This is a genomic window from Roseivirga sp. (assembly GCF_965216855.1).
In the GTDB taxonomy this organism is placed as follows: domain Bacteria; phylum Bacteroidota; class Bacteroidia; order Cytophagales; family Cyclobacteriaceae; genus Roseivirga.
Genome location: NZ_OZ244204.1, coordinates 1,832,282 through 1,889,952, shown reverse-complemented (window position 1 = coordinate 1,889,952; position 57,671 = coordinate 1,832,282). Strand labels below are relative to the sequence as shown.

The 57,671-nt window shown below is 42.2% G+C and carries 52 protein-coding genes (2 of these 52 running past the window's edge); 35 read left to right on the top strand and 17 right to left on the bottom strand.

Annotated features, from left to right (window positions below; genetic code table 11):
• Positions 1 to 2,779 carry the 5' portion of a carbamoyl-phosphate synthase large subunit gene (carB, locus tag ACOOEY_RS08510; protein ID WP_420388243.1) on the bottom strand. 35 nt of this gene lie to the left of the window's left edge, so the window shows 2,779 of its 2,814 coding nt (coding positions 1-2,779); its start codon is at positions 2,777 to 2,779; the stop codon falls past the left edge of the window.
• 192 nt (positions 2,780 to 2,971) lie between these two features.
• Here carB and ACOOEY_RS08505 point away from each other — a divergent pair, with 192 nt between their 5' ends.
• From ACOOEY_RS08505 to ACOOEY_RS08470, 8 genes are all read left to right on the top strand, one after another.
• Positions 2,972 to 3,388, top strand: coding sequence for a hypothetical protein (locus ACOOEY_RS08505; protein ID WP_420388242.1), 417 nt, complete (start codon positions 2,972 to 2,974; stop codon positions 3,386 to 3,388).
• A gap of 228 nt (positions 3,389 to 3,616) precedes the next feature.
• Positions 3,617 to 4,090: a hypothetical protein gene (locus tag ACOOEY_RS08500; protein WP_420388241.1), complete on the top strand. Its 474-nt coding sequence runs from the start codon at positions 3,617 to 3,619 to the stop codon at positions 4,088 to 4,090.
• Between the two features lie 177 nt (positions 4,091 to 4,267).
• Entirely contained in the window at positions 4,268 to 4,849 is a 582-nt protein-coding gene (locus tag ACOOEY_RS08495) for a hypothetical protein (RefSeq protein WP_420388240.1), read from the top strand.
• Positions 4,850 to 5,063: 214 nt separating this feature from the next.
• Positions 5,064 to 5,552 (top strand): hypothetical protein, encoded by a 489-nt coding sequence (locus tag ACOOEY_RS08490; protein ID WP_420388239.1) that lies wholly within the window; start codon positions 5,064 to 5,066, stop codon positions 5,550 to 5,552.
• Positions 5,553 to 5,760: 208 nt separating this feature from the next.
• Entirely contained in the window at positions 5,761 to 10,278 is a 4,518-nt protein-coding gene (locus ACOOEY_RS08485; RefSeq protein ID WP_420388238.1) for a PAS domain S-box protein, read from the top strand.
• A 4-nt stretch (positions 10,279 to 10,282) separates the two neighbouring features.
• A complete protein-coding gene (locus ACOOEY_RS08480; protein WP_420388237.1) occupies positions 10,283 to 10,942 on the top strand; it encodes a response regulator in 660 nt (219 codons plus the stop codon).
• Between the two features lie 95 nt (positions 10,943 to 11,037).
• Entirely contained in the window at positions 11,038 to 11,397 is a 360-nt protein-coding gene (locus ACOOEY_RS08475) for a hypothetical protein (RefSeq protein ID WP_420388236.1), read from the top strand.
• A 127-nt stretch (positions 11,398 to 11,524) separates the two neighbouring features.
• Positions 11,525 to 11,971 (top strand): hypothetical protein, encoded by a 447-nt coding sequence (locus tag ACOOEY_RS08470; RefSeq protein ID WP_420388235.1) that lies wholly within the window; start codon positions 11,525 to 11,527, stop codon positions 11,969 to 11,971.
• Positions 11,972 to 11,987: 16 nt separating this feature from the next.
• Here ACOOEY_RS08470 and lpdA read toward each other — a convergent pair whose 3' ends face one another.
• From lpdA to ACOOEY_RS08455, 3 genes are read right to left on the bottom strand one after another with little or no spacing between them, the layout of a single operon-like run.
• Complete coding sequence (gene lpdA, locus ACOOEY_RS08465) at positions 11,988 to 13,388, bottom strand: dihydrolipoyl dehydrogenase (RefSeq protein WP_420388234.1); 1,401 nt, start codon at positions 13,386 to 13,388, stop codon at positions 11,988 to 11,990.
• A 30-nt stretch (positions 13,389 to 13,418) separates the two neighbouring features.
• Entirely contained in the window at positions 13,419 to 14,963 is a 1,545-nt protein-coding gene (gene odhB / locus ACOOEY_RS08460) for a 2-oxoglutarate dehydrogenase complex dihydrolipoyllysine-residue succinyltransferase (RefSeq protein WP_420388233.1), read from the bottom strand.
• A gap of 13 nt (positions 14,964 to 14,976) precedes the next feature.
• A complete protein-coding gene (locus tag ACOOEY_RS08455) occupies positions 14,977 to 17,721 on the bottom strand; it encodes a 2-oxoglutarate dehydrogenase E1 component (protein WP_420388232.1) in 2,745 nt (914 codons plus the stop codon).
• Between the two features lie 254 nt (positions 17,722 to 17,975).
• Between ACOOEY_RS08455 and ACOOEY_RS08450 the strand changes: the two genes are divergently transcribed.
• The 8 genes from ACOOEY_RS08450 to ACOOEY_RS08415 all read left to right on the top strand — a co-directional run bounded on the left by ACOOEY_RS08450 (position 17,976) and on the right by ACOOEY_RS08415 (position 26,256).
• Entirely contained in the window at positions 17,976 to 18,572 is a 597-nt protein-coding gene (locus ACOOEY_RS08450) for a 30S ribosomal protein S16 (protein WP_420388231.1), read from the top strand.
• Between the two features lie 12 nt (positions 18,573 to 18,584).
• Positions 18,585 to 19,127 carry a ribosome maturation factor RimM gene (gene rimM, locus ACOOEY_RS08445; RefSeq protein ID WP_420388230.1) on the top strand — a complete coding sequence of 181 codons (543 nt, stop codon included), beginning with the start codon at positions 18,585 to 18,587 and terminating at the stop codon, positions 19,125 to 19,127.
• Complete coding sequence (trmD, locus tag ACOOEY_RS08440) at positions 19,117 to 19,794, top strand: tRNA (guanosine(37)-N1)-methyltransferase TrmD (protein WP_420388647.1); 678 nt, start codon at positions 19,117 to 19,119, stop codon at positions 19,792 to 19,794. Before rimM ends, trmD begins: the two co-directional genes overlap by 11 nt.
• An 85-nt stretch (positions 19,795 to 19,879) precedes the next feature.
• On the top strand, positions 19,880 to 20,239 hold the full coding sequence (gene rplS / locus ACOOEY_RS08435) for a 50S ribosomal protein L19 (RefSeq protein WP_420388229.1): 360 nt from the start codon (positions 19,880 to 19,882) through the stop codon (positions 20,237 to 20,239).
• Between the two features lie 116 nt (positions 20,240 to 20,355).
• Complete coding sequence (gene dapF / locus ACOOEY_RS08430; protein ID WP_420388228.1) at positions 20,356 to 21,129, top strand: diaminopimelate epimerase; 774 nt, start codon at positions 20,356 to 20,358, stop codon at positions 21,127 to 21,129.
• A 64-nt stretch (positions 21,130 to 21,193) separates the two neighbouring features.
• Positions 21,194 to 24,547 (top strand): preprotein translocase subunit SecA, encoded by a 3,354-nt coding sequence (gene secA, locus ACOOEY_RS08425; RefSeq protein WP_420388227.1) that lies wholly within the window; start codon positions 21,194 to 21,196, stop codon positions 24,545 to 24,547.
• Positions 24,540 to 25,067 carry a hypothetical protein gene (locus ACOOEY_RS08420; RefSeq protein ID WP_420388226.1) on the top strand — a complete coding sequence of 176 codons (528 nt, stop codon included), beginning with the start codon at positions 24,540 to 24,542 and terminating at the stop codon, positions 25,065 to 25,067. Before secA ends, ACOOEY_RS08420 begins: the two co-directional genes overlap by 8 nt.
• Positions 25,060 to 26,256, top strand: a complete 1,197-nt coding sequence (locus tag ACOOEY_RS08415; protein WP_420388225.1) for a M20 metallopeptidase family protein — start codon at positions 25,060 to 25,062, stop codon at positions 26,254 to 26,256. Before ACOOEY_RS08420 ends, ACOOEY_RS08415 begins: the two co-directional genes overlap by 8 nt.
• Here the strand turns inward: ACOOEY_RS08415 and ACOOEY_RS08410 are convergent.
• A complete protein-coding gene (locus ACOOEY_RS08410) occupies positions 26,239 to 27,240 on the bottom strand; it encodes a hypothetical protein (protein ID WP_420388224.1) in 1,002 nt (333 codons plus the stop codon). The genes ACOOEY_RS08415 and ACOOEY_RS08410 overlap by 18 nt on opposite strands.
• A gap of 285 nt (positions 27,241 to 27,525) precedes the next feature.
• On the opposite strand from ACOOEY_RS08410, the gene ACOOEY_RS08405 reads away from it, so the two are divergent.
• From ACOOEY_RS08405 to ACOOEY_RS08390, 4 genes are read left to right on the top strand one after another with little or no spacing between them, the layout of a single operon-like run.
• On the top strand, positions 27,526 to 29,097 hold the full coding sequence (locus tag ACOOEY_RS08405) for a Na/Pi symporter (protein WP_420388223.1): 1,572 nt from the start codon (positions 27,526 to 27,528) through the stop codon (positions 29,095 to 29,097).
• 40 nt (positions 29,098 to 29,137) lie between these two features.
• Positions 29,138 to 29,494, top strand: coding sequence for a phage holin family protein (locus ACOOEY_RS08400; RefSeq protein WP_420388222.1), 357 nt, complete (start codon positions 29,138 to 29,140; stop codon positions 29,492 to 29,494).
• A complete protein-coding gene (locus tag ACOOEY_RS08395) occupies positions 29,487 to 29,876 on the top strand; it encodes a hypothetical protein (RefSeq protein WP_420388221.1) in 390 nt (129 codons plus the stop codon). Before ACOOEY_RS08400 ends, ACOOEY_RS08395 begins: the two co-directional genes overlap by 8 nt.
• Complete coding sequence (locus ACOOEY_RS08390) at positions 29,854 to 30,618, top strand: geranylgeranylglyceryl/heptaprenylglyceryl phosphate synthase (protein ID WP_420388220.1); 765 nt, start codon at positions 29,854 to 29,856, stop codon at positions 30,616 to 30,618. The genes ACOOEY_RS08395 and ACOOEY_RS08390 overlap by 23 nt, the downstream gene beginning before the upstream one ends.
• Here ACOOEY_RS08390 and ACOOEY_RS08385 read toward each other — a convergent pair.
• From ACOOEY_RS08385 to panC, 7 genes are all read right to left on the bottom strand, one after another.
• Positions 30,604 to 31,527 carry a helix-turn-helix domain-containing protein gene (locus ACOOEY_RS08385; protein ID WP_420388219.1) on the bottom strand — a complete coding sequence of 308 codons (924 nt, stop codon included), beginning with the start codon at positions 31,525 to 31,527 and terminating at the stop codon, positions 30,604 to 30,606. The two genes, ACOOEY_RS08390 and ACOOEY_RS08385, sit on opposite strands and share 15 nt — an antisense overlap.
• Positions 31,528 to 31,662: 135 nt before the next feature.
• On the bottom strand, positions 31,663 to 32,802 hold the full coding sequence (locus ACOOEY_RS08380; protein ID WP_420388218.1) for an acyl-CoA dehydrogenase: 1,140 nt from the start codon (positions 32,800 to 32,802) through the stop codon (positions 31,663 to 31,665).
• Positions 32,803 to 32,863: 61 nt separating this feature from the next.
• Complete coding sequence (locus ACOOEY_RS08375) at positions 32,864 to 33,550, bottom strand: zinc metallopeptidase (RefSeq protein WP_420388217.1); 687 nt, start codon at positions 33,548 to 33,550, stop codon at positions 32,864 to 32,866.
• Between the two features lies 1 nt (position 33,551).
• On the bottom strand, positions 33,552 to 34,031 hold the full coding sequence (gene rfaE2, locus ACOOEY_RS08370) for a D-glycero-beta-D-manno-heptose 1-phosphate adenylyltransferase (RefSeq protein ID WP_420388216.1): 480 nt from the start codon (positions 34,029 to 34,031) through the stop codon (positions 33,552 to 33,554).
• The gene (locus ACOOEY_RS08365) at positions 34,015 to 35,019 is read right to left on the bottom strand and encodes a lysylphosphatidylglycerol synthase transmembrane domain-containing protein (protein WP_420388215.1); all 1,005 of its coding nucleotides are present in this window, start codon (positions 35,017 to 35,019) and stop codon (positions 34,015 to 34,017) included. The genes rfaE2 and ACOOEY_RS08365 overlap by 17 nt, the downstream gene beginning before the upstream one ends.
• Before the next feature lie 6 nt (positions 35,020 to 35,025).
• On the bottom strand, positions 35,026 to 35,373 hold the full coding sequence (panD, locus tag ACOOEY_RS08360) for an aspartate 1-decarboxylase (RefSeq protein ID WP_420388214.1): 348 nt from the start codon (positions 35,371 to 35,373) through the stop codon (positions 35,026 to 35,028).
• A gap of 28 nt (positions 35,374 to 35,401) precedes the next feature.
• On the bottom strand, positions 35,402 to 36,247 hold the full coding sequence (gene panC, locus ACOOEY_RS08355) for a pantoate--beta-alanine ligase (RefSeq protein WP_420388213.1): 846 nt from the start codon (positions 36,245 to 36,247) through the stop codon (positions 35,402 to 35,404).
• A gap of 136 nt (positions 36,248 to 36,383) precedes the next feature.
• Between panC and ACOOEY_RS08350 the strand changes: the two genes are divergently transcribed.
• The 3 genes from ACOOEY_RS08350 to glmS are packed head-to-tail and all read left to right on the top strand — an operon-like array spanning position 36,384 to position 40,357.
• Positions 36,384 to 37,196, top strand: coding sequence for a glycogen/starch synthase (locus ACOOEY_RS08350; protein WP_420388212.1), 813 nt, complete (start codon positions 36,384 to 36,386; stop codon positions 37,194 to 37,196).
• A 22-nt stretch (positions 37,197 to 37,218) separates the two neighbouring features.
• Positions 37,219 to 38,481 (top strand): DUF4270 family protein, encoded by a 1,263-nt coding sequence (locus ACOOEY_RS08345; protein ID WP_420388211.1) that lies wholly within the window; start codon positions 37,219 to 37,221, stop codon positions 38,479 to 38,481.
• A gap of 40 nt (positions 38,482 to 38,521) precedes the next feature.
• Positions 38,522 to 40,357 carry a glutamine--fructose-6-phosphate transaminase (isomerizing) gene (gene glmS, locus ACOOEY_RS08340; RefSeq protein ID WP_420388210.1) on the top strand — a complete coding sequence of 612 codons (1,836 nt, stop codon included), beginning with the start codon at positions 38,522 to 38,524 and terminating at the stop codon, positions 40,355 to 40,357.
• On the opposite strand, the gene ACOOEY_RS08335 is transcribed toward glmS, so the two are convergent.
• On the bottom strand, positions 40,358 to 41,014 hold the full coding sequence (locus tag ACOOEY_RS08335) for a 3-hydroxyacyl-CoA dehydrogenase family protein (RefSeq protein WP_420388209.1): 657 nt from the start codon (positions 41,012 to 41,014) through the stop codon (positions 40,358 to 40,360). It lies immediately after the preceding gene.
• A gap of 49 nt (positions 41,015 to 41,063) precedes the next feature.
• Here ACOOEY_RS08335 and ACOOEY_RS08330 point away from each other — a divergent pair, with 49 nt between their 5' ends.
• From ACOOEY_RS08330 to ACOOEY_RS08320, 3 genes are read left to right on the top strand one after another with little or no spacing between them, the layout of a single operon-like run.
• Positions 41,064 to 41,447 carry a RidA family protein gene (locus ACOOEY_RS08330; protein ID WP_420388208.1) on the top strand — a complete coding sequence of 128 codons (384 nt, stop codon included), beginning with the start codon at positions 41,064 to 41,066 and terminating at the stop codon, positions 41,445 to 41,447.
• A gap of 60 nt (positions 41,448 to 41,507) precedes the next feature.
• Complete coding sequence (gene gltX, locus ACOOEY_RS08325) at positions 41,508 to 43,013, top strand: glutamate--tRNA ligase (RefSeq protein WP_420388207.1); 1,506 nt, start codon at positions 41,508 to 41,510, stop codon at positions 43,011 to 43,013.
• 11 nt (positions 43,014 to 43,024) lie between these two features.
• Positions 43,025 to 43,231: a hypothetical protein gene (locus ACOOEY_RS08320; protein WP_420388206.1), complete on the top strand. Its 207-nt coding sequence runs from the start codon at positions 43,025 to 43,027 to the stop codon at positions 43,229 to 43,231.
• A gap of 2 nt (positions 43,232 to 43,233) precedes the next feature.
• Here ACOOEY_RS08320 and ACOOEY_RS08315 read toward each other — a convergent pair whose 3' ends face one another.
• The 4 genes from ACOOEY_RS08315 to ACOOEY_RS08300 are packed head-to-tail and all read right to left on the bottom strand — an operon-like array spanning position 43,234 to position 49,558.
• The gene (locus tag ACOOEY_RS08315; RefSeq protein WP_420388205.1) at positions 43,234 to 46,500 is read right to left on the bottom strand and encodes a VCBS repeat-containing protein; all 3,267 of its coding nucleotides are present in this window, start codon (positions 46,498 to 46,500) and stop codon (positions 43,234 to 43,236) included.
• The gene (locus ACOOEY_RS08310; RefSeq protein WP_420388204.1) at positions 46,493 to 48,739 is read right to left on the bottom strand and encodes an FG-GAP repeat domain-containing protein; all 2,247 of its coding nucleotides are present in this window, start codon (positions 48,737 to 48,739) and stop codon (positions 46,493 to 46,495) included. The genes ACOOEY_RS08315 and ACOOEY_RS08310 overlap by 8 nt, the downstream gene beginning before the upstream one ends.
• A gap of 43 nt (positions 48,740 to 48,782) precedes the next feature.
• Entirely contained in the window at positions 48,783 to 48,977 is a 195-nt protein-coding gene (locus ACOOEY_RS08305) for a hypothetical protein (RefSeq protein ID WP_420388203.1), read from the bottom strand.
• Positions 48,978 to 48,982: 5 nt separating this feature from the next.
• On the bottom strand, positions 48,983 to 49,558 hold the full coding sequence (locus ACOOEY_RS08300; protein ID WP_420388202.1) for a methyltransferase family protein: 576 nt from the start codon (positions 49,556 to 49,558) through the stop codon (positions 48,983 to 48,985).
• A 146-nt stretch (positions 49,559 to 49,704) separates the two neighbouring features.
• On the opposite strand from ACOOEY_RS08300, the gene ACOOEY_RS08295 reads away from it, so the two are divergent.
• The 9 genes from ACOOEY_RS08295 to deoC form a co-directional block, all read left to right on the top strand.
• Complete coding sequence (locus ACOOEY_RS08295; protein ID WP_420388201.1) at positions 49,705 to 50,649, top strand: helix-turn-helix transcriptional regulator; 945 nt, start codon at positions 49,705 to 49,707, stop codon at positions 50,647 to 50,649.
• Between the two features lie 74 nt (positions 50,650 to 50,723).
• The gene (locus ACOOEY_RS08290; protein ID WP_420388200.1) at positions 50,724 to 51,035 is read left to right on the top strand and encodes an antibiotic biosynthesis monooxygenase family protein; all 312 of its coding nucleotides are present in this window, start codon (positions 50,724 to 50,726) and stop codon (positions 51,033 to 51,035) included.
• A gap of 8 nt (positions 51,036 to 51,043) precedes the next feature.
• Positions 51,044 to 51,643 carry a GyrI-like domain-containing protein gene (locus tag ACOOEY_RS08285; RefSeq protein WP_420388199.1) on the top strand — a complete coding sequence of 200 codons (600 nt, stop codon included), beginning with the start codon at positions 51,044 to 51,046 and terminating at the stop codon, positions 51,641 to 51,643.
• Positions 51,640 to 52,170 (top strand): dihydrofolate reductase family protein, encoded by a 531-nt coding sequence (locus tag ACOOEY_RS08280; protein WP_420388198.1) that lies wholly within the window; start codon positions 51,640 to 51,642, stop codon positions 52,168 to 52,170. Before ACOOEY_RS08285 ends, ACOOEY_RS08280 begins: the two co-directional genes overlap by 4 nt.
• Positions 52,171 to 52,307: 137 nt before the next feature.
• Positions 52,308 to 53,651 (top strand): amylo-alpha-1,6-glucosidase, encoded by a 1,344-nt coding sequence (locus ACOOEY_RS08275; protein WP_420388197.1) that lies wholly within the window; start codon positions 52,308 to 52,310, stop codon positions 53,649 to 53,651.
• Positions 53,651 to 55,210, top strand: coding sequence for a sodium:solute symporter (locus ACOOEY_RS08270; protein ID WP_420388196.1), 1,560 nt, complete (start codon positions 53,651 to 53,653; stop codon positions 55,208 to 55,210). Before ACOOEY_RS08275 ends, ACOOEY_RS08270 begins: the two co-directional genes overlap by 1 nt.
• Positions 55,210 to 56,319 carry a glycerate kinase gene (locus ACOOEY_RS08265; RefSeq protein ID WP_420388195.1) on the top strand — a complete coding sequence of 370 codons (1,110 nt, stop codon included), beginning with the start codon at positions 55,210 to 55,212 and terminating at the stop codon, positions 56,317 to 56,319. Before ACOOEY_RS08270 ends, ACOOEY_RS08265 begins: the two co-directional genes overlap by 1 nt.
• A gap of 34 nt (positions 56,320 to 56,353) precedes the next feature.
• Positions 56,354 to 57,568, top strand: coding sequence for an NAD(P)-dependent oxidoreductase (locus tag ACOOEY_RS08260; protein ID WP_420388194.1), 1,215 nt, complete (start codon positions 56,354 to 56,356; stop codon positions 57,566 to 57,568).
• Positions 57,558 to 57,671: the 5' portion of a deoxyribose-phosphate aldolase gene (gene deoC, locus ACOOEY_RS08255; RefSeq protein ID WP_420388193.1), read on the top strand. The gene runs 546 nt beyond the window's last position; the window shows 114 of its 660 coding nt (coding positions 1-114); its start codon is at positions 57,558 to 57,560; its stop codon lies off the right edge, out of view. The genes ACOOEY_RS08260 and deoC overlap by 11 nt, the downstream gene beginning before the upstream one ends.

The window sequence follows — 57,671 nt, the reverse complement described above, 5'->3', positions numbered from 1 at the left end:
TGTCCAGGAAGTAATCATCCATTAGATCATCGATGAAATAGATGGCTTCTCCCGTAGATTTCATTTCAGGGCCCAACTCCTTATTTACATTCGGGAATTTGTGGAAAGAGAAAACCGGTTCTTTAATGGCATATCCTTTCTTGACCGGTTTAAAGTTGAAGTCTTTCAACTTTTTCTCGCCCAGCATCACTTTGGTAGCAAAGTTTACATAAGGCTCCTGATAGGCTTTGCCTATGAATGGAACGGTTCTCGATGCTCTTGGGTTCGCCTCAATGATATAAACTTTATCGTCTTTAATGGCGAACTGTATATTAATCAGACCAACGGTTTTTAAAGCCAGTGCAATTTTCTTGGTATGGGCTTCAATCTGTTGAATCACGAAGTCACCCAGGCTATATGGAGGTAAAACAGCATAAGAATCTCCGGAGTGAATACCGGCCGGTTCAATGTGTTCCATAATACCTATGATGTATACATCTTCTCCATCACAGATGGCATCAGCTTCAGCTTCAATGGCGCCATCGAGGAAGTGATCGAGTAATACTCTGTTGCCAGGGATGTCTCTCAGGATGTTCACTACGTGTTCTTCCAGCTCTTCCTCATTGATCACAATCTTCATGCTCTGGCCTCCCAGTACATAAGATGGTCTCACCAATAATGGGAAGCCTAATTCTTTAGATAGTTCAAGAGCCTCATCGGCATCTTCTATCACTCCGAATTTTGGATAAGGAATGTTGTTTTCCGCCAATAGAGTTGAGAATCTACCTCTGTCTTCAGCAAGGTCTAAGGCTTCAAAGCTGGTTCCAATGATTTTCACACCATACTTATCAAGTTTCTCGGCCAACTTCAGAGCAGTTTGTCCACCTAACTGAACGATTACACCCTCAGGTTTTTCATGAAGGATGATATCGTAAATGTGCTCCCAGAATACAGGTTCGAAGTATAGTTTATCTGCCGTATCAAAGTCAGTGGAAACTGTCTCAGGATTACAGTTAATCATAATGGTTTCATAGCCACACTCTTTCGCAGCATACAAACCATGCACACAGCAATAGTCGAACTCGATACCCTGACCAATTCTGTTCGGACCTGAGCCTAAAACAATGATCTTCTTATTGTTCGTTGACTCCGATTCATTCTCCTGATCGAAGGTTGAGTAATAATATGGCGTCTGTGCCTCAAATTCAGCGGCACAGGTGTCTACCAGTTTGTAAACTCTTTTGATACCCAGGTCATGCCTTTTATTGAATACTTCACTTTCCCAACACTTGAGAAGGTGAGCAATTTGTCGGTCGGCATAACCCTTTTCCTTAGCTGTTCTAAGCAGTCTCTCAGGAAGGGTATCCAGTGAATATTGTTCAATTTCAGATTCAAGCTCGATTAGCTCTTCAATTTGCTGTAAGAACCATTTATCGATTTTGGTCTTCTTCTGAATGGTCTTGAATGGGATACCCAGTTTGAAGGCATCATATATATGGAACAATCTGTTCCAGCTTGGATTTTCCAGGCTATGCAACAGTGCTGCCTGATCGGTTAGTTCTTTACCATCGGCACCTAAACCGTTTCGCTTGATCTCCAGTGACTGACAAGCCTTCTGAAGAGCTTCCTGGAAGTTTCTTCCAATACCCATGGCTTCACCTACCGACTTCATCTGAAGGCCAAGCTTTCTGTCAGAGCCTTTGAATTTATCGAAGTTCCAACGAGGTATTTTCACGATCACATAGTCCAGTGCAGGCTCAAAGAAAGCTGAAGTGGTTTGAGTGATTTGGTTTTTCAGTTCATCCAGGTTGTAACCAATGGCCAACTTGGCGGCAATTTTCGCAATTGGATAACCTGTAGCTTTTGATGCGAGAGCTGAAGATCTTGATACCCTTGGGTTGATCTCAATACCGATGATATTGTCAGTCTCAGGATCTACGGAGAACTGCACATTACATCCACCAGCAAACTGACCAATGGCATTCATCATTTTAATGGCCATGTCTCTCATCTTCTGATAGACAGTGTCAGGCAGTGTCATGGCAGGAGCTACGGTAATGGAGTCACCGGTATGAACCCCCATCGGGTCGAAGTTCTCAATAGAACAGATAATAATTACGTTACCGATGTTATCTCTCAGTAGTTCCAGCTCATATTCTTTCCATCCAAGAATACTTTGCTCAACGAGAACCTCATGAATTGGAGATGCATCCAGGCCTCTTTTCAAAGCTTCGTTGAATTCTTCCTGGTTGTCTACGAAACCACCTCCGTAGCCACCAAGTGTGAATGAAGGTCTGATGACCAACGGAAAGCCTATTTCCTGAGCAATTTCTTTTCCTTTGAGGAATGAAGTAGCAGTTTCACCTTTACAAACGCCTACTCCGATTTCAATCATTTTATGCCTGAATTTCTCCCTGTCTTCGGTGGTTTCAATGGCATTGATATCTACACCAATAATCCTGACATTGTATTTGTCCCAAATTCCTGCCTTATCACAGTCTATGGCCAGGTTGAGTGCTGTCTGACCACCCATGGTAGGTAGTACAGCATCTATTTGGTGTTTTTCGAGAATTTCTATGATTGACTTTTTTGTTAATGGCTTCAGATAAATGTTATCTGCCATTACAGGGTCTGTCATAATTGTGGCAGGATTCGAGTTAATCAGGGTAACTTCAATCCCTTCTTCTCTTAATGATCTTGCTGCTTGTGAGCCGGAATAATCAAATTCACAGGCTTGTCCGATGATGATAGGTCCACTTCCGATAATTAGGATGGACTTGATGCTATTGTCTTTAGGCATGTTTCAGGTAAAGAACGACTTGTTGACTTAGGTACAAATTGGCACAAAGTTAGGCCATAATGCTTACAATCAAAACCACAGAAACATTATTAAGTTTAAACCCTTTTCAGATGAAATCAGGGCAGCTTTGCGAGGGACTCTAATAGAAAAAGTGCTATTTTCAACTCACCAATTGTCAAATAAATAATTGCCATGAAGACTTTAAAAACAATCAAAGTGGTTAGCGCCTTTTTACTGCTGGCTATTTTTGCCGTGAGCTGCGCTGCCAGCGGAACACCAACCAATTCTACCGCCAAGAAAGAGAGCAAAAAAGCCTATGATCCAACGGGAGTATGGGAATATGTGGTCGATACACCTGATGGTGGAAGCAGTGGAACCATGAGAATTAATGGTAATCCGGGAGCCTACACGGCCAGTCTTGAAACGGATCAGTTTGGAACTTTGGAAATGACAGGCGTCATGATTCAGGAAACTAATATGACCGGCTCTCTGGAAGTGATGGGAATGACTGCAGAAGTTGAATGTCAGTTTGAAGGAGATAACCTGAGTGGTGCCGTTTATATGGGGCAGGAGGTATATCCTATGTCTGGCAACAGAGTGAGCAAATAGCCTTATCAAAATCAAATAAGCCAATACAGAGCGCCTTCCTTTAGGAAGGCGTTTTTTTTGATCAAAAAATGGCCTTTTGAAGGTTCTAAGGGTTATGTAAGGAAATCACCTATAACACCTAAGTAAGTTACCGAAATCGCTTTTTCAGGTATTTATCCAATATAAAGGAGGGTTTTGTGGAAGACCTTTGATGTGTAATCAATTTGAAAACAACAAAACAGCAAGACCATGAAAAAGTTATTCATCATCGCCCTTTTTTTAGTAGCGGCACAAGCCGCATACAGCCAGTACTATTATAGAAGTAGCTATGACAATGCCCGTAATAAATCGGTGACATTTCAGGTAGCACCAACAGTACTCAGTTATGACGGAGTCAAATACGGTTTCGGATTTGGAATGAATGTCAAACAAGTACTTTCCATTAACTACTACCACACTCGCGATTACGGCACTAATGTAGAAACTCCTTATATGGACAATCGATTTGCCGGTTTACACATTAGTGTAGCTCAGCCTTTGGCAGAGACTTTGGAGTTGGCAGGAGGCCTGAGAAAAGGTTTCTTAAATGGTGATATTGAGAAAACAGTGCTCAGTGCGGAACTAAGATATAAGTTTAGTGATAGCTGGCGGTTGGCCTTCGAGTATGGAGGAAACAGTCAAAGAAATATGACTAGTGTAAGGTTACTATTTAACCTTTACTAGAACAAGACGGACTCACCAACTGGTGGTGGTGAGTTGGTTTTGTTGTGAGGCGGGCTGTGGTGGCCTGCCTTTTTTTGTTTATAGGTTTTTTACCTAGAAAAGTAAAACCAGAGATTTACGGATAGAAATGGAGGCAGGCATGGTCAACTTTGTGTAGAGCAAAAAAACAACAAGACCATGAAAAAACTGCTCACCATATTATCATTAACCCTTTTACTAACCAACTGTGCTGAGCTTTATGAGATAGATGAAGCTGTCTATCTCATTAAAGCTGGTGAACACGACAGCCAGATCGAAAACAGTCTTAATCCAAAGGGGCTACGTACTCTTAAGTCTGAGACAATGAGCCTTACAGTGAGGTTCGATGAAACGGCTATGTACAACTTAGGCAACAGAAATCAGGGAGATATCAATAAGCTATTCGGGTTTGCAGACTGTAATAGTCTTCACCATGAGAACAGTGCCCGTTTTGGATGGAACTTCAACATAGAAACCAACGAGGTAGATATCTATACTTATGTCTATCAGAGTTCCGATCGATTGTTTAAAAAAATCGGATCTATGGAGATTGGAGAGTCTGCCGATTTAAGCATAAGTCTGGATGGAGACGAGTATGTTTTCTGGTTCAAAGACGAACAACAGACCGTGAAAAGGGGAACCCAGTGTAATCTAGGTGTTTACTATTTGCTGTACCCTTATTTTGGTGGAGATGAGACAGCGCCTCATGATATTAGAATTTATATTAAAGAGCACTTATAAACGAGTGCGTTTATATAGCGTGTGTGTGTAAGACGGGGGCTCCTTTATGGAGCCCTTCTCTTTTTAATCGATCAACCGATTGCGATTAGGTGATTTACTTAGTCGCTTAAGAGAAATGCTGATAATCTGTATTCTGGTGATACTCCAATAAAATTGCTTCAGGTAGTGTGGATATTTGATATACATAATTACGGGGCAACAAAACCAAAACACCATGAAACGTTTATTCATCATCACATTTCTGATGCTAGCTGGATTATTCAGTCAGTCACTGGAAGCTCAAAGATTTAAGGGATACTATCAGGACAGAGCCACTCGGCAAACATATGTTCAGCCAATAAGTTTTGAGCTTGGGGCACAGACCACCCGATCCATCAGAGGTTGGTATAGTGGCTGGAGTATGGCAGTTACTTTTAAGAATAAATTCGGTCTTACCTATTACAATACTTCATCAGCAGGAACTTCAGAGACGGGTAAGAGAACAGATCAGGGGATAGACATTAGTTATTCATTCAATTCCAGGTCTAAATTGAGTTTCGGTCCTGAAATTCGTCTCTCGGTTATTGATAAAAGATTTGTCTCTGCTATACCTTCAATGCAAAGCCGACTGGCTCTTTCCGAAATCATAATCGTAAAAGGGGGGGTAGGATGGAGTGACAGATACCCTCTCTTTAACATGGGTTTGTCAGTTAGACTTAACTAATTCCCTTTCAATTCTTTGGTATTATCCCTATATTGGTTTGTAAGCATTCTAAGTTCATAACCTAAAAACGGTGACACGTCTGGGGCTACTATTTTTTTTCATGCACACTTGCATGCGAGTTGCCTATTGTCAGGAAGTAAGCCACGAAATGTGGCAAAATCGGCCTCTCAATCAAAATATTATTGAAAATTGGCCACTTACTGAAATCATGGGAAGGGCCACCGTGTGGGATATTGCGCAGGACCAACGTGGGTTTTTGTGGATGGCCACCAGTGAAGGTATTGTTAGGTTTGATGGGCGTGAGGCGGTTGTCTTTGACCTCGGAAATACTCCCTCTTTTGACAGCAATGAGTTTACCCAAATAGAAGTTGAAACCGATGGTACTATTTGGGCTGCGGGAAGATCTGGGCTGTTTTTCCTCAACAATGAATCCTTCGTTCAATGGACTAGTGAACACGTAGTTTTTTCAAGCATTAAGAAAATAATCACCGATCCCGATGGTGGTATCCTCCTTCTGGCAGATAAAAAGGTCTATTTCGTTATTAATGAGCAGGTAATTGCAGCACCTTATCAACTGACTAATGTGCTTCAGATAAAGCTCGGGTTTGATGGACGTATTTGGGTGGTTCTTCAGGACAATTCAGTCAAATACATTCATGACGACCAGTTGCACGACTTTGACAACCTCCGAAATAGAATTGATAGTCCGATACTTACGGTAGTAGACGATGCAGAGGGGAATGTCTATTTATCTCTAAGGAATGGCCAGGTAGTCTCATACCGTGATGATAAATTCAGTGTGTTGTTCTCTTCAGAAACAGATCAAAGGGTTGGCCTGGTTCGCGATCTTTTTCCCGATAGCCACGGTTTTGTATGGATGTCTTCGGTTACAGGTGCCTATCGCCTTAGCGATAAAGGAGTAGAAAGGCTTTCGGTTCAGGATGGTTTATCTGAGGACGGTATCAGAACGGTTTTTGAAGATGTTAACGGTGATATATGGATTGGAGCATTCAGGGGCTTATACCTGATTCATCGCTCTCCGGTTGGAAGAATCAGGTATAGCCAGGATGATAGATATCTTCCTATTGAGACCAAAAGCATTATTCAGGATTCCAGAGGTTATGTGTGGGTGGGAACGGACCGTCATGGGCTTTTCAGACTGGAGAATAGTCAACTTAGTATGCCAAAAGGAGCGGCAACGCTTCCTGCCAATATCTACACCATCTTCGAAGACAGGGATGGAGATCTTCTCTTAGGAGGGGAAAGTGGTCTTTTCAAAGTTGAGGTTAATGGTAATGAGGTAAGACTAAAAGAAAAGATATCTACCGAGGATACAAGGTTTGTTTTCGCTACCAAAGAGGGAGTTGTTTGGGTGAACACTCGTAAGAGGGGAAGTACTGCCAAAACCTACTTATACAGTAATGGCCGGTTAGAGCAAAATGAGTTTTTTGATGGAAAGGTAATACGCTGGATTTTTGAATTTGAAGATGGGGATCTGGCTATCGGTACCAATATGGGGCTGTTCAGACAAGTGAATGGACAGATTACTGAAATTGGAGTCGATTTAGGCTTGTCGAATGAGACTTTTTCTAACTTTTGGCCTGGAGAAAACAACCTTTGGACTGTTTCAGAGGGTAAACACCTGGTAAGTTTTAAAAGAAACTCAGATACCGTTTCTGTACATAATGTCAGAAATGGGTTTACCATTAAAGGGCCCACCTCTATCATTATTGACAATGATAATGGGGTTTGGTTTACCAATTTCGGAGGTTTACACAGGGTATCATCGGAGGAATTGCAGCGAAATGTAATCTTTCAGGATTCTTTAAAAAACATAGAAGATTATAGAGCCAATGTAACGGTTTGGCCTCCTGGGTTTCCGGCCAACTGGAAAACTACTGAAGGGAAGATATACTATACCAGTCCTGACGGTATAGTATATGTGGAACCGGATTTCAGAGCTACCAGAGCCATGAACTATCACCTTGAATCAGTGGACATTGATGGTGAAAAATATAAACTTGACTCAGACCTGAACCTCAAAGCAGCTAATAAGAAACTGGTTTTTTATTTCTCTACCATTGATTTCATTAATCATGGTAATATACTCTTTGAATACAAAATGGAAGGCTTTGACTCTGAGTGGTATAGGGTCGGACAAAGCAGAGAAATTACCTACACCAATTTACCTGCAGGAGATTATAATTTCAGACTCCGGGAAGTTAGTTCAGATGGCACTTACGAAGATTGGAATCAGTCCATTTATATTTCAAAAGCTCAGCATTGGTACAAGACTAATTTTGCATTGGTGTCTTATGTCATTGTCATTCTGATAGCCGCCTCTACTTTTAATAAGTTGAAGAACAGGAACATCAGAATGCAGAATAGTCGCCTGCAAACATTGGTAAAGAGTAGAACTGCACGTCTTCAGGAAGTACTGAGTCATTTGGAACAAAAAGTAGAGGAACGCACTTCTGATCTCAAATCGGCCAATGACCAGCTCAATCTGGCTATGGAGGCGGGAAAGCACGCTGCGTTTATCTGGCACTATGATCAAGATCACATTCCCAGAGGAGATTACAGTGACCGTTATTATTCGCTGTTGGGATACGAGGTACAGGAATTTCAACCCACTTTCAACACCTGGAAAGAAAGGGTACATCCTGACGATAGAGAGGCAACTTTCGCTAAGGTTAATGAGGTACTTGAAAGCCTGAAGACTGAGCAGCCTATTGAATCTTTTGAGATGACCTATAGGGTCAGAAAGAAGTCGGGTGAATATATCTGGGTAGAATCACATGCCAAAATTCATGAGAATGTCGATGGTACTGGACAGCAGGCACTGATTGGCCTTTTAACTGATATCAATGAGAGGCAACTGGCAGAGTTAGAGCAAAAAAGTGCTCAGGAAAGATTTGAAAAGATTTTTGAGGCCGGTACGAATGGAATGCTATTGGTAAGCAAGGCGGGGGAAATTGTAATGCACAATCAAAGAGCTTCAGAGATTTTTGGCTACCAGGCTGATGAATGGAAGTCTCTGAAAATAGAAGATCTGGTGCCCTCAGAATACCGAAAGTCACACTCCAGACACAGACATCACTATCATGAGAATAGTGAACCAAGGATCATGAGAGCTGAGGCTGATTTTAATGCACTCACTAAAAATGGCACTAGGATTCAGGTACAGATTGGTCTGAATCCGATCTCCATTAGAGATGAAAAATTCACGCTGGCGGTCATTATTGATATGACCGAGAGAATCAGAATGGAGAATGCCTTAATTGAAAGCAAAGATCAACTCAAGAAAGAAAGGGATAAATATGTTGGCGTTTTCCAGAACATCAATGATGGTTTATTCATTGTAGATGTGCTTGAAGATGGCAGTTTTAAATATCAGGAGTTTAATAAAACTCATGAAATGCTGACAGGCATGAGCAACTATGCGGTGTCAGGGAAACCGGTAGAAAAGGTGTTTCCGGATATTGCCAGGTATCTAAACTGGAGGTATGCAAGCTGCCGCGACAGTATGGAGGTTATTACCTTTCATGAACAACTTGAATTCAAAACCGGTAAAAAGGATTTTCAAACCAGTTTAGTCCCCCTTATCCGAGGTAATAAAGTGATGAGTATTATTGGGATTACCCGAGACATCACCGAAATACTCTCAGCAGAAAGAATTATCAGAAGTAAAGAAGAGAAACTCAGATATGCTCTTGAAGCATCTCAGGACGCTTTTGTCGACTGGAACCTGACCGAATCCACGATTGAATTTAGCCAGGCGCTTTACAGGATGCTCGGTTATGAAGGAGACGAACTTGAGCAATCACTGGAAAGTCTTATGTCACTGGTATCTCCTGTCGATCTCGGTAATACTACACCTGAAAGCCTTTCCAGAACAGTGGTACAACTAAGCGATGACCAATTCACCCGTGAGTTTAGGATGAAGAAAAAGGACAAGAGCTGGTTATGGGTGCTTTTGAAAGGAAAGATCGTGGAGAGAGATGCCGGAAAAGCAACAAGATTTGTAGGGGCAATTACTGATATCTCCTGGGAGAAACAGCGGACAAAGGAAAAACTCGAGGCGGTTCTTATTACTGAGGATAATGAACGAAGCCGCATATCTAAGGAGATTCATGATGGTCTCCAGCAATTGCTCACTATCTCTTCCCTGAACTTTGAATTTATAAAAAGGGAACATGAGCAGCTAAGTAAAAAGGCGCAGGAAAGGCTGGAGATTGGATGGGATTACCTACAAAAGTCGATTGAAGATAGCAGAACTCTGGCACATACACTGATGCCTAAGGCTATTGTAGACTTTGGATTGGTGAGTGCCTGCAAGAGTCTGATCATGGCCGTAGATGGATCTTGCGAGGATACTGATTTCCGTTTTCAGGAAAATCTGGGTGAGATGAGAATTCCTGACAAGAATGTCGAGGTCACACTATACAGAATTCTGCAGGAGGCTCTGAACAACATTGTCAAATATGCCAAGGCTACAGAAGTGTCTGTACAGCTGCGTAATTACAGCGATGTAATTATGATGACCATTGAAGATAATGGGGTTGGGTTTAATGTAGAGAAGGTAAGGAGGAATGGAAAGGGGTTTGGTTTAAAGAGTATGCAGAATAGAATTGATGCCATTTCGGGGCATTTGGAAATAGATAGTCAACCGGGCCATGGTACTTCGGTTGTGATAGAGATTTCACAAAAACATATTAACAGCTAGTAAGATGAACACGATAAAAATAATTCTGGTAGATGATCATAAAATGGTTCGGGAAGGAATTAAAACCTACCTGGCAGAAGATGAACTTTTTGAAATAGTGGGAGAGGCTGAGAATGGACAGGATTGCCTGGATCAACTTGAGCAGGTGTATACCGACATGGTTCTCACCGACTTGAATATGCCTGTGATGGACGGGCTGGATTTGACCAGGGAGATTCAAAAGAGGTACCCCGGCATGAAAATTATAGCGCTGACTATGATGGGTGAAAGTCAGCATATCAAGCAAATGCTGGCAGAAGGTGCCCTGGGTTATTTACTAAAAAATTGCGGTTCTGATGAACTAAAAATGGCCATAAAAAGCGTTATGAACGGAGGAACCTACTATTCCCCTGAGGTAACAAATATCATCATGAACAACATCAGAAGGGTGAAGTCTAAGTCGGCCAGTAAAGTAGCTGTAGAGATGCCACTAACGGATAGAGAGAAACAAGTACTTCGATTGATTCTTAAGGAGTACTCCAATCAGGAAATTGCAGAAGAATTGTTTATATCGGTTAGAACGGTTGATGCTCACAAAAGGAACTTACTTGACAAAACTGGCAGTAAAAGTGTTGCTGGCCTTGTGATGTATGCCGTTGACAGACAACTGTTTGAAGATATCTAAGGAATAGGTAGATTGCCTATATTTTACCATTAGGTAAATTGCCAATAAACACAACATTTAGTAATAGTAGTTTAACAGTTACGTCCGGGCAATCTATGCTTATAGGTAAAAACAATCCTTTGAATGCTACTTTAGCAGAGACGCTTTCCGATTATATGTCAACCGGATCCAGGGTCTCTCCTGAAGAATTCCTATCTCCCGACTTTGATTCCACTATCGAAGAGGTTGTGGTATTCGTGAACCTGATTGATTTGACCAATCAGGAATCACAGATCGTGAAAAAAGTAAGGGCTCTTAGTAAAGAGACCAAAATCGTAGCTATTCACACCTTTACCGTCCCTTCTATGATAGAGCAGGTAATCAGTCATGGTTATGATGCCTATTTATCCTTTTTTGATCTTTCAAGAGATATGGATAGCCTCATGAATTCGCTTCGTGAGAACAGCGAGGTTTAGAAAGTCTTTATTTCCCTTTTTGGGAACAATAACTATATCTGGGAGTTCATTGAGCTGTAAGTATCAGATATTCAGTCGATTAATTTAAGGCAATAGTATTGCAGCCCATATTTCAAAGAATTGGAATATGAAGGGGCTGAAACTAATCATTGCGCTAATCGGACTAAGCTTTATGACATCAAGCTGTATCAGTGATGCTTATTTATTTAATGATAAGGATGAAGAGTCGAAAGTTGAACAGCTGCAAAGTTCTCTGATCGGTCATTGGGTTTTTGAATCTGACAATGGAGAAAGCATTGTTCTGGGTGTACAGGAAGAGAGTAATGAGCTTTCTCTGAATACACCTCAAGGAGCTAAAACCATTGAGTCAGTAAAAACCATGGGGGACCTGGGGTTAATCATACAGTTTAAAGACTCGGAGAAGGTCATTGCAAAATTTAAATCCTATCAAAGAACTACACTTATGTTGATGAATCCTGAGGGCATTGACCTTGGTTTGAATTCTCAATTACTTATTACCCTAAGAAAAGCAAAAGAGGAAACCGTTCTTACAGCTTCCTCTAATGATCAATAATATTATACTAAGCAGACTATATGTGAAGTGCCCGGTTGTCGGTGGCAGCCAGGCACGCTTCTTTAAATGCCTCTGTATAGGTTGGGTGAGCATGTGACATTCTTGAGATGTCTTCTGCACTTGCTCTATACTCCATCGCTACAACAGCTTCTGCAATCATGTCAGCAGTTCTTGGCCCGATCATGTGAACACCAAGAATTTCATCAGTTTGTTTATCGGCCAGTACTTTCACCAGTCCATCTGTATCCATAGAAGCTCTGGCACGCCCTGATGCTTTGAATGGGAAAGAACCTGTTTTGTAGGCAATGCCTTTTTCCTTGAGTTGTTCTTCAGTAAATCCTACAGAAGCTACTTCGGGCCAGGTATATACCACGCCAGGAATTAGGTTGTAGTTGATATGGGGTTTTTGGCCAGCCATAGTTTCTGCTACAAAAGCACCTTCTTCTTCGGCTTTGTGAGCCAGCATGGCTCCTTTAATCACATCACCAATAGCGTAGATGTTATCGGCAGAAGTTTTCAGGTGCTCATCTACTTCTATACGTCCTCTGTCATCAGTTTGAATGCCTACATTTTCGAGGCCTAAGCCTTCAGTATAAGGCTTTCTTCCAATAGAGACGAGGCAGTAGTCACCTTTAATTTCTACCGTTTCTCCTTTTTTACTTTCCGCTTTTACCGTAACCGTTTTAGCAGTGCCTTTTACTTCGGTTACCTTATGGCCCAGGTAGAAATTGAAACCCAGCTTTTTCAGTGATTTCTTGAGCTCTTTACCCATGGTACCATCCATAGATGGAATGAGGTTATCCATGAATTCTACCACTGAAACTTCAGCACCCAGACGGGCATATACAGAGCCCAACTCCATTCCAATTACTCCTCCTCCAATCACAATCATGTGCTTTGGAACTTCTTTCAGTTCAAGAGCCTCGGTAGAAGTGATCACTCTTTTCTTATCAATTTCAATGAATGGCAATGAGGAAGGCTTAGACCCTGTAGCGATAATGACTTTATCAGTTTCGATCTGGGTTTCTTTACCTTCACTGTCAGTAACTTTGATATTGTTTTTATCAATGAATGAACCCATGCCGTGATGAACATCGATCTTGTTTTTCTTCATGAGAAAAGCAATACCATTCACGTTGTCAGCTACTACACCTCTTTTCCTCTCAATCATTTGCTCCAGATTCACCTTTAGGTTATCGAGTTCAATACCATGGGTTGTGAAAGTATGCGCAGCATTATGATAATGCTCTGAAGAATCGAGCAGCGCTTTGGATGGTATACAGCCTACGTTAAGGCAGGTTCCACCTAAAGTGTTATATTTTTCAATGATGGCGGTTTTCATGCCTAGTTGTGCACAACGAATTGCTGCCACATATCCACCGGGACCTGAGCCTATCACTGTTACATCGTACTTCATATTTTTGATTTTAGATGTTTGATTTTCGTTTTAAACCCCCAGTAAAAGTCTTGTGGGATCTTCAAGTAATTCCTTCACCCTTACAAGGAAGCTTACAGACTCACGGCCATCAATAATTCTATGGTCATAAGACAAGGCCACATACATGATTGGTAGAATCTGCACCTCTCCATTCACAGCCATAGGTCTTTCCACAATGTTATGCATTCCAAGAATTGCAGATTGCGGTGCATTAATGATTGGAGTAGACAACATTGAACCGAAGATACCGCCATTGGTAATGGTGAAGGTTCCTCCAGTCATTTCTTCAATAGAGAGCTTGCCATCTCTGGCTTTCGTTGCGAGCCTGATGATTTCTTTTTCAATCTGATCGAAGCTCATACCTTCTGCATTTCTGATCACAGGTACCATCAGACCTTTAGGTGCTGAAACGGCAATAGAAATGTCAGCATAGTCATGGTAAACAATTTCGTTTCCATCGATCTGAGCATTAACGGCAGGCCAGTCTTTCAGGGCCATAGTGACGGCCTTGGTGAAGAATGACATAAAGCCAAGATTCACTTCGTATTTCTCCTTGAATTTCTCTTTGTATTGTTTTCTCAGGTCCATGATAGGCTTCATGTTTACCTCATTAAATGTGGTAAGCATGGCGGTCTCATTTTTAACAGATACCAACCTTCTGGAAACCGTCTTTCTTAGAGAAGACATTTTTTCTCGTCTCTCATCTCTGTCTCCTGATACAGTTACCGCTGCAGGAGTTGATTCGGCTTGTTTTTCTTCTTTCTTAGGAGCCTTGGCATTCTCAGCATCTTCCTTCGTAATTCTACCGTCTTTACCGGTCCCCTTAATTTGGGAAGCATCAAGACCTTTTTCAGCGATGATCTTAGCTGCTGCAGGAGAGGCGTGACCTGTTGCATAGGTATTATCTCCACTACTGGAGGCCTCGCTGGCGCTGGTAGAGCCAGAGCTTTTTGAGTCTTCAGTTTTAGCAGGAGCTCCACCTTCAGTAACTTCTATTTTGCATATCAGGGCTCCGATTTCCAGAGTGTCTCCTTCTTCAGCTACAATTCTAAGAATACCATTGGCTTCTGCAGGTAATTCGAAAGTTGCTTTATCAGAGTCTACTTCAGCAATAACCTCATCCAGTTCTACATAGTCACCATCGGCTTTTAACCAGCTGGAGATAGTTACTTCGGTAATAGACTCACCTACGGTAGGTACAATCATGTCCTTCACTTCTCCAGTTGATTTCGGCTCATCAGTCGATTCTGATGATTCATTTGCCGCTTCTTTCTTCTCTTCTTTACCGGAGTCAGAGGAGTCGTTTCCACCTCCCGCAGCATCTGTATCGATGAGGCAAACCACATCACCTATTTCCAATGTGTCTCCTTCTTCGGCTTTAATGGTTAGTTTTCCTGCTGCTTCCGCATTCAACTCGAAAGTAGCTTTGTCGGATTCCAGTTCACAGATTACTTCGTCCATTTCAACGAAGTCTCCATCTTTTTTAAACCATTGGGCAATAGTTACTTCGGTAATCGACTCGCCAACGGCAGGAATTTTAATTTCCAAACTCATGATTCTCTATGTTTTATGCGAAAGCTTTTTCTATAATTGATTCTTGTTCTTCGGCATGCACTTTGGCAAAACCTGTAGCCGGTGAAGCACTGGCTTTTCTTGAAATTCTGGTCAAACTTCTTTCAGGATAAACTCGCTGAATATAATTCCAGTAACCCATGTTTTCCGGTTCTTCCTGTAGCCAGACAAATTCCTCTGCCTTGGTGAATTTGTTTAGCAACTTCTCTACTTGAGTCTTAGGGAAAGGATGTAGTTGCTCAATTCTGATGACGGCAACATCTTTGATTTTGTCCTTTTCTCTTTTCTCGATCAGGTCATAGTAGACCTTACCCGAGCAAAGCACCACTTTTCTGGCAGAGGCTGGTTTGACAATATCATCACCAATTACTTCCTGAAACCTGCCTGAAGTAAACTCACTTAGGTCTGAAATAGCTTTAGGATGTCTTAATAGTGATTTTGGAGACATAACCACTAGCGGTTTTCTGAAATCCCAGGTTAATTGTCTTCTTAAAGCATGGAAGAAGTTGGATGGGGTTGTTATGTTGGCAACCACCATGTTGTACTCAGCACAAAGCTGCAGATACCTTTCAGGTCTTGCATTAGAGTGCTCCGGTCCCTGACCTTCATAACCATGAGGTAGTAGTAACACCAGTCCGTTCATTCTTTGCCATTTAGATTCAGAACAAGAAATGAACTGATCTATCATCACCTGAGCACCGTTGGCAAAGTCTCCAAATTGTGCTTCCCAAATAGTCAAGGCTTTAGGGTTGGCCATAGCATAGCCAAACTCAAAGCCCATTACTCCAAATTCAGAAAGAAGTGAGTTATAAATTTCAAACTTCTGCTCAGCTCCCTCAATATGGTTAAGGCTGTGGTAAGCCTCGTTGGTGTTGGCATCATGAAGTACAGCGTGTCTGTGGGAGAAAGTCCCTCTTTGAACATCCTGTCCGGTCAGACGTACGGGATTACCCTCTAATAATAATGTACCGTAAGCCAGCAATTCTCCACCTGCCCAGTTAAGCTGCTTCTCTTTAAAGAACATGTCTTTGCGCTGCTTTAACTGCTTTTCAATCTGCTTAATTGGTTTGAAGCCTTTTGGAAGAGATGTCAGAGCCTTAGCTACTTTATCTATTTCTTCTTGTTTAACTCCGGTTTCTGGAGAAAGATCGAAGTCTTCAGGTTTAGACCTCCTCAGGTTTCTCCATTCTTCTTCCAGGGGCTGATATACATAAGGTAATGGCTTCTGCTTCACCATATTCAAACGGTCTTGAAGAAGATTGCGGAATTCCTTATCCATATTCTTAGCCAATTCAGCTTCAACCTCTCCTTTTTCAATCAGCTTTTTATTGTACACTTCTCTTGGATTAGGGTGTTTGCTAATGAGGTTATAGAGTGAAGGCTGAGTGAATTTAGGCTCATCACTTTCGTTGTGTCCATGTCTGCGGTAACATACCATGTCGACAAAAATGTCGCTACCGAATTTCTGGCGATACTCTGTGGCAAATTGAACACAGAAAACAACCGCTTCAGGGTCGTCACCATTCACATGAAGTACAGGAGCATCGATCATTTTAGCTACGTCTGTACAGTAAACGCTTGATCTTGCATCGTCAAAATCAGTAGTAAAACCTACCTGGTTATTGATAACAAAGTGAATTGTACCTCCTGTATTGTAGCCCTTTAGCTGGCTCATTTGTACCACTTCGTAGACAATACCCTGACCTGCTACGGCAGCATCGCCATGAATCAGTACCGGAAGAATTTTCGACCTGTCCTTATTATATTCTGCATCGCCCTTGGCTCTTACAAAACCTTCGACCACTGGATTTACAGCCTCAAGGTGAGAAGGGTTAGGTGCCAGTTTGATCTCTATTGTTTTGCCATCAGGGGTTTGGACCTGACTAGAGAAGCCCATGTGATATTTGACATCACCATCACCCATGGTAAGGTCGGGCTTTGCATTACCTTCGAATTCATTAAAGATTTGCTCATAGGTTTTGCCCATAATGTTAGCCAGCACGTTGAGCCTGCCTCTGTGGGCCATACCAATCATTACCTCTTCAACTCCCAGTTCTGCTCCTTTATTAAGTATAGCATCAATAGCAGGAATAGTAGTTTCTCCTCCTTCCAGAGAGAATCTTTTTTGTCCGAGGTATTTGGTATGAAGGAAATTTTCAAAAACAACGGCTTCGTTGAGTTTGCTTAATATTCTTTTGCGTTGCTCGTGTGATGGATTGAAAGAAAGGGCATCTTTTTCAATTTTCTCTCTTAACCATTTAAGCTTCTCCGGGTCTCTTACCGACATGTATTCGAAGCCCACGGTGCCCTCATAAATGTACTTAAGAGAGTCGATGATTTTTTTCAATGTGGCTCTTCCAATGCCTATTTCGGCACCACAGTTAAATTCTGTATTCAGATCCGCCTCACTGAGTCCGAAATCTTCGAGATCCAGAATAGGTTTTCTGTCACGTCTCTCTCTAACCGGGTTGGTTTTTGATCGGAGGTGAGCCCTTGTTCTGTATGCATGGATTAAGTTACGTACCTGGACTTCTTTGTCAGATACCAGACTACTGCTTTGGCTTTTCGCTGGGCTCGACTCTGTGCCAGGTAGCATTGGAAATGATTCCTGGGCAAATTCAAAACCTTCAAAGAATTTCTTCCAGCCTTCTTCAACACTGGCAGGATCTTGAGAATACTGTTGATAGAGCGCCTCAATTGCTTTTGGGTCTGCATTACCGAGGTAAGAGTAATTGCTCATAGGGTGATTTAAGTTTGTAGTACAACAAAGGTACTAGATGAGTTCCATGTATTAAAACCGTATAAACGAATATACAAATTCAATTTAATTTCAGTCATTTAACCATAGTTTTTGCATAAAAGTGCCGCTGTAGTCTATAATTTTACTGGTCACTGTGATTTTAAAACAAAAAGACTCTATCTTTGCAGTCCTTTTTCGAGACGTGTTCTCAGAAGAAGAGAGGACGTGATCCTCATTTAACCATATAAAGAAAAATGGCAGTAAAAATCAGATTGGCCAGAAGAGGCCGCAAGAAACAAGCAATGTATGATGTAGTCATTGCTGATGCTAGAGCACCACGAGATGGTCGCTTTATTGAGAAAATTGGTACTTACAATCCAAACACCGACCCTGCATTTATCAATATCGATAATGACAGAGCTTTTAAGTGGTTGATGGATGGTGCCCAACCTACAGACACTGTGAAAGCAATGCTTTCTTACAGAGGTTTGATGTTGAAAAAACACTTACAAATTGGTGTTATTAAAGGTGCTTTAACGCAAGAAGAAGCAGACAAGAAATTTGAAGCTTGGTTAGCTGATAAGGATGCTAAAATCCAAACTAAAGCTGATCAGATTGCTCAAAGCAAGGCAGACGCTAAGAAAGCTAAGCTTGAGGCAGAGGCTAAAGTAAATGCTGCCAGAGCTGAAGCTCTCGCTGCTAAGAAAGCCGAGGCTGACGCTGCTGCTCAACCTGCAGAGGAAGAAGCAACAGAAGAAGCTGCTGCTGATGCAGAAGCAACTGAGGAGGTAACTGCAGAAGCAGAAACTTCAGAAGAAGCTCCTGCCGAAGAAGGCGAAGCAAAAGAATAAATTGTTTGGGCCATGAATATTGATGACTGTTATCAGTTGGGTTACATCATCAAGCCCCATGGTTTAAAAGGTGAGTTGCAGGTGTTACTAGATGTAGATTCACCCGCAGCATATCAGAATTTGGAATCAGTTTTTGTCCGTCAAGGGCAACAGCTGGTTCCTTTTTTTATTGAATACATTAACGTCCGTTCTGAAAAGGCCATTCTCGCTTTTGATGAGATCCAGACATTGGATGAAGCTCAATCTTTAAGAGGTGCAGAGCTATACTTACCTTTGGATGTATTGCCTGAAACAAATGATGATGAGTTCTATCTTCACGAGATAGATGGCTTTCAGGTATTTGATCAGGAGGGCAGCTCGATTGGTCAAATTAACAATGTTATTGAGAGCGGTCCACAGCTGATTCTTGTCTTAGAAAATGATCAGGGCACCGAGATTCTATTGCCTTATACAAAGGAGCTTTTGATTCGAATTGATAGAAAACTCAGGGAATTTCATATTCAGGTGGCCGATGGTTTGATGGAGGTATATACTAATCCTGATGATGAGAATTGATATTATCACACTCCTTCCCAAATTATTGGAGAGTCCCTTTTCTCACTCGATACTTCAAAGGGCTCAGGATAAGAATCTGGTCAAAGTAGTGGTTCACGACTTGCGACAATGGGCAACCAATAAGCAAAAGCAACTGGATGACTATGCCTATGGTGGCGGAGCCGGAATGGTGATGATGATCGAACCAATTGACCTGTGCATCTCAGAGCTGAAGAGCCAGCGTGATTACGATGAGGTGATTTATATGACTCCTGATGGAGAACGCCTTGAGCAGGGTATTGCCAATCAGCTGTCGCTTAAGAAGAACATTATTATTCTTTGTGGACATTATAAAGGAGTTGATGAACGCGTAAGAGAGGCCTTTGTCACCAAAGAAATTAGTATCGGAGATTATGTGCTCTCAGGGGGTGAGTTAGCAGCAGCAGTTTTGTCTGATGCTATTATCAGGTTGATTCCGGGGGTACTCTCAGACGAAACCTCGGCATTAACAGATTCATTTCAGGATAATTTGTTAGCACCGCCAGTTTATACACGTCCGGCTGAGTACAAAGGAATGAAAGTTCCTGATGTCTTACTTTCTGGTCATCAGCAGAAAATTGAGGACTGGAGGGCTCAGAAATCCATGGAAAGAACCATGCAGAGAAGGCCTGATTTACTAGATGAATAAATTTTATAGCAAAAGGCAGATAATCAAAAAGTAATCTCTATATTTGCAGTCCGTTTTGCGGGAAGTGCTTTTAGACGAAGAAATCATGAGCGAACTTATCAAACTTATAGAGGAAGAAAATAACGAAAGAAGAGCTGAATTACCTTCTTTCAATGCCGGTGATACTGTTAACGTACACGTTAAGATCAAAGAAGGAAACAAGGAGAGAATCCAGCAATTCCAGGGTACAGTGATTCAAAGAAAAAATCAAGGTACTAATGGTGAGACTTTCACTGTAAGAAAAGTTTCAGGTGGTGTTGGTGTAGAAAGAATCTTCCCAATCCTTTCTCCAAGTATCGACAAAATTGAAGTAGTGAGAAGAGGTAAAGTGAGAAGAGCCAGATTGTTCTACTTGAGAGGACGTCAGGGTAAAGCTGCTCGTATCAAAGAAAAGCTTTCTAAATAAGCTTAATCATAAAGACATTTTAAAAGCCCCGGAAGGGGCTTTTTTATTTTATTCAGTCATTTTGTCACAATTCCAAAAAAGGCTCGTTAATTGCACCATCGAGTCAAATTGTATCAATGGCGACTATTTCATTCTATAAATATCAGGGAACAGGAAACGACTTTGTCATGATTGACAACCGTCAGCATGTCTTTGATAAAAAGAACCTTTCTTTAGTGACCAGTCTATGTGACAGGAGATTTGGAATAGGAGCGGATGGAGTGATCCTCATTGAAGAAAGTGAGGAGGCCGATTTTGAAATGGTCTATTTCAATCCGGATGGTTCTCAATCCCTTTGTGGTAATGGAAGCCGTTGCGCTGTTATGTTCGCCCGTTTCCTGGGAATGATCAAAGACGAAACCGAATTCATGGCCATTGACGGACTGCATTATGCCAGGGTTGAGGATGATAAGGTATTCTTGAAGATGCATGATGTAAACAGCTTTGAAAGAATAGCTGACGACTATCTGATCGACACAGGCTCTCCACATTATATAAGGTATACTGAAGATACTCAGTCTCTGGACCCGGTTGCAGAAGGCAGGGCTGTGAGGTATTCTGATCGCTTTGCTGAAAAGGGAGTAAATGTCAATTTTCTGGAGAAGGTAGATGAACATACTTTAAAGATCAGAACCTACGAGCGTGGTGTGGAAGGTGAAACTTTGAGTTGTGGCACCGGATGTACCGCAGCAGCTATCTCTTTAGGTATCCAACATGATATTGATTCTGTTAGCCTACTAGCAATGGGAGGTGAGTTGCGGGTTGATTTTAAGAAGACCAACAACTCATTTACAGATATATTTTTAATTGGCCCGGCAAAGGCTGTTTTTCAAGGTCAGATTGAGGTTTAAAGAATTGAACCAGACCTTCATTAATTAACTGCAAGAAATTAACTTTAGCACATAATTTTAAGATATGAGCATTTTAACAAAAGGGTTGGCTAAGCTTTTCGGAAGTAAGTCGGATAGGGATATAAAAGAAGTAGCCCCTTATGTTGAAGAAATCAACAAAATATATAACTCATTAAGCAGCCTGACTGATGATGAGCTAAGAAATAAAACAACAGAATTCAAAGATAGAATCGGTGCTGATCTCAAAGAAATCGATGATCAGATTGCCGAACTACATAAAAGAGTAGATGAGAATCCTGATCTGGATATTCAGGAAAAGGAAGCTGCTTTTGATGCTATCGATAAATTGGAAGAGGATAGGAATGAAGAACTCGAAAAGACCTTGATGACTATTCTTCCGGAAGCTTTCGCGGTAGTAAAGGAAACGGCCAGAAGGCTGAAGGAAAACGGAAGCCTGACAGTAGAAGCTACTATGTGGGACAGACAACTTGCTGCTCAGGGCGATCATATTCAAATTGATGGTGATAAAGCAACCTGGAAAAATGAGTGGATGGCTGCTGGTAACTTGGTGAAATGGGAAATGCTCCATTATGATGTCCAGCTGATTGGTGGAATTGTATTACATCAAGGTAAAATAGCTGAGATGGCCACAGGTGAGGGTAAAACATTGGTTGCCACCTTGCCTGCTTACCTGAATGCACTGGCGCAGAGAGGAGTTCATGTTGTAACGGTAAATGACTACCTCGCTAAGCGTGACTCAGAGTGGATGGCACCTCTGTTCCAGTTCCATGGTATGAGTATCGATTGTATCGATAAGCACCAGCCTAACTCAGAAGAAAGACGCAAAGCCTATACCTGCGATATTACCTATGGTACGAATAATGAGTTCGGATTTGATTACCTGAGAGATAACATGTCTCGTGATGCCAATGAACTGGTTCAGCCTAAGCATCACTTTGCTATGGTAGATGAGGTTGACTCGGTTTTAATTGACGAGGCCAGAACACCATTGATTATCTCAGGTCCGGTGCCAAGAGGAGATGAGCATGAGTTCCATGAATTGAAGCCTAGAATTCAAAAGTTGGTGGATGCACAAAGAAAGTTGTGTAGCCAGTACCTGAACGATGCTAAAAGATTGATTAAGGAAGGAAATGAACAAGAAGGTGGCTTAGCCCTTTTCCGTGCCTATCGCGGACTTCCTAAATACAAGCCTTTGATTAAATACCTCAGTGAGACAGGAGTTAAAATAACCCTTCAGAAAACAGAGAATTTCTACCTGCAGGATAATCAGAAAAACATGCCTCAGGCTGATGAGCCTCTCTATTTCACTATCGATGAAAAGAGCAATGCCGTCAACCTGACAGAAAGAGGTACTGAGTTGATCACTGGCGAAGGAGAAGACCCTAACTTCTTCATTTTAACAGATATTGGAGATGTAGTGGCACATCTGGAAAAGGATGAAACACTTTCTGATGAAGACAAGCTGAAGCAGAAAGATGAAGCCATCAAAGATTACAGTGTCAAAGCGCAGCGTATCCATACAGTGAATCAGTTGCTTAAGGCCTTTACTATGTTCGAGCGCGACACGGAATATATCGTGGCCGATAACAAAGTAAAGATTGTTGACGAGCAGACAGGTCGTGTCATGGAGGGCAGAAGATACTCAGACGGATTGCATCAGGCGATTGAGGCCAAAGAGAATGTGAAGGTTGAAGATGCTACGCAAACCTACGCAACCATTACGCTACAGAATTACTTCAGAATGTATCACAAACTGGCCGGTATGACCGGTACAGCCGAAACAGAAGCTGGGGAGTTCTGGGAAATCTATAAACTCGATACCGTAGTAATCCCTACTAATCGTCCAATTCAAAGAGACGATAGACAAGATAAGGTCTACAAGACGGTGAGAGAGAAATTTAATGCCGTAGTTGATGAAATTGTTGAATTGACTGAGCAAGGCAGACCAGTACTGGTGGGTACTACTTCCGTAGAAATCTCGGAGGTTCTCAGTAGAATGCTCCACCTTAAGAAACTCAATCACCAGGTATTGAACGCCAAACAACACGCCAGAGAGGCAGATGTTGTAGCAGAAGCGGGTAAGCCGGGTACGGTGACTATCGCCACCAACATGGCAGGTAGGGGTACAGATATTAAGCTTCATCCGGATTCGAAGGCAGCAGGTGGTTTGGCCATTATTGGTACTGAGCGTCACGAGTCAAGACGAGTCGACCGTCAGCTTAGGGGTCGTGCCGGTAGACAAGGTGATCCAGGGTCGTCTCAGTTCTTCGTTTCTCTCGAAGATAACCTGATGAGACTGTTTGGTTCTGACCGTGTAGCCAAACTCATGGATAGAATGGGATTGCAGGAAGGTGAGATGATTCAGCATTCTATGATTACCAAATCCATTGAAAGAGCTCAGAAAAAGGTTGAAGAGAACAACTTCGGTATCAGAAAGAGACTGCTGGAATATGACGATGTAATGAATCAGCAGAGAACGGTAATCTATGACCGAAGAAAGAATGCCCTGTTAGGAGAAAGATTGCAGCTCGACATCATGAACATGATGTATGATACTTGCGAAGAAATTGTGAGTAACAGCAAGGGAGGGGAAGATTATGATGCCTTTAAGCTGAGTACTATTAGTACGCTGGGACTGGATACGAAGATCTCTGAAGATCAGTTCAGAACGACTGAGGCCAACACCCTGACCAACGACTTGTATGAAGAAGCCTTCAGAACTTATCAGGCTAAGAATAAAATGATTGCTGAGCGTACTTTACCATTCATGAAGCATATTCAGAGTGAACGAGGCGCGACCGTAAAAAATATTCTTTTACCATTTACCGATGGAAAGAGACAGATTGCTGTAGCGGTTAATCTGGAGAAAACCATTGAGACCAATAATGCTGAAATGGTAAAAGCGATGGAAAAAGCAATTACACTTGGAGTGATTGACTTAACCTGGAAAGAGCATTTGAGAGATATGGATGACCTGAAGCAATCTGTACAAAATGCTGTGTACGAGCAGAAAGATCCATTGCTCATCTATAAATTTGAAGCATTTGAGATGTTCAAGGTATTCCTTAATAAGGTGAATGAAGAAACAATCTCATTCCTTACCAAGGCATTTATACCAAGTGAAGATCCAAATAGGGTTCAGGAAGCCAGAACATCTTCTAAGAAGCAAAGCTATAACGAGTCGAAAGAAGAGAGTAGAAGTGCTCTTGCTGCCAGACAGGACACAAGAAACAGACCTCCGGTAGAGAAGACGGCTCCAATTAAATCTGAAAAGGTTTATGGTAGAAATGACAGGGTATCTGTTCAGTATACAGACGGAACTGTAATGAAAGACGTTAAATTCAAGGTTGTTGAAGAAGATATCAAAAACAACAAATGTGTAGTCCTGGATGAATAAGCCTTTATTAAATATTGCTTTACTGCTTCTTGTTATTGCACTCGGTTTTCTGAGTTGTACTCCTCAGTCGGTTCCTCAGAAGACAGAGGTGATTGATTACACCTATGAGGATGACCTGACCAGGTACAGGCCTCTTTTCAAGGATGAGTCAGAAGAACCAGGTCAGGAACAGTCAGTGATTGCTAATGAACCGCTCAAAATATCCTATGATATTACTGAGCAGTTGAATGCTGTTGCTGATTCTATGATAGTGAAGAATGATAGTATCAGGACTGTAGATGGCTACACCATTTTGGTGTATTCAGGAAATAACGAGCTTCAGGCAGGCAGAGTGAGAAATAGGCTGTTTGATCTTGTTCCTGAATGGGAGGCTAAGTTCAGCTATAAATTGCCCACTTACTTTGTGAAGGTTGGTCAATTCTATCAGCAAATTGAGGCTCAGGCGCTCTATAAAAAAATTCGAAGCTACTATCCAACAGCTTCAATAGTACCTGAAAAATTCCCAATCGAGAATGATTGATCAGCAGCGCGTAAAAGAATTGGCTCATCAGTTTGCTGGTTCCGCCATTGAGGTAAGAAGGCATATTCATGCGCATCCCGAACTTTCCTATGAAGAAGTACAAACTGCAGCCTTCGTTGCAGGTAAGCTAAGGGAAATGGGGATTGAGGTACAGGAAGGTGTGGCTGATACAGGACTCGTTGCCTTAATACTAGGAAGAGATCCTCAGTCTAAAACTGTAGCGTTGAGAGCAGACATGGATGCTCTGCCCATCACCGAGACCAATGATGTCCCCTACAAGTCGAAGAACGAAGGTGTTATGCATGCATGCGGGCATGATGTGCATACCGCCTGTGTTTTGGGGGCAGCGAAGATCCTCAATGAATTGAAAGAACAATTCACAGGTACAGTCAAATTGATCTTTCAGCCTGGAGAAGAGAAAAACCCTGGGGGGGCTTCATTGATGATCAAAGATGGGGCTCTGGAAAATCCTAAGCCTAATGCTATGTTGGGACAGCATGTTATGCCTTTTATTCCAACCGGAAAGGTGGGTTTCAGAGAAGGTAAGTACATGGCCTCAGCAGATGAGATTTATCTCACTGTAAAAGGTAGAGGAGGGCATGCCGCGCTCCCGGACCGAGCCATTGATCCTATAGTAATATCGGCTCAGATTATTACTGCACTTCAACAAGTGATCAGCAGAAATGCCGACCCGAAGACTCCAACCGTTTTGACTTTTGGGACTATCAATGGAGGCTTCGCTCAGAATATCATTCCGGACGAAGTTAAGATATCAGGTACCTTTAGAGCGCTTGATGAAGACTGGAGGTTTAAAGCTCATGAGTTAATCACCAAGGCGGCACAAGGTATTGCGGAAGGCCTTGGAGGTAGTTGCGATGTCTTCATTGACGTTGGTTATCCTTATCTGAGCAATGATGTCAAAACTACCAGGTTAGCCCGTAAAGCGGCCGAAGATTACTTAGGCAAAGAAAACGTTGAAGACCTTGATCTTTGGCTGGGAGCAGAAGACTTTGCGTACTACAGCCATGTGGTTCCTTCGTGTTTCTATAGACTAGGAACAGGCAACGAAGCTAAAGGTACTACCAATGGTGTTCATACACCAAACTTCAATATAGACGAAGATGCTATTGAGGTTGGAATAGGTTTGATGGCTTGGATTGCTTTGCAGCAATTAAATGCCAACAGTTAAGAACCTCAGCATATAGACCAATCCAATACTTACAGCAAGTCCGAAGAAGACTTTTCCAAGGTCACCACCTAAGTCCTTCAACGTTTTATTAGGAACCGCTCCATAGGCGAAGTACTTGATACCAATTTCACGTCCGGCAAGCAAGCCAAGGAAAACCCAGGTTGTACTCATTGGAATGTGGTTCAATTCTTTGAAGAACAAGAGAATTAAAGCGTAAGAAAAGTCAATGATTGTTGCTGACCGAATGTCTATTGTATTCGTTTTGGCCTGAACAATCTTCTGAATTGCACCCCCTCGAGAGTAGAAAATGTAGCCTAGTAGAACAAGGAAAACGACCAGCGAGAATATGAGGTTAGAACTAGATACCTGTCTTGGCAGGTAAACATAAATATTGGCAAAGTCCTGAATCAACCATTGTGACCATAGGAAACCAGTTGACATCCACTGCAATACTGTCCATAACTTTTTCTCTTTGGCTGTTGCTGGGTTCTCTATAAAGTACTTCTCAAATTTTTTGGCAATGGCCAGATATAGAACAATAGCAACTCCAAATGCCACTAAATAGCCTGCCATGGATTTAACCACCATGTCATACAAATTCTTTGGGTTGAAGAAGGTAAGGATAAGGAAAGACGTACTCACCGGAATTCCAAATCTCGTAATGATCAGGAGGACAATGGGCGGTAATAAATAAGGCCATCCGAAGCCCTCTTTATCTACTGGATTTAAGTATTTAGGATTGGCCATTGAATTATCAGGAGGATCTCCAATAAGACGGCCATAGGTAACATCACCTCCATTTACATACCATCCGTAAACCAATACAGCAGTTAATATTCCAGCAGCAAAAATCCATAAGACCCACCACTTGCGATTCTCATTGGATGAAAGGAATGTTCCTAACGTCTGGATAACATCATTGCCGATGACTGAGTATGCTGAAAGGACAAAACCAACATACATTACAATTTCGAGCTGAGACATCTTTAGGAGGAAATACTAACGTCTAATTTCTTAATAGGTCAATTGAACACAAAACTAAAATAACTTTTCGGATAATTTGTAGCGCCCCAATATTGGTTCTGATTGATTGTCAAGCTATTATGACAAATAATATGCTTAACCATCACAATATCAAATAGATAGAGTCTTAACAATTTTTTCAAAAACCCCTTAATTGTTAACATAGGCTTTACATAGGTGGCAGATATACCGTGATGCTTTAATCTATTTTTGCAAAATATTTTAGGCGAGCTATATGTAGCTGGTATGACAGAATCTTTGAAAAATAGCAATCTTGAAAAGCCGATAGGCTGGTTGGGCACAACGGTCCAATTTGTGATTGCTGCATTTCTGTTTCTGTTGGCTATTGATCTTGTAGGTGAGTCTTTCACCATGCTTGGGCAAGAAACCGCTCGTTCTATTCTGTTGGCAACCTCCAACCCTTTCATTGGCTTATTCATTGGTTTGTTAGCTACCGCTTTAATTCAGAGCAGTTCTACAGTAACATCGATGACTGTTGCTGTAGTGGCTTCTGGTTATTTGACTCTTGAGAATGCCATACCCGTTGTGATGGGTGCCAATGTAGGGACAACCCTCACAAGTACTCTGGTTTCACTAGGCTTTATTACGAAGCGTAATCAGTTCAGGAAAGCTATTTCGGCTGGATCCATTCACGACTTCTTCAATATTATAACAGTACTGATAGTTTTCCCTCTGGAATACTATTATGGTACATTGACTTTTTTGGCTCAACAGCTGACAAGACTTGTTCAGGATTCAAGTTTCGGCATAGACATTTTTCATACCTCATACGGATTTGGGATTTCAAGAATTAGCAGAGAGCTGGTGACAATATTTCCTCAGAATATTATCGCATTGGTTTGTGCTCTGATACTGCTTTTTATATCCATCAAATTTCTGTCGAATATTATCTATAAGCGTCTGATTGGAACATCCAAGGATCGTTTGAAGCGATTTATTTTCGATAATCCTTACAAGTCATTTGGATGGGGCTTCTTGGTAACCGCAGGAGTTCAGTCCAGCTCGGTGACTACTTCTTTGATTGTTCCTTTGGTGGCATCCGGGAAGGTTCTTTTGAGCAAGTCATTCCCGTTTGTCATGGGAGCCAATATTGGTACTACTATTACCGCCTTACTAGCAGCTTTCAATAAATCTGATGCCGCAATTAGCTTGGCATTTGTACACCTTCTGTTCAACCTGATTGGCGTTTTGGTATTTCTTCCTTTTCCTATTCTTAGGAGAATACCTGTATTGCTCGCGAGTAAATTCGGTGCCTTAACATTGGACTCCAGAATGATTGGGTTCTCTTACATTTTATTTACTTTCTTCTTGATGCCCTTTGCGCTTATTTACTTCAATAAAGGGTATGTAACGGAACGTACTTATTTGTATGAAAATCAGGTTTCAGGAGCAGAGCCTAAGTCTATTACAATCCAGATCAGAAGAGAGGTCTCTGAAAATAAGCTGGAATATTATGTGTTCAAAGATGGAGCTCCGGTGGAAAGCTCATTGCCAGATACTATCTTTATGATTAGAGAGAGGCAACAGAAGTTTGCTTCAACTTCAGAAATATTTACTTACGACTTCTCAACTTCAAAATTCAACAAGTCAGATAAGATTCTCAGCAAGAACGACACCGCCACTTATTCGGCTGGTGCTTTAAACCTTGAGCATTTAAATTATTTCGAAGTACAGCTTCCTAACAATCAGACAGGGCATTATTGGTTTGATCCAGATCAGAAGGTACTCATCAGATCTGTTATCTATGATCAGTCCGGCAATCTTATCAAGTCCTCAAAATTGATTTCAATTCAATAATTCACGGCCTTATTCTTATCTTGCCGGAAATAAATCAGGTTTGAAGTTCTTCGATTTTAACAAGCTGACAGAAACGGTTTCTGCCTATATTGAAACCCGAATTGAGTTGATGAAGCTCGATTTCCAGGAGCAGTCTGTCAGATTCATTGCTAAGACCCTTACACTTCTTATCATTTCGCTTTGCATCCTGGCGACTTTGCTTTTCCTGTCTTTAGGGTTATCAGCACTTTTGAATCAACTGTTAGAGAGCGCCTATTGGGGTTACATGATTGTTGCGGGGCTCTATTTGATCATTGGTGTTTCTGTATTTTTATCGAAGAATAAGATTGAAGATAAGTTATTAGAAGAAGTAAAGGACTCTGGAATTCTTGAAGAACCTGAAGAAGAAAATGAGTAGTAAAGAAGAACTTATAGCGAACAGTAAAGAACTAAAGGATTCAATTGAGGATCAGTTCGAAAATCTGCGAGACAGGCTTGAGGGAGCTGGCAAAATTGGCCTGATGGCAGGAGGAGGTATTCTGGCAGTTTGGCTGCTTTCAAAAATTTTTCACTCAGGCGATGCTGAAGAGGATGAGCAAATGGAAACTGAGTCCTCAAAAAAGACAAAGAAGAAGAAAAAGAAACATAAGCCAGTGTTTAAGACATCGGGAAGCGCTGGTTTCTTGATGGATACGGTGAAGGAGCAGGCTATTTTGTTTGCTTTGGGTATGGCCGCCAATCAGTTAAGAATCTTCTTAAAGGAACTTGAAGAAAAGCATGAAAAGAAAGGTTCTGAATAGCATACTTTCCGGCACAGAGGGGGCTAAAAAATCTTTGGCCGTTTTGATTGATCCGGATGATTTGGACGAATCAGGATTGGTTCAGTGCTTAAACCGTTGTATTGAAAATACTGTCGACTATATTTTTGTCGGTGGCAGTCTGGTGACGTCTAATAGTATGCATGAAGTGGTGAGCTTCATTAAGTCTTACACTAACATTCCATGTGTTCTTTTCCCGGGCAATGCCATTCAGATCTCAGCTGATGCAGATGCTATTTTGTTTCTATCCCTTATTTCCGGTCGTAATCCTGAGTTGTTAATTGGTCAGCATGTAGTAGCCGCTCCTGTCTTAAAGAAAAGTAAGATAGAAGTCATTCCAACAGGTTATATGCTGGTAAACTCAGGAAGACCCACTAGTGCATCGTATATGAGTAACTCTCAACCCTTACCAAACGATAAACCAAGCCTAGCCGCAAGTACTGCCCTGGCAGGAGAGATGCTTGGTATGAGGTTGATCTATATGGACGCAGGTAGTGGAGCAGATGAGCCCATTTCCCAGAAAATTATCCGACAGGTGAAATCGAACCTGGGGGTGCCGTTGATTGTAGGGGGCGGATTGAATACAAAGGAAAAAGTCAAGAGAGCGTTAGATGCTGGAGCCGATATAGTGGTGATTGGTAATGGGGTACAAAAAAACCTCGATCTGATGACCGAGGCTTCTGATATCATTCAAATGTTTAATGAGACATTAAACGTTAATTAGACTTTCTCTGCGTCTCATTTTTCCGGCAGGAATTCCAAACATCATCTTAAATCTGCGGCAGAAATAAGCAGTGTCTTTATAGCCGACTTCTTTACCGATGTCTCTAATACTTTTCTTGGTCGTTCTAAGCAGGTCAACAGCCGCTTCCATGCGCTGATATTCAATATAGTCCTGAGGGTTAATGCCGGTCAGCATTTTGAAATATTGACCTACGTAATCTTCAGACACATTTGCCACTCTTGCGAGTACTTTGTTAGACAGGTCTCCGCCAATGTTTTCTTTGATGTAGCTGAAAATATCGATAAGACGTGGGTCCTTGAAATAAGTGCTGTTTGTTACTAATTGCTCTACAAAGAGTCTATTATCCAGAATATACCTGATGATTTCAACCACGAGATATTCTGTATTTACTTTGATGATTCTATTCTTTCCTGGCTTTACAGAGTTGTCTTCATCAATGATGAGTCTGATCAGGTCGGCAATAGTGTCTGAGCTTCTGATTGCAAAAGGAGTGATGTTGAGAGATGAAAAGAAATTCACAGAATCGAACACTTTTGCCTCGAACATTACCTGGCTAAATCCATCTACGTCATAGTCATTAATTTCGGACTCTGAAGCATTCTGTAAATACTTCTTTTTATTAGTAATAAAGTCCTCGTTATTGATGGCGGCCGCGGTAGATGAACCGAATGAAATATTTAGCGATTTACCACCAGGAATAAAAAGCATATCTCCTTCAGATACCTTTTCCTGGTCTGGTCCAAAATATATATCACCGTTGTTGACAATAATTATAGTGTTTTCTACATCATAAAAATTGTTGATCGTAACAGATTTGGCAATCTTGATATTACGGCTTTTAATATATCGGACCCCAAGAGATTCAATAATCTTGTTATAGTCTTCCATAGTCTCTTAAAAATATTAGTAACAGTCTCTTCATAAAGTTGCACTGATTTTATGACCAAACTAAATTTTTCAAAAAAAAAATGACCATTGGCATGATTAGATATGCCAATGGTCATATTAATTGTAATATTCTAATTATTTAAGTAACTCTCTGGAGATTACGATTTTCTGAATTTCTGAAGTGCCTTCGTAGATCTGAGTAATCTTTGCATCACGCATTAGGCGCTCTACATGATACTCCTTTACATAACCATAGCCACCGTGTACTTGTACCGCTTCAACGGTGACATCCATCGCTACTTTCGAAGCATAGAGTTTGGCCATGGCGCTGGCTTTAGCGAAGTCTTTTTTCTCATCCTTCAGATAGGCTGCCTTTAAACATAACAGACGGGCAGCATCAATCTCTGTTGCCATGTCAGCAAGCTTAAATTGAATGGCCTGATGCTGGCTAATGGGTTTACCAAATGCCTTTCTTTCCTTAGAGTAAGCCAAGGCCAGTTCATATGCTCCTGATGCAATGCCCAGTGCCTGAGAGGCAATGCCAATTCTACCTCCGTTGAGAGTAGACATGGCAAATTTAAACCCGAAGCCATCTTCTCCGATTCGATTCTCTTTAGGCACTTTTACATCGGTGAACATAAGAGAATGGGTGTCAGACCCTCTGATTCCCAGTTTGTCTTCCTTTTTACCAACGACAAAGCCTTCCATGTCCTTTTCAACAATAAGGCAGTTGATTCCTTTGTGACCTTTCTCGCGGTCAGTTTGAGCGATTACCAGATAGATAGAAGCAGAATTACCATTGGTAATCCAGTTTTTGGTACCATTTAACAGGTAGTAATCACCTTTATCTTCAGCAGTGGTTTTTTGCGAAGTGGCATCTGAACCAGCTTCCGGTTCTGAAAGACAGAAGGCACCAATTTTCTCACCTGAAGCCAGCGGCTTGAGGTATTTTTGCTTTTGCTCTTCAGTACCATACTTTTCCAGTCCCCAACATACAAGGCTGTTGTTTACTGACATACAAACGCTGGCAGAAGCATCTATTTTCGATATTTCTTCCATCGCCAGTACGTACGATACCGTATCCATTCCGCCCCCGCCATATTTAGGGTCTACCATCATTCCCATAAAACCCAGCTCACCCATTTTACGGACTTGCTCAGCTGGAAATTGCTGTTTATCATCTCTCTCAATTACGCCTGGAAGTAACTCCGATTGAGCGAATTCTCTGGCAGCATCTCTTACTGCGATCTGTTCTTCTGTTAATTCGAAATTCATGGAAAATAAAATTGCCTAACGTTTGTTAGGCAAAGTTATAATAATGTCGATAATTTTCTAATTATCTATCTCCTAAGAATGCTAATACCCAGTAGGCCAACATTGCCAAAGACCCCAAGGCGGCAACAAGATAGGTTCTGGCAGCGGCATTCAATGCATCGGCAGCCATGTCATGTTCCTGACCCGTTGTGATATTTCTTTCCTCAACCCAGGCCAATGCTCTCTTGGTTGCATCGTATTCTACAGGTAGTGTAATGAATGCGAAAAGAGTAAAAATAGTGTAGGCAGCTATGATACCAAGAATAGCCCATTCCATTGGGAACAATTTGACTCCCAAGGAGCCAATGATTAACGCCCAAAACATAATATTGATGATTCGACCACCAGCCTGTTGAACAGGAACCAGCGTAGATCTCATTTCAAGAGGTTTGTAAGCCGTAGCATGTTGTACTGCGTGTCCACACTCGTGAGCAGCCACTGCAGCGGCCATTACTGACCGACCACTGTAAACTTCAGGACTCAGATTAACGGTCTTGTCTAATGGATTGTAATGGTCTGTTAGTCTTCCCTGGACAGAAACGACTTTCACATCATGAATGCCATTATCCCTTAGCATTAGTTCTGCTATTTCTCTACCGGAAAGACCAATTTGTAATCCAACCTGAGAGTACTTTTTAAATTTACCTTTTAAAGACTGTTGAACCACCAGGCTCACAATCATAATTCCAATGATCAATACGAAATACATATTACTTGTCTTTTATTTTCTCAATTATGTTCGAGGTAGAATAGCCCTCTACCAAATCTATGGTTTTGACTTCTCCTCCATTGCCTAAAACGACATCTGCCCCAACAATGGTTTCAACAGAGTAGTCACTTCCCTTTACTAAAATATCGGGGAGCAAATACGTAATTAATTCCCTGGGAGTTTTTTCACTAAATACGGTAAGTCCATCGACAAAAGAAAGAGCTGCCAACATGCGTGATCTTGCATATTCTTTATTTACTGGTCTTTCTGGTCCTTTAAGCTCTCTTACTGAATCATCGGAATTCAACCCAACAACCAATTTGTCTCCCATGGCTGCTGCCTTTTCGAGGTAGTCGATGTGGCCTAAGTGAAGAATATCAAAGCAGCCATTGGTGAAAACTACCTTATTGCCCTGACTTTGCCACTCTTTGATTTGGGCTTTCAGGTCTTTGTGTGACTTAATTTTAACTTCTGTTTTCACTTCGGCTTTTTTTCTTTTCTCTCAGGTTTACCAAAACCAGACTGATTGATCCGATCACTAAAACAGTTATTGCCTGAGAAGTATGCATGATGGTGGCAAAAACTATTCCCTCATTCCTATCTATGCCATAAAGTACTAAAACACCTGCTATAAAGGTATGAAAGGCTCCTATTCCGTTGGGTAATGGGGTGGCCATGCCAAAACTACCCATGACGAGGATAGATAAGCCTGCCAAAATGCCAAGATTTTGTGTCAGAGGTGAACCAAAAGTGATGACATAAAGCATTAAAAAGTACAGTAGCCATATACCCAGGGTTGCTCCCCAAAAGCCGGCTTGGTTTTTTACGTGCCTGAGGCTAATTATTCCTGTCCAGATTCCCTTTACAAACTCTTTAACCTTCTTCACGAGTCCGATCTTATTGCCCAGGTTAGTATAAAATAGGACATATAAGCCCGCGAGACCAGTTACACCCAGGCTTATTAATAGCCAGATACTTTCTTCCAGTTTGGTCTTGAGTCCAATAATGCCATCGTTGAAGTAGTCTTCAAGCAAGTTGAACTGGAGGGCAAAAGTTAGCGCTGTCAATAAGAGCAGGATCAGTAGATCTATGACCCGCTCCGTTACTACCGTTCCTAACGCATGGGGTACAGGAACCTTCTCCGTTCGATTAATAACTCCGCATCGGGTTACTTCTCCCAGTCTTGGAAAAACCGAATTGGCTAAGTAACCAATCATCACCGAGAAGTAGCTGTTCAGAATAGTAGATGAGAACCCGGTGCTTTTCAAGAGCAGACTCCATCTCCAGGCTCTTAAAAAATGGCTGACTATAGACAAAAGAATGCTCAATCCTATCCACCAAAAATTGAATTGCTGAAGAGCAGATTTAAAATCCTGCAAAGGAATTTGTCTGATCACATACCAGAAGATACCTCCTGTAATGATCAGTACTATGATATACTTGAGTAGTTCTTTCGGGCTAAACTTCAACCGGGATTAATTAAGACTATTGTTTTGATCGGGAAAGATAACAATAGGCTCGTGATTTTTCGCTTCTTCTCTGTCCATGATGGCATAAGAAACGATAATGATAATGTCTCCTACCTGTACTTTTCTGGCTGCAGGGCCATTGAGACAAACAGTGCCACTATTCCTTTCACCCTTAATGACATAGGTTTCGAAACGTTCTCCGTTGTTCACGTTCACAATTTGAACCTTTTCATTTTCAATGATGTCTGCGGCTTCCATTAAGGACTCATCCAGAGTGATGCTTCCCACATAATGGAGTTCAGCTTGTGTGACTTTTGCTCTGTGTATTTTTGATTTGAAAACTTCTAACTGCATTTCTTCTCCCCCAAAAACGAGCGCAAAGCTAAGAAATTAACAATAAGTTGTCTATTAATCTGACTTCTCCTATTTCTGCAGCTATGCAAATCGCTGTTTTACTCTGTTCTACTACCTTATCTAAAGGCCTGAAATTTGAAGTGTCTACCACTTCAAAATATTCGAGTTCTAAACGTGCTGACTGGTCAAATAGTTCTGCGATGGCGAGTTTGACCGGGGCTACTTCGCTGGAAGCGAGCAACATATTTTGTGCCTTTTTCAACCCCTTGTAAAGCAGGCTGGCTTCCTCTTTCTCTTCTTCACTGAGGCGAAGGTTTCTGGATGACATGGCCAGTCCGCTTGCCTCCCTTTCGGTGGCCACCATATGTAGGTCAATTGGAAAATTGAGCTCATCGACCAGCTTCTTGATGACAAAGAACTGTTGCAAATCCTTTTGCCCAAAGAAAGCAATGTCGGGTTGAACAATATGAAAGAGTTTCGATACGACAAGTCCCACCCCATCAAAATGGCCGGGTCTGAATTTGCCCTCTAACTGATTGGTGATTGGCCCCAGATTGATTTTAACTTCAGGCTTTGAGGGGTAAACCTCATCTACTTCGGGAGTGAAGACAAAATCACATTGAGCTGCCTCTAATTTTTTGAGATCATCTTCGAGGGTTCTTGGGTATTTAATAAGGTCTTCAGGATTATTGAATTGGGCCGGATTTACAAAGATGGAGGCAACGGTGACATGGGCTTCTTTCCTGGCTGCTTTAACCAGAGACAAGTGGCCATTGTGAAGGGCGCCCATGGTAGGGATAAGACCGATTTTTGAAGTGGTACGGAAAGCTGATAATTCAGATCTGAGATCAGCAATCGTTTTGCAAACTTTCATGAATGATTAACCATAATTAACGTCCCTAATTAAAAGACTCCGAAGCCTTTTTCGTTCATTTGAAGGAAAATTGACCAAAAATCCGTAATTTTGTGCTTCTTTTTAGCAAAGAGGTTTCATTAAATTTCCATTAAATATGTCAAAATTAAGGATTCTTTACGTAGCGAGTGAGATTAACCCTTTCCTTCAAACTTCTGCTGTTGCCGATTTTGTGCGCAAATTGCCACAAGCTATGCAAGAGAGAGGTATGGAGATCAGGATTCTGGTCCCTCGTTTCGGTCTCATTAATGAGAGAAAGAACAGATTGCACGAAGTGGTTAGGTTGTCCGGTATTAATATTGCCGTGGGCGATGAGGAAAAACCATTAGTGATAAAAGTGGCGTCTATCCCGAATGCCAAACTCCAGGTTTATTTCATTGATAATGAGGATTATTTCCATAGAAAGTCTGTATTCTTCGATAAGAATGACAACTTCTACAAGGACAATGATGAAAGAGCCATTTTCTTCTGTAAAGGAGTATTGGAGACAGTTAAGAAGCTTGGCTGGGCACCGGATATCGTACATTGCAATGATTGGATGACAAGTCTGATTCCTTTGTATTTAAAAACTACCTACAAAAACGATCCTTTATTTCAGGACACAAAGTCAGTATTTACTATCTACAACAACGGTTTCGCTCACCAGTTTGACGAAGGTCTGCTAGACAAAGTGAAAATGATGGATATTTCTGACAGCATGCTTGAAAATCTTAAGTCTGCAGACTTTGCCGGGTTTATTAAGACCGGTGCACAATATGCTGATGCAGTGATAAAGGCTGAAGAAGAAGTGAGTCAAAGCTTGAATCAGCTTCTTGAAGAGATCGAAAAACAGAAGACAGTTAATACAATAGAAAAGGACGATAACTTTTTAGATTCGTACTACAACTTATATAATGAACTTGTTGGCTAAGATTAAAAATTGCGGGATCCTCATGTTGGGTCTCGCAATTTTCAATTCTTGTGAGGAGAAGGGGGGATTCGGAATTGCAACTGATGATGTTGCTCCCGTTGAATTTGTATCGACCGAACTGGATATTAACTCATCTATGGTGAAGTTAGATTCTATCATAACTTCCAGACAAGGAAGGCTTTTGGTGGGTAATGTTAATCATCCTGATTTCGGAGCACTTGAAACGGTGGGCTATACAGCATTGTCAGCGAGAACTGCGGTTCAACCTGAAATACCTTCTGCCGCCCAGCTTGATTCTGTTAAATTTAATTTCAGAATAGGGTATGCCTATGATACGACTTCCAGCAACAGAGATATGGGACTGGAGATTTATGATATAGGTGAAGAATTCCCTGATACCACTTACATCAGTTCCAATACCCGACAGATAGGCAACAGGCTACTGGCCAGTGGTGATTTTGTAATTGAAGACTTTGACTCTACTTACACCATGCATGCAGACATGACATGGGGCAATGAGTTCTTTGAAGGAGTAAGGTCTAAAAACTCCAATTTCACTGATCAAAATAACTTCAGAACCTTTTTTCCGGGCCTGACGGTGAAGTCTAAGGCAGATCAGGGCAATGTTTTTTCAATTGTGCCGGGAGAAACTTTCGAAGTGATTTTCTACTATCAGCAGCCTAATTCTGATAATACAGATGTGGTGAATCTCAGCTTTAAAATGGATACTCAGTCAATGGTGTATTTCTACGAGCTGAAATCTGATTTGTCAACCACTCAGTTTGCTGAAATTCAGGATGTGAACACACCTTACGAAAACACGCCTAAATTGGCCATGCTCACTTCACTGGGATTAGTACCAAGAATTGACTTATCTGAGCTGTCGACATTTAGTGATGCAAACGAGGGCATTATTGTCAACGAGGCTATTCTTGAGATAGGCCCCATCGATGATATGCCTGATGGTACAATACCTCCGAATTTCATCCTATTGTATTTAACAGATGAAAGGAATACACTGATTCCTAATGGTACTTCATTTAGGGCAGTGCAATTTGACGGTGCCAACCAATTGGGAGGAGGAAATGCTGTACAGTTCTTCTTTAATCCTGATGACAGAGTGTATAGTGGTTCTATTACCTCTTATGTTCAGTCATATTACAATGATGGTTTCAGAAGGGACCAAATGTTTATTTACCCCTCTGAAATGAACTTTAGTTTGAAAGGTTTGACCATTCCGAAGGACCAAGTGAGCCTTAAGATTTTCTACTCAGAATTGAGGTAGACCTTTTATTTCTTAGTACTTTTCCAGAAATATAAATCACATGTGCGGTATTGTAGGATACATCGGTAAGAGACAGGCCTATTCAGTGATTATTAAGGGGCTTCAAAGACTTGAATACAGAGGATATGATAGTGCTGGAGTTGCTTTATTGAATGGCGACCTGAATGTATATAAAAAACAAGGTAAGGTGTCGACCTTACATGACTTTGCAAAAGATCAGAAATTAGAAGCTAACGTAGGTATTGGTCATACCAGATGGGCTACACACGGAGCTCCGAGTGACACCAATGCTCACCCTCATGTTTCGAATAGTGGAAAACTAGTAATGATACACAACGGTATCATTGAAAACTATGCCGCTATCAAGACTGAGTTGATTAAAAAGGGATATACCTTCCAGAGTGAAACTGACTCTGAGGTTTTCATCAACTTTATTGAAGATATTTATCAGAATACAAAGGTAGACCTGGCCGAAGCTGTGAGACTTGCTCTCACTAAGGTGGTTGGTGCCTACGCTATTGTTATTCTTTCAGTTGACAATCCAGACTTGGTCATTGCAGCAAGAAAGGGTAGTCCACTAGTAGTTGGACTAGGAAAAGATGAGTTTTTCCTCGCTTCAGATGCTACTCCAATCATCGAATACACCAATGAGGTGGTTTATCTGGATGATCAGGAGATCGCTATCATCGAGAATAATAACCTGACTATTAAGAATATTGAAGATGTTGAAATGAAGCCTTATGTTCATAAGGTGGATATGGAACTGGAAGCAATTGAAAAAGGTGGTTACGATCACTTTATGCTGAAGGAAATCTTCGAACAACCTAAATCTATTGGAGACTGTCTCCGCGGAAGATTGAATGCTTCTGAAGGACATTTGCACCTGGGAGGTATCCATGATTATGTAAACAAAATCAAGAATGCAGACCGCATCCTGATCATTGCCTGTGGTACTTCATGGCATGCCGGTCTGGTCGCTGAATATATCTTTGAAGAGTTCTGTAGAATTCCTGTTGAAGTAGAATACGCTTCGGAATTCAGATACAGAAATCCAGTAGTAGGAGAAAAAGATGTAGTAATAGCCATTTCTCAATCTGGAGAAACGGCTGATACGCTCGCAGCGATTGAACTGGCTAAGAGTAAAGGCGCTACCATTCTGGGAGTGTGTAACGTAGTAGGTAGCTCTATTCCAAGAGCAACTCATGCCGGAAGTTATACTCATGCAGGACCGGAAATTGGCGTAGCCAGTACCAAAGCATTTACAGCTCAGATTTCTGTGCTTACGATGATGGCACTGATGATTGCCAACAAGAAGGGTACACTTAAGGAAAGCGTTTATAGAAACCTTTTACACGAGCTTGAAGCTGTACCGGAAAAGGTAGCGAAATGCCTCGATCTGAATGCACAGATTGAAATTATCGCTGAGAAATACAAAAATGCTACAAACTGTCTTTACCTCGGTAGAGGCTATAACTTCCCTGTTGCATTAGAAGGTGCCTTGAAGCTGAAGGAAATCTCTTACATCCACGCAGAAGGTTATCCTGCAGCAGAAATGAAGCATGGTCCAATCGCATTGATCGATGAGAATATGCCGGTTGTCTTTATTGCCACAAAGGATAGTTCTTATGAGAAGATCGTATCGAACATTCAGGAAGTAAAGGCCAGAAAGGGACAGGTAATAGCAGTAGTAACCGAAGGTGATACTGACATTGCCGGAATGGCAGACCACATCATTGAGGTGCCTGCGGCTCATGAGGCCCTTATGCCATTGATCTCAGTAATTCCATTACAGCTGCTTAGCTACCACATTGCAGTGATGAGAGGTTGTAATGTAGACCAGCCAAGAAATCTGGCTAAGTCAGTCACAGTAGAATAATCAGTTCAACAAAAGATATTCACGTTTGAGGAGCGGGCAGATTTTGTACCGCTCTTCTTTTGTGTCTTCATAGATCGCTTCCAAAGTTTCATAGACATGATTCAGGCCTATTCGGTCGGCCCATTCAAATGGGCCAAAGGGATAGTTGGTGCCCAGTTTCATTCCCTTATCTATATCCTCTTTTGAAGCAGTACCTTCCTGAACAGTGTAGAAAGCCTCATTAATGATCATGAAAATAACTCGTGGAGTTACCATACCCACGCGATCCTTTACAATTTCATAGTCAGTGCCTAATTGCTCACAAAGCTGTTTAAGACCTTCATCATCATTCAGGCTGGAGACCTCTAGTATTTCCCGGTTGATAAAGGTAGGCAGACCATTGAAGCCATATAGCTTACAGTCGATCTCATTTTGATAGAAAGCCAATTCAGCCAGGCTGATTTTGGGCGCATTGATAAAGACACTCAGGCCCTCTTGCTGAGTATAAACCTCCAGATCTTCGGGCTGATCAGCAATATTAAAGTCAAAAACCAGATCAACACCGTCAAAGTCCTCAATCATGTCTGCACTGGAGATGTGCTGAAGTTCATGAGAAGCTCCGAGTTTTTCTTTCAACTCATTGAATTCACTTTGACTGCCTACCGCTAGAATGTTCATAAATGACTAATTTGTGACAAAAGTATAGAATCTGTAAAACTTAACTAATATGTCTAAAAAGATCATTGTCAGCGACCAAGCTCCAGCACCTATCGGACCTTACAGCCAGGCTGTAAAAGCAGGTAATACATTGTTTGTTTCCGGCCAGATTCCTTTCGATCAGGTAACCGGTGAAATGATTAATGAGAATATCACTGAAGAGACTCATCAGGTCATGAAAAATATTGAAGCCATCCTCTCTGAGGCAGGAATGGGTTTTGCCAATGTGGTGAAGTGTAGCATCTTTATTAAAGACATGAACCAATTCGCCACAATCAATGAAGCCTATGGTCAGTATTTCAAGACTGATCCCCCGGCAAGAGAAACGGTAGAGGTAGCGAGACTACCAAAGGATGTTAATGTAGAGATTTCCTGTATCGCTGTCGATCTTTAGTCTGCTGAACAATTCTTGTTCTGAGACTTTATATATTTGCGGCCTAATTAAAAAAAGACCATGAGTGTTAGAGTACGTTTTGCTCCCAGTCCAACGGGAGCTTTACATATTGGAGGAGTTCGAACGGCTTTGTATAACTACCTTTTTGCCAGAAAGCATCAGGGTACTTTTATTCTGAGAATCGAAGATACAGACCAGACCAGGTTTGTACCGGGTGCAGAAGCATACATAGAGGAATCTCTGAAATGGGCTGGTATTACGCCTGATGAAGGAGTGAACTACGGAGGAGACTTCGGTCCATACAGACAATCAGAGAGAAAGGAAACCTACCAAAAATACGCTCAGCAACTGGTCGATGAAGGCAAGGCATACTATGCTTTTGACACCCCTGAAGAGTTAGACGCTATGCGGGAGCGACTCAAGGAAGCTCGTGTGGCAAACCCTCAGTACAATGCGGTAACGAGGATGCAGATGTCTAACTCACTGACATTATCTGCTGAAGAAACTCAAGCCAAGATGGATGCGGGAGAGCCCTATGTTATTCGTATTAAGCTACCGAGGAATGAGGATGTCAGATTCAAGGATATTGTAAGAGGTTGGGTAGTTGTGAATACGGCAACACTGGACGACAAAATTTTAATGAAGTCCGATGGCATGCCTACATATCATATGGCAAACATTGTAGACGACCATCAAATGGAAATCACCCATGTGATTCGTGGTGAGGAATGGTTGCCTTCAGCTCCACTCCATATGAAGCTGTATGAGTACCTTGGATGGGATGCCCCTGAATTTGCCCATCTTCCATTGTTACTTAAACCAGATGGTAATGGAAAGCTGTCTAAGAGAGCTGCTGATCAATTAGGGTTTCCGATATTCCCATTGAACTGGAATGATCCGGAAACTGGCGAACTCTCTGTTGGGTTTAAAGAAACCGGCTATTTGCCAGATGCCTTTATCAACTTCCTCGCCTTGTTAGGATGGAACCCAGGAGGAGAGAAGGAACTATTCACCATGGATGATCTGATTGAAGCTTTCAGCCTGGAGAAGATCAATAAGGCAGGTGCCAAATTCGATATTGAGAAGGCCAAATGGTTCAATCAGCAATACTTGAAATTCATGAGTGATGATGAACTGACTGATCAGTTCCTATCGCTTATCGATGTAGATATTGATAGAGAAAGAGCTAAAGCCATTGCGCTTTCGTTAAAAGAAAGGGTAACCTTTATACAGGAGATGCCTGAGGCAGGAAGGTTCTATTTTGAAAGACCTACTGAATATGATGAGAAGGTAGTGAGGAAGAAGTGGAACGAAGAAGCTGCCAATAAACTGGTGGAGTTCTCAGAAGAACTTAAAAAGGCTGATGCTTATGATAAAGACTCAGCAAAAGCCCTTCTGATTGAAGTGCTCGAAAGAGACGGAATGCCACTAGGTAAAGTAATGCCTGCATTGAGACTGGCTCTGACCGGACAGGCAGGCGGTCCTGACCTGATGGAGATTGTAGAGATTCTCGGGGCAGATGAGGTAGCGGCCAGAATTGGAAAGGCTGCCGAAGAATTGAATTAAAGTAAAAGATTATGGCAAAGAAGAAACCTGAAGAAAAGCCGAAAGTAGCCAAGGAACTCGATGGGCTTGAATTGAACATCGACTCATTTGGTGAAATACAAAAGAGTTTGCCCATCGATAAAATCAATGAATTTCTGAACAAGAAAGTCGATGACAAAAAACTGAGAGACCGCGATGATCTTGATGAAATCAGAGGGGCCTCTGATGAAGAGGAATAAACTTATTCCTCTTCTATAGCCCTGACATAAAGCTGGTTGTTGTTCACTCCATGAACGACAATCAGCTGATCTTTCACCTGAATGGTTAATGCCTCTTTTACATCTCCTAATGCTTTGTAGTCTGACTGATCGTTGATCTCAAACTCACCTTTCTGAGCATTAAAAGTCATTTCAAATCCCCGGCTCGCATCGTACTGACCAACAGTTACCTCAGTCGAATAATCATTACCACTTAGATAGTACTTTTCTCCCTGTCTGATGATCTTCTGAAGCGGAGCAATCTGAGTTACCTTAGGTAAAGCTACAGCCTTAAAGCCATTCCCGGTATTCATGTAAGCAGTATGCATGAAGGTACGTGCATGCTTCTCATAAGCATCACTGCGCAGCTCTTCCGGTAAAATCTCTTCGAAGTTGGCCTGAGCGAAAGCCTCATGTTTCAGAAAACGTTTTTTGAAAGCTACAACCTGAGCTTCAAGCGTACTCTTTGAGTGGAGGATATGTTTTTCTCCATCAATGTAGCAACTCATGATCGCATCAATCATTCCATTGCCATCGTAGTCCTTGGCATAGATGGAAAGTGGTTCATTTTCGGAAACTTCATACTTGGTATTCAACCCAAGGTTGCCACCTATGATATCTGGTTTTCCATCATTATTAATATCTGTGACCAGTAGTGATTTCCACCAACCAGTTGTATTACCTAATCCTAATGTTTCGGTTTGATTGATGAACTGCCCGTTTTGCTGCAGTAGAACCGTAATTGGCATAAACTCTCCGGTCATTACCAAATCCAGTTGACCATCACCATTAATGTCGGCCCAATCAGCACCTCTGATCATACCAATTTCCTGAAGGTCTTGAGACACTCTGGTTGTTACATTCTTAAACTCACCTCCTTCATTTTCCAGAATGTATGAAGTACCCGGTAATGGATATTGTCTCGGTTTTAGACCGCCACCGATAAACAGGTCCATATCACCATCCTGATCATAGTCGGCTGCTGTGACTACCGAGGTACTGGTTTTCATTTCAGGGATAGATTGACCCAATGTGAAACTTCCACGACCATTGTTGATGAATAATCTGTCCTGATAGGCATCATTACCTTCTTCAAACTCATTGCTACCCGATGCTATGTAAAGGTCCAGGTCGCCATCTCCGTCAGCATCGAAGAAGAGGGCGTCTGTATCTTCTTCTACCTTGCCTGACTGAAGTACCTGTCTCCTGAATTTACCATTGGAAGCCTGAATGAACAGATGATTGTCCTTACCGCTGGAACCTCCAACGAAGAAATCTTCTAATCCATCACCATTGATATCGCCTTTGCTCATGGCAGGACCTTGTTGAGAAAGCCTGTGTGGTAGTAAAGGTTCATAGTAAAAGTCTACATAGTCGTTTTCTTCCACCAGATAATCCAGTCCATATTGAGCGGCCTGGTTTTCACTATCGAGCCTGATTTGGCCAGACTCATTGTTTTCTGAAGCATTTGAAATATTGAAGGTAACGGTGGAGTTAGCCTTTGCGTTCTTAACCTCGTAAAGCCCATTGGGCCAGGTCACTTCTATTTGAACATCAGTTGAGTCAGATCCTAATCCGAAATGTGCAATAGGGCTCATGCTCGACAAGTATCCACGAGTCTTCGATTGATAGAAAGCCTGCTGAGCACCATTTTGTCTGATCACAATCTTGCTGCCTATACCTTCAGGATTCATAGTACTACCTTCCAGTTTTACCTTAACATAGGCCGGGTTGGCAGGCTTGTCATTCAGGGTGTTTTGGTAGATGTGGGCTACATCATCAATGTTAGAAATAGCCAGATCCAGATCACCATCATTATCCAGGTCTGCATATATCATCCCATTAGACCAGGTCGGTATTTTCAGTCCCCAGTCATCGGTCTTGTCACTAAAAGTGAGATCGCCATTGTAGGCATAGGCATAGTTGGCCAGTTTAATGTCATTGGTCTTTTTGACGATAGCCAGGGCGACTTCATCAGGATCATTGCCTTTTTCCTTGGCTATTTCCAGCTGCTCACGCACATAATTTCTAAAGTCGAAATCAGTTACATTTCTTCTGAAGCCATTGGTGATAATCAGGTCTTTCGATCCGTTGCCATCATAATCCGCAAAAACAGGTGCCCAGCTCCAATCAGTTTCATGAATACCAGCAAACTGACCTATTTCTGCAAAACCAGTCTCAGCACGGTTGAGCTGAAGAGAATTACGCATAAACTGTGGCGTGTAACCTTCTTTGATCGATAGGTTGAAGAAGTCAAAGGCCATAGGACCGAGAATCTTTTTCTGTCTGTAGTTGTCTTCAGGCATCATGTCCACCTGTACAATATCAGGTAATAGGTCATTATTAAAATCCTGCACATCTACCCCCATTCCAAACTGGCTGGTATGCTTCACATAGTCTTTAGCCTTATCAGTAAAAGTGCCATCCTGATTGTTGATATAAACAATGTCATCGAAGAGGAAGTCATTACTAACATAGATATCTGGATACATGTCATTGTTGAAGTCATTAATGGCCAATCCGAGGCCATAACCTTCAACCAGTATGCCGGCTTCTATGGTTACGTCAGTGAAAGTACCATTGCCGTCATTCCTGAAGAGTTTATCATTAGAGAGGGAAGTACCGTCAATGATTTTCTTATTCACCATTTTGAGGTCAGTTCCTTCATTGTTACCATAGGTAAGCAGGTACATATCGAGGTCACCATCCAGGTCATAATCGAAGAAAGCACTGTGGGTAGAATAGCCATCATCAGCCAGACCATATTGCTCGGCCTCTTCAGTGAAAGTCATATCTCCCTGATTGATAAAGAGAAGGTTCTTGCGCTTAGTCTTATCAGGACCGGAAACGGTAATGTAGATATCCTGAAACCCGTCTGCATTGATATCCACCACTGAGGCTCCGTTACACCAGACGGTAGTTGCAATACCCGCTGTTTCGGTTACATCTTCAAACTGCATATTGCCTTTGTTGATGTATAGTTTGCTGGAAACCATGTTGCCGGTGAAGACCAGGTCTTCCAGACCATCGTTGTTGAAATCTCCAACCGCTACACCGCCACCGTTATAGATGGGAGCAAAACTGATCAGGTTGATTTCCCGGGTTTCCTGCATGACATTGTTAAAGTCAATGCCTGTTTCTTTAGGAGAGAGCAATTCAAAAAGTGTGTCCTTCTTCTTTTCTGGGCCACCACATGCGCTAACCAGTAGTATGGCAGCGATTAAGCTTAAAAAATGTTTGTTTCTATTCATGGTGATGCGTTGAATTTCCGGAATGCTGAAGCATGACTGGCTTCAGCATAACCTGTTCTACACTATTGTTTTCTTGCTGTATGGTGATGTGCTGATTGATTGACTGAGGGCCATAGTCTTCCCATTCAGAGTTGCCTGCCCACATAATGCTAAGTTGGCTGATGCTTTCAGCACCATTCAGTCCAACTTCAACATTGTAGCTGTTACCACCGAAGCTGGCACCGGAAGACACCGTTCTATAAATCTCCTGACCTTTGTTGGTGACAATGCGCACTTTGGAGCCAATGGCTTTTTTATTCTCTTCTCCGATCAACTTTAGGTTAAGCCATGCCGAAGAGGTAGTTGGGTTAACCAGCAACTGATTCTGATAGCTGTCTCCTTCATGAGCTCCGCCCATGGTGATGTAAATATCCTCATCACCATCGGCATCAATGTCTCCCCAGCTAATGCCGTGCCCTTTCTGAATATTCGAAAAACCTCCGGCATAGCTTACTTCAATGAAGTTTTTGCCCTCTATGTTTTTGAACATTCTGTTGGGAATAATGCTCTCCAGATTGGGATCCCCCGTTCCAAAGTACATGTCGAGATAGCCATCGTTATCCAGATCACCAAAATTGAAGCCCATGCCATAGATTGAGTGATTCATTCCTGTAGATTCGGTTATATCGCTAAAGGTGCCGTCTCCATTGTTTCTATACAGCCTCGGTAATGCAGCATTGGCCTGATTGCCCATAGACTCAAAAGCAATCTCATGGGAAAGTGGATTGTTGGAAGTGGTATAAGCACCTACATAAAGATCTTCCCATCCGTCATTATCGAAATCCAGTGTTCCTGTTGAAAAGCTCACGAATGGTTCCTGTACACCAGCCTGCACAGAAACATCTTCAAACTGAAGGCTTCCATTATTCTTCAGCAATATGTTATTGGCCCCCATAATAGAAATATAAATGTCTTGCCATCCATCATTGTTGAAGTCGAAAGAAGTAACACCTTTAATTAGGCCTTTGAAATTCAGGCCTAATTCGGCAGCAACATCTTTAAATGTGCCGTCACCCTGGTTGATGTAAAACTCGGCTTCATGGACACGGCCCCTTCCTGCCCTTGTTCGGGCATTGGCAGCAGTTGATTCATTGCCGATGAAAACATCGAGCCATCCGTCATTATTAAAGTCTTTCCAGGTAGCGGTTTGCGTTGGGTGAAAGCTCAGCAGTCCGGCTTCTTCGGTGACATCGGTGAATGTACTATCGCCATTGTTTCTTAATAAGGAGTTAGGGTGTTGGCCCCATCTGCCGAACCAGCCGCCACGAAGCACAAAGATGTCTGTGAGCCCGTCATTATTATAATCTGTTGGTACGCAATTCAGCCCACCTACCAGGCCCTTCAAAGCAGCCTCTTCAGTCTTATCCGTGAATGTGCCATCACCATTGTTGACAAAGAAATGCATCTGGTCAGAGTCTTTGATCCCGGAAGAAGTGGCTACAATATCGGGATAACCATCGTTGTTAAAGTCTTCCAAAATGGAACCACCGGCTATGCCCATAACATCCAGACCCAGCTCCGGAGCCATGTCTTTAAACTTGTTGATGTTGGCTTCGGTATTGGAAAAGGAATTGGCAGGAATCAGGTATTCCTTCGGAACATATTCGGGATAAAGCCCAAGGGTTTGGTAGCAAATGTTTAGCAGCCAGACCAACTCCAGGTCATCGGGATAGTCTTTTAAAAGGGGCTCAATAATCTCAATGGCGCGAGTCGAACCATCAGTCAGTTGGTGAACTCCATCGTCACTGATCGGTAATATGCAAGAACTGGAACTGTGATTAAGCTGACAGTTTTGTTGTTCTCCCAGGCGGATATATGAGAGGGCCAGCAGCCTCTGATAGAAGTAGTTCCACTGATCACTCAAAGTCTGACCGTTTTTATTCAGGTCTTCCATAAAGGTGTCGATGAGGTCAATACTCTCTTCCGTGAGTCCGGCATTGAGTGTTTCACGGAAATACCAGTAACTATGAGAAATGTAATCTTCCGAAAATTTAGGATAGTTCTGTCGAATAGAATCCAGAGCGCGAGCCCTTTCAGCATTGAAATAGTAGGTAATATCAGTTGGGCTGACTGCAAAATGCCGCTCTTTGAGCAGGTCTGCCATTTGCTGGTTTTCGGCAAAGGGATCAGACTGCTTTTTGCCACAAGCTGATAGTAGTAGTAAAAGGGCGATTGTCAAAATGCCAAGCCGAACCTCCATGTGTCAAATATAAGAATATGAATAGCAAAAGCCGACTGTAAAACTAATGGTCGGTGCCGTCTTGATTCATTTCCAGAACTACCTTCCAGATTGTACCCAATAGCATCAGAGCAAAGCCAATAATGAAACTACCGGTACGCTGGTCTACAGTAAGGAAATGAACAAACCGACTGAGTATGCCGGTAATGACCATTGCCAAACCAAAAAATGCTGCCCATGCCGATATCTTCTGTTTCAATCCGATTATTTTTTCAATCCTAAAGATGGGAATAATGCCGGAACTTTGCTCCGGTATTGTTCATAAGCCTCACCATAAAGGGCGATCAGTTTTTTTTCTTCCCAGCGAATACCAAAAGGCAGGTATATCAGTAGGGCAATCAAGATGACCAGGCTGGTTAATTGAGGGTTGAAAAAGACATAACCTATCACTACAAGCAAAGTGCCTGTGTATAGGGGGTGACGAATTTTTGCCTGTATACCGTCTGTCTTCAGTCCTTCCTTCAGATTCTTTTTGAATCCCATAAAGGCTCTGAAACTGTAGTTCCTGAATGCTCTTTTCATAATAAACAGACCAATGGCTGCCAGCATAAGTCCTGTATATTGAGTGAAAGGCGTTGGAGGAAAGAGTAGCATACTATAGATCATGGCACCAAGCAGCAGTAGCCCAAAGAATAAGATGGTACTCAGCAGGCTGTAGAGGATTCTATAAATGCTGTCCCCCAATGGGATAGCCTGTTTGACTCTGGTGCTGGCCAGAGCGCTATGGATGCCATAAAATAACAGCCAGGCAAGAAATAGTATCAGGTGATCTACCCACATGCCGCAATGATAATGATAATTTGTCTTTAGGTTTCTGCTGTCTTCGAAGAAGTTAAACGGATGACGTCTAGCTGTCAGGAATTTAACCTTCGATAATTGCGCTCTACGCTGTCATCTTAGCGTCCTAAATTTTAACTTTCAGCTTCATGAACAGAATAGACCGCCTTACCGCCATGCTTATTCAGCTGCAAACCAAAAAGCTGATTACCGCACAGGAAATAGCAGATCGTTTTGAAATAAGTCTGCGTACGGTGTATCGTGACATGCGCGCTTTGGAAGAGGCCGGGGTTCCCATTGGAGCAGAGGCAGGTAAAGGCTATTTTATCATGGACGGTTATTATCTTCCCCCGGTCATGTTCAGCGAGGAAGAAGCTAATGCGTTAGTCTTAGGAGCTAAATTGATAGAAGGTCAAACAGACGCCTCCATTAAAAAGCACTTTTCAGAGGCCATGATGAAGATTAAGTCTGTACTTAAAACGGCTCAGAAGGAGGGCCTGGAAAAGCTGGAAGATACCATACAGGTGAGTCAGCCTGTTATTCCTTCAGACGAGAACTTCCCCAATAATTTTATCGCTACCATACAAAAGGCACTGATAGAAAAGCGGGTATTGCAGTTTAAATATTTCTCTAATTATCGGGGAGATATGACAGAAAGAGCGGTTGAACCCATGGGGCTTATCTACTATGGCAATAGCTGGCATTTACTGGCCTGGTGTCGCATGAGGAAAGATCATCGCGACTTTCGCGTAGACAGACTGGTTAAGCTGGAAATGCTGGAAGAACGATTTGAGCCAAAAGGAGTGTTGGAAGATTTTGTCAATCGGTTGACGCATGGTTCCGGATTAGAAGATGTGGTAGTACAGATTCGAAGAGATGCTTCCAGGTTTATTATTAACCAAAAGTACTATCAGGGTTTTGTCAGTGAGACAGATCTTGGTGAATACATTGAGATGAAGTTTCTGGTACCCTCACTTAATTACTTTTCACGTTGGCTGGTTTGTTTGGGAGATGCCGTTAAAATTGTTTCGCCAGCCAAACTCAATGAATTGATGATTGAAAGGGTGGAAGAACTAAAGCAGAATTACATCTAACTTTTTTGAGTCTCCAAATCCTACTGACATAGGGTTGTCACTAGCCCGCGCTTACTTGCTCAAAATTTCAAGTTATGAGCAAAAATTCAATCAAAGAAATCGTCATTTACAGGTCACAGGAAGGTCAATCGGAGACTTTCGTTGAGCAAGGCTTACCGCAATTGCAAGGCATGGCATCCCAATTTGATGGTATTAAAAGCCATCTCACTTTTCAGTCAACCAAAGAGCCGGAGCTTTTTCTTGATATTGTAGAATGGGAATCACTGGAGCAGGCTGAACGGGCTGCTCAGATGATGGAGGAGCAGATGAAAAAAGCTGACCCAACGGCACAAATTGCCGGCTTCGGTAAAACAGATTTTTTCAATCACTTTAAACTCATTTCCTGATGCTGACTATGGAAAAGCTAGATCTGAAAAAGGCCTATCCAGAATACTATACGGCAGGTCAAAAGCCCAAAGTTGTCAATCTCGAACCCTATTATTACATCATGTCTCAAGGTCAGAGTGCTCCCGAAGCACCTGACTTTGAACATGCTATCGGGCATCTCTATGCACTGGCTTATAAGCTGAAGTTCAGCAGTAAGGCGGGGGATATGGATTTTGTTGTGCCTAAACTGGAAGGTTTCTGGTGGGTGGAAGGTGATAAACCTTTCGAACAGACATCCAGAACCGAATGGCACTGGAAATTGATGATGCGTATGCCTGATTTTATAGGGAAGTCCGACTTCGATGAAGCAATTGCTGCCCTGGTAGCGGATGAGAAACTTCCTGCAGATCACAAACTTGTTTTCGAAGAGCTGCATGAAGGCCTCTGTTTACAGGTCATGCATTTAGGTTCTTATGAGGAGGAAGGTCCTTCAATAGAGAAAATCCTGCGTTTTGCTGCACAAGAAGGGTTTGAGATAACAGGTAAACACCATGAAATCTATCTGTCAGACCCTACAAAGACAGAAGTGAGTAAATTAAAAACCATCATCAGATATTCTATTCAATGAGAAAACTCATCACTTACATTGCCATTAGCCTGGACGGTAAGATAGCCGACCGGGATGGCGGTGTGGAGTGGCTGGAAAGCCTTCCACACCCTAAGGACGAAGATTACGGATATGCGACATTTATCCAGTCCATTGATACTACCATTATGGGTAATACCACATATCAGCAGGTATTGGGCTTCGATGTGCCATTTCCATATCAGGAGCAGACCAATTATGTACTCACCCGAAATACTGATTTGAAGGATGATGAAAATGTCCTCTTCATTTCGAAAGATCATGCAGCGCGCATTGAAGAATTGAAGAAAGAGGAGGGAAAGGATATCTGGTTAATTGGCGGAGGTCAGATCAACACACTTTGTCTGCAGGCAGGTCTGATTGATGAAATGATTGTACATGTAATGCCCTACGTAATGGGAGCAGGTATTCCGCTTTTTTCAAATGAACAGCTGATGCAACAAATCCGACTAACAGACTCTAAGGTCTACAGTTCAGGAGTTATGGAGCTGAGGTATGAAGTTTTCTGAGCTTAAGGTCATAGCGAGAGATAGGCCTGATTCATACAGGTTTGTCTTTCGAGCAATGGCCTTTGCCATCATATAGGCAGCCCATTCTCATTTTTGATTGTCCGCTTTATGGTCTAATTTAAAGGGGAATCATAATTATGGACAATTCTGAAAAACTCATCAGTCAATTTCCCCGGCTGAAGAAAGAAGCAATACAAATTCTGATAGACAATACCTGGGACAACAGATACACAGTGCCCAGCGGTAATTTATACCCATATCAATGGAATTGGGATAGTGGTTTTGTTGCCATGGGGTTTGCCCGTTTCGACTTACAAAGGGCTTTTAAAGAACTGGAAACCCTGTTCGAAGGGCAATGGGAAAATGGTATGTTGCCTCATATAATCTTTCATTCCAAGAAGAGAGAAGGCTATTTTCCCGGGCCTAACTATTGGCAGTCCAGTAAGGTGCCAAGGGCAACCCGAAAGGTAGAAACATCGGGAATTACCCAGCCTCCGGTTCATGCCTTTATTATCGAGAGAATATATCAGATGTATCCTGATAGCCAGGAGGTGAAAGACTTTATTAAGTCCTTCTACCCTAAGCTCATGAAGTTACATCGGTACTATTATCAGCATCGCGATCCGGAGAATGAAGGCCTCATTTATATCTATCACCCCTGGGCCTCTGGAAGAGACAATTCACCTTTATGGGACGATTTGGTCAAGACCATTCCCATCAACAAGGAAGATCTGCCACCATACGAACGCTACGATAATAAAAAGGCAGACCCGTCAGAGCGCCCTTCTGACCGGGATTATGACATTTATGTCTATCTCATGGAACTGGGTAAAAAGCATGAATACAAGGGAAGAGAAATTGCCAAGGAATCTCCCTTTGTGGTTCAGGACACCCTGTACAATGCGGTATTGATTAAGTCAAACGATGCGCTGGTCAATCTGGGTAAAGAATTCGGTTTTGATACGGCAGAAATTGAGGAACTGAATGAACTGAGCAAAAAATCATTCGATGAAAAGCTGTGGATGGATGAATTGGGGATGTATGCACCCTATGATCTCAGGAATCAAAAGCACATTAAGATGAAAGAAGTCGGTTCTTTTGTTTCTCTGTTTGCAGGAATCCCAAGTCAGAAAAGAGCAGATCAGATCATCGACTATATGGATATCCTCAGCGACAGGAAAGAGGGCTTCAGGATTATGCCAAGTTTCGATCCTGACCATTGGATATTTGACCCCAAGAAATATTGGAAAGGACCAGTTTGGCCACAGATGAACTGGCTGCTTTATCAGGGTTGCCGTAAATATGGACATCATGGAACGGCTAATATCCTTAAATGGGATTTTTTGGAATTAGTTAATAATTTAGGTTTCTACGAATATTTCGATCCGCGCAAGGCTGTCGCAGATACACTGGAGAAAGGGTATGGTGGCGATAGGTTCTCATGGACAGCCGCTGTGGTTTTAGACCTAATGGCTGACTAATGAACATTCTTGACTATGCGATTGTCCTTCTGTATATAGGAGGCTTTCTTTATCTCGGTTATCGATTTAAAAATCAGGCAGACAAAAACGACTACTACCTTGGAGGCAGAAGCTTTGGCTGGTTTCCATTAGCCATGAGTACCGCTGCTACCCAGCTTTCGGCTGTAAGCTTTATTTCAGCCCCTGCATTTGTTGGACTGAAAGAGGGAGGAGGCATGATCTGGCTAACCTACGAGTTTGCTGTGCCTTTGGCCATGATTTTTCTGATGGTGGTATTAGTACCCTCCTTTTATAAATCAGGGATAGTTAGTGTTTATGAATTTCTGGAAAGAAGATTCGGGCCCAGCACACGCGTATTATTAAGCATTGTGTTTCAAATCAGTCGCGCTTTCGGAACAGGAGTGATGATTTATACCGTGGCCATTATTCTGGAAAGCGTAATGGAAATTCCTATGTGGCAGAGTATCGTGTTAATTGGTATCGTCACAATGATCTACTCTTACCAGGGGGGAATGAAGGCAGTAGTGTATGGTGATATGATTCAGATGATTATTCTATTTATAGGAATCATCATCTGCTTTGGCTTTGGACTGAAAGAGTTGGGTGGCTGGAGTACCTTCATGGAAAAGGTAGACCCTGAAAGAATTACGGCCGTTGACTTCTCTTCGTTAGGTTTTTCCGGAGATCAATTCGGCTTCTGGCCAATGTTAATTGGAGGGTTCTTTCTTTATGTGTCCTATTATGGCACAGATCAGAGCCAGGTGCAACGGCTGCTTTCTGCGAGCAGCATGAAAACCATGCGACAGACCTTACTTTGTAATGGGTTGATGCGCTTCCCCATCACCTTTGCCTATTGCATCATGGGTTTGGTTTTGGGAACACTCGCTTTGTCGCAAACCGATTTCATCAGTCAAATACCTGCTGATCAACCGGACAGGATGATTCCTATCTTCATTCGCGACTTTCTACCAAATGGCGTGGTGGGTTTGCTGATTGTAGCCATATTTTCTGCAGCCATGTCGAGCCTTAGTTCTGCCATTAACTCCTTGTCGGCTGCTTCAGTCGAAGATCTTTTTGCCCGAGGTAAGGAAGTTGGAGAGAAAGCGTATATGCGTCTATCCCACATGACCGCTTTGTTTTGGGGGGTAGTTTGTGTGATCATTGCCTTCTTCGTGGGAGATATCGCTGATACGGTAATTGAGGCCATTAATAAAGTGGGTTCGGTTTCCTTCGGCCCAATCCTGGCCACATTTGTGGCGGCCATTTTGGTGAAAAGGGTGAATACAAGAGGAGCGAATGTTGGTTTGTTGGCAGGGGTTGGTGTGAATGTTTACCTATGGTTATTTGTGCCCGAAATCTTCTGGTTTTGGTGGAATGCCATCGGAGCAGTAGTCACCTTTGCTGTGGCCTGGTTGGTGAGCGTCTTACAGCCTGTTAAGTCAGCTCAACCGGATGTAGCCATGGAGCCCGTCAATTTTAATCAAAAGCCGGTGTATTATCTGCTGGCCTTTTTTGTTGTGATCGTTTTGGTATCTGTCTTATTGCCAGGGTTATTCTGATGAATATTCTTATCTCTCCCGACAAGTTTAAAAATTCACTTACTGCATATCAGGTCTGTGATGCCATTGAAAGAGGGCTTTCCAGGGTGATGCCCGATGCCAAAGTTACCAAGTTACCACTGGCCGATGGTGGCGAGGGGACACTGGATATACTCGAAAAGGAGCTCGGAGCTGATAGAATAGAAGTGGAGGTTTCCGATCCCCTGTTCAGGCCGGTCAAGGCGGCTTACCTCTTGAAAGGAGATAAGGCCTATATTGAGATGGCCAGCGCATCGGGCTTACCATTGCTTAAGAACTTTGAGCGCTCTGCTTCAAACACTTCAACCTATGGTACCGGTGAACTGATCGCTCATGCTGTCGAGCATGGAGCGAAGACAATCGATGTAATGATCGGTGGGAGTGCCACCAACGATGGTGGCTGCGGAATGGCCGAGGCACTTGGTGTCAGATTCTATGCCACCAATGGTAATGAGCTGAAAGCGATTCGGGGAAGAGACCTGGCCAAAATCGAAAGGATAGATCAGTCCGCTCTCAAAAAATATAAAGACATCCGGTTTACCATTCTGTCCGATGTGCAAAACTCCTTGACCGGGCCCAATGGAGCCTCTCATGTCTTTGCAAAGCAAAAGGGAGCAACACCTCAGGAAATAGAGATGCTTGACCAGGGGCTTAGCCATCTGGCGAGTATTGTCAATAATGGGAAAGAAGAACATCCGGGAACAGGTGCTGCCGGTGGATTGGGGTATGGATTGATTAGTTTTTTGAATGCCAGACTTTGCTCCGGAATTGAGCAGGTATTTCATATACTGGATTATGATAAAGTATTAAAAGATGTTGACCTGATTATAACAGGAGAAGGTAAACTGGACGGTCAAACCCTGGGAGGAAAAGTAATATCTGGTGTAGTGGGTAAGGCAAAAACTTATAATATACCAATTGGTATAATATGTGGAATAACGGAAAACCTCGCTATTGTCAGGGAGCATTTGGCCGTAGATCAGATCTTGCAGGTGAGAGAAAAAGCTTCAGGTATTCAGGACTCCATGCAGAATGCAGCTCAATATGTTGAAGAATTGGCGGCAGAGATGTTGCAAAGCTTTATCAAGTAGTTGGTTCATGCCTTCAGAATCCTAATTTTGCATCATGGCAAAACTCACCATAGGTATTATCAAAGAAGGCAAAGTGCCTATCGACAGAAGAGTCCCTCTGACTCCCGAGCAAGTGAAATCAATCCTTGATCTGAATCCATCAGTAGACATCAGGTGTCAGCGCAGCGATATCCGTTGTTTTAAGGATGAAGAGTATGAGCAGGCAGGAGCTACTTTGGTCGATGACGTGAGTGATTGTGAAATCATTCTTGGAGTGAAAGAAGTGCCCATGAATATGCTTGCTGATGGTAAGACACACTTTTTCTTTTCACATACCATTAAGAAGCAAGAGTATAACAGGAAACTACTCCAAACCATTATTAGTAAAAAAATCCGGCTCATCGATTGGGAATGCCTGACCAATAAGAATGGCAAACGTCTCATTGCCTTTGGCCGATATGCGGGGATAGTGGGTGCGTACAATGGTATTTTAACCTATGGCGAACGCTATAATCTATTTCACCTGAGACCGGCCCATACCTGTTTCGACCTGGATGATCTGAAGACAGAGTTTCCCAAAGTAGATTTACCAAAAATTAAGATTTTGCTGACGGGAGGAGGCCGGGTTTCCAAAGGGGCTATGGAAGTACTGGATGGAATGAAGATCAGGAAAGTGAGTGCCGCTGAATTCCTCAATGAGCATTTCAATGAACCTGTATATACTCAGCTGAATACCCGTGACTATAACCAGAAGAAAGATGGTGGTCTGTTCGATCGCGATGAATTCTATGCTGACCCTTCGCTTTATGAGTCTGGCTTTCTGCCTTATGCCAAGAAGGCAGACTTACTCATTGCGGGAGCATACTGGGACCCAAGAGCTCCTGTGCTCTTCACCAGAGAAGATATTTCACGGAATGACTTCAAAATTCATGTGGTAGCAGATATTACCTGCGATATTGAAGGTTCAATCCCTTCTACCAAGCAGCCGAGTACTATTGAAAATCCTGTATATGATTATAACCCGAGTAATGATCGGGTCGAAGAAGCCTATACGGATGAGGGGAACATCACGGTGATGGCGGTAGACAACCTGCCATGTGAATTACCTCGTAACGCTTCCGAAGACTTCGGTAAAGAATTTATGACACATATTTTACCTAACCTCTTGGGTGAAGATAAGGACGCGATCATAGAAAGAGCCACCATAACCGAAGGTGGAAAGCTTACCAATAAATTCAGCTACCTTCAGGATTATGTCAATGGACATTAATCGATACATAGAACATACTATACTCAAGCCCACTTTGCTGGCTGCAGATGTAGATCAAATCGTTTCTGAGGCTAAAGAACATCAGTTTTTGGGCGTTTGCGTT

Coding starts and splice junctions, on each gene's coding strand:
- ACOOEY_RS08505 (WP_420388242.1), top strand. CDS start 2,972: ATGAAGACTTTAAAAACAATCAAAGTGGTTAGCGCCTTTTTACTGCTG.
- ACOOEY_RS08500 (WP_420388241.1), top strand. CDS start 3,617: ATGAAAAAGTTATTCATCATCGCCCTTTTTTTAGTAGCGGCACAAGCC.
- ACOOEY_RS08495 (WP_420388240.1), top strand. CDS start 4,268: ATGAAAAAACTGCTCACCATATTATCATTAACCCTTTTACTAACCAAC.
- ACOOEY_RS08490 (WP_420388239.1), top strand. CDS start 5,064: ATGAAACGTTTATTCATCATCACATTTCTGATGCTAGCTGGATTATTC.
- ACOOEY_RS08485 (WP_420388238.1), top strand. CDS start 5,761: ATGGGAAGGGCCACCGTGTGGGATATTGCGCAGGACCAACGTGGGTTT.
- ACOOEY_RS08480 (WP_420388237.1), top strand. CDS start 10,283: ATGAACACGATAAAAATAATTCTGGTAGATGATCATAAAATGGTTCGG.
- ACOOEY_RS08475 (WP_420388236.1), top strand. CDS start 11,038: ATGCTTATAGGTAAAAACAATCCTTTGAATGCTACTTTAGCAGAGACG.
- ACOOEY_RS08470 (WP_420388235.1), top strand. CDS start 11,525: ATGAAGGGGCTGAAACTAATCATTGCGCTAATCGGACTAAGCTTTATG.
- lpdA (WP_420388234.1), bottom strand. CDS start 13,388: ATGAAGTACGATGTAACAGTGATAGGCTCAGGTCCCGGTGGATATGTG.
- odhB (WP_420388233.1), bottom strand. CDS start 14,963: ATGAGTTTGGAAATTAAAATTCCTGCCGTTGGCGAGTCGATTACCGAA.
- ACOOEY_RS08455 (WP_420388232.1), bottom strand. CDS start 17,721: ATGAGCAATTACTCTTACCTCGGTAATGCAGACCCAAAAGCAATTGAG.
- ACOOEY_RS08450 (WP_420388231.1), top strand. CDS start 17,976: ATGGCAGTAAAAATCAGATTGGCCAGAAGAGGCCGCAAGAAACAAGCA.
- rimM (WP_420388230.1), top strand. CDS start 18,585: ATGAATATTGATGACTGTTATCAGTTGGGTTACATCATCAAGCCCCAT.
- trmD (WP_420388647.1), top strand. CDS start 19,117: ATGAGAATTGATATTATCACACTCCTTCCCAAATTATTGGAGAGTCCC.
- rplS (WP_420388229.1), top strand. CDS start 19,880: ATGAGCGAACTTATCAAACTTATAGAGGAAGAAAATAACGAAAGAAGA.
- dapF (WP_420388228.1), top strand. CDS start 20,356: ATGGCGACTATTTCATTCTATAAATATCAGGGAACAGGAAACGACTTT.
- secA (WP_420388227.1), top strand. CDS start 21,194: ATGAGCATTTTAACAAAAGGGTTGGCTAAGCTTTTCGGAAGTAAGTCG.
- ACOOEY_RS08420 (WP_420388226.1), top strand. CDS start 24,540: ATGAATAAGCCTTTATTAAATATTGCTTTACTGCTTCTTGTTATTGCA.
- ACOOEY_RS08415 (WP_420388225.1), top strand. CDS start 25,060: ATGATTGATCAGCAGCGCGTAAAAGAATTGGCTCATCAGTTTGCTGGT.
- ACOOEY_RS08410 (WP_420388224.1), bottom strand. CDS start 27,240: ATGTCTCAGCTCGAAATTGTAATGTATGTTGGTTTTGTCCTTTCAGCA.
- ACOOEY_RS08405 (WP_420388223.1), top strand. CDS start 27,526: ATGACAGAATCTTTGAAAAATAGCAATCTTGAAAAGCCGATAGGCTGG.
- ACOOEY_RS08395 (WP_420388221.1), top strand. CDS start 29,487: ATGAGTAGTAAAGAAGAACTTATAGCGAACAGTAAAGAACTAAAGGAT.
- ACOOEY_RS08390 (WP_420388220.1), top strand. CDS start 29,854: ATGAAAAGAAAGGTTCTGAATAGCATACTTTCCGGCACAGAGGGGGCT.
- ACOOEY_RS08385 (WP_420388219.1), bottom strand. CDS start 31,527: ATGGAAGACTATAACAAGATTATTGAATCTCTTGGGGTCCGATATATT.
- ACOOEY_RS08380 (WP_420388218.1), bottom strand. CDS start 32,802: ATGAATTTCGAATTAACAGAAGAACAGATCGCAGTAAGAGATGCTGCC.
- ACOOEY_RS08375 (WP_420388217.1), bottom strand. CDS start 33,550: ATGTATTTCGTATTGATCATTGGAATTATGATTGTGAGCCTGGTGGTT.
- panD (WP_420388214.1), bottom strand. CDS start 35,373: ATGCAGTTAGAAGTTTTCAAATCAAAAATACACAGAGCAAAAGTCACA.
- panC (WP_420388213.1), bottom strand. CDS start 36,247: ATGAAAGTTTGCAAAACGATTGCTGATCTCAGATCTGAATTATCAGCT.
- ACOOEY_RS08350 (WP_420388212.1), top strand. CDS start 36,384: ATGTCAAAATTAAGGATTCTTTACGTAGCGAGTGAGATTAACCCTTTC.
- ACOOEY_RS08345 (WP_420388211.1), top strand. CDS start 37,219: ATGTTGGGTCTCGCAATTTTCAATTCTTGTGAGGAGAAGGGGGGATTC.
- glmS (WP_420388210.1), top strand. CDS start 38,522: ATGTGCGGTATTGTAGGATACATCGGTAAGAGACAGGCCTATTCAGTG.
- ACOOEY_RS08335 (WP_420388209.1), bottom strand. CDS start 41,014: ATGAACATTCTAGCGGTAGGCAGTCAAAGTGAATTCAATGAGTTGAAA.
- ACOOEY_RS08330 (WP_420388208.1), top strand. CDS start 41,064: ATGTCTAAAAAGATCATTGTCAGCGACCAAGCTCCAGCACCTATCGGA.
- gltX (WP_420388207.1), top strand. CDS start 41,508: ATGAGTGTTAGAGTACGTTTTGCTCCCAGTCCAACGGGAGCTTTACAT.
- ACOOEY_RS08320 (WP_420388206.1), top strand. CDS start 43,025: ATGGCAAAGAAGAAACCTGAAGAAAAGCCGAAAGTAGCCAAGGAACTC.
- ACOOEY_RS08315 (WP_420388205.1), bottom strand. CDS start 46,500: ATGAATAGAAACAAACATTTTTTAAGCTTAATCGCTGCCATACTACTG.
- ACOOEY_RS08310 (WP_420388204.1), bottom strand. CDS start 48,739: ATGGAGGTTCGGCTTGGCATTTTGACAATCGCCCTTTTACTACTACTA.
- ACOOEY_RS08300 (WP_420388202.1), bottom strand. CDS start 49,558: ATGTGGGTAGATCACCTGATACTATTTCTTGCCTGGCTGTTATTTTAT.
- ACOOEY_RS08295 (WP_420388201.1), top strand. CDS start 49,705: ATGAACAGAATAGACCGCCTTACCGCCATGCTTATTCAGCTGCAAACC.
- ACOOEY_RS08290 (WP_420388200.1), top strand. CDS start 50,724: ATGAGCAAAAATTCAATCAAAGAAATCGTCATTTACAGGTCACAGGAA.
- ACOOEY_RS08285 (WP_420388199.1), top strand. CDS start 51,044: ATGGAAAAGCTAGATCTGAAAAAGGCCTATCCAGAATACTATACGGCA.
- ACOOEY_RS08280 (WP_420388198.1), top strand. CDS start 51,640: ATGAGAAAACTCATCACTTACATTGCCATTAGCCTGGACGGTAAGATA.
- ACOOEY_RS08275 (WP_420388197.1), top strand. CDS start 52,308: ATGGACAATTCTGAAAAACTCATCAGTCAATTTCCCCGGCTGAAGAAA.
- ACOOEY_RS08270 (WP_420388196.1), top strand. CDS start 53,651: ATGAACATTCTTGACTATGCGATTGTCCTTCTGTATATAGGAGGCTTT.
- ACOOEY_RS08265 (WP_420388195.1), top strand. CDS start 55,210: ATGAATATTCTTATCTCTCCCGACAAGTTTAAAAATTCACTTACTGCA.
- ACOOEY_RS08260 (WP_420388194.1), top strand. CDS start 56,354: ATGGCAAAACTCACCATAGGTATTATCAAAGAAGGCAAAGTGCCTATC.